This is a genomic window from Alkalibacter saccharofermentans DSM 14828 (assembly GCF_900128885.1).
In the GTDB taxonomy this organism is placed as follows: Bacteria; Bacillota; Clostridia; order Eubacteriales; family Alkalibacteraceae; genus Alkalibacter; species Alkalibacter saccharofermentans.
This window is the reverse complement of the sequence record NZ_FQTU01000016.1, coordinates 1-55,321: the sequence shown is the minus strand read 5'-3', so window position 1 is coordinate 55,321 and position 55,321 is coordinate 1. Positions and strand designations below refer to the sequence as shown.

Below are 55,321 nucleotides of genomic sequence, written 5' to 3'. Positions count from 1 at the left end.
TTTAATTGCTTCTCGGTCTCAACGCCCTCTGCTATAACAATTTTCCCAAATGTGTGTGAGTATTCTATAAAAAGTTTAACCAGTTCTCTAATTTGAATTCTATCTATTCTGTCAATAAAATATTTGTCGATTTTTAGTATATCAAAAGGTATTTCACCAAGACTCATCAGTGAATTATAACCAGTTCCAAAGTCATCTATGGAGATTTGATATCCCCTTTCCTTCAAGTAGTTCATTGTTTTTATCATTTTTTTGTCATTATATGCTATGGCTCTTTCGGTTATTTCAATCTCGATGTCAGATCTATCGACATTTTTGCTGGTTATTGTTTCCTGTCCCCAATTAATAAAATCTTTGTCTATTAATTCCTTTGCGGATGCGTTAATAGCACATTTTATGTCAATGCCTCTGTTTTTCCACATTTCCATCTGTGTCGTTGCATTTTCAAAAACAAACTTTGAAATCTCCTTAATAAACCCAATCTCTTCTGCGATAGGAATAAACATATCAGGTCCTATAAAATTATTTCCGTTTCTATTCCATCTTACTAATGCTTCTACACCAGAAATTTTATTGTTTACAATATCAATTTTGGGCTGGTACATCAAAAACAACTCATCTTTTCGGATAGATTCAAGCAATGCTCCAGTGATATCGTGCATCTCTCTTCTTTTATTTTCTAAGCTGACATCGTAATAATAAACGCCTGATTCTCTATGCTCACCTTGCTCGTGAGCGATCCGGGCTTTATTATATATTTCAGTTGGGGAAATATCTTCACCACGATACTCATAAATCCCCACTTTAAGCGATACCCTTATGTCATATCCGGCAAGTGAAATTGGGAACGTAGAATAATGTTTCAAGACTCGATTGATTTTTTCTTCGTAATCTTCAACACAATCATCAAATACTAATAAAATCAACTCATCTTTCCCATAAGAATACACTGCTTTTCTGCCACAGCTATGCTCTAGCTGTTTTGCTAAATTTTTGACTAGATCAAATACCAGTTCACTATCAACATATTTTTCGATGCCATCCAGATTTGTTAGCTTGATGGATATAATTTTGAAATGTTCCTCTGAGTCTATGCTGCTTTCAATGTCAAAAATAAGCTTCGTTGTATTCGGAAGATCATAAAAAGGGCTTGATAAGTTCCTGTCTTGTGCTTCCCTATTTAATTGATTTATCCAGTCAAGCATGTGCCCTGTAAAAAAACCAATCAGAGAGAAGGCAAGCATACGGGAAATCCAGTTTACAGGATCTTGCATAATGCCACTGGATACATCAAGTGGCATTAACGGACCAACCAATAAACCTGAGACCATGCCTACGGTCAAACCGCCAAAAGAGCCCCAGAAAAGTGAGGATAGTATTATAGGGACATACAGTAAGTGTACGTAGACCTTTTTTGTACCACCTGTAAAATATACAAAATACACCGCAGTCACAACAAGAAGAATAATTAATAAAATCTTTAAGTGAACTAGCCTTGTTTTTTCATTCGCTCTTTTGATCAATGATCTCATCATAATTTTTCCCCTCAAACTCCACAACCCGAATAAATGTAGGGTTTTTTCTTACATAAAAAATACAACTCCTCACCTGATTGTGATAAAGCCGACAAAATCTATCGACATCAATACATACGAAACTTGAAACCACTTATTGCATAAACTCCAAAGCTTGTATTTTGAAATGTCATATTTCTCCACAGTACCTCTTAGTACTTTTTTAATCATGAATTTCGCGATTACCTAATTCTTATGAATTAAACCGGAAAGAGTCATAAAAAATTCCTCCGTTCTACAATCGCAGCTACTAATAGCATCTAAAGCATTGTCACAACTTGATATTGTAATATTTGTCTGTTTACTTATCGTTGCCAAAACAACTTAAACCAGCCCAGAAACTCTCCCAGGTTGAATCAATAGCATTTGCATAATGTTTGTCCCCTTTTTCATAATATATGCTATTTGAGATAATTCCTTGTAGAACAAAATAATAGTGAAAAAGTGTCTGATCAACATTATGATCTGGTATGACTCCCTTGTTTATACAGTCTTCAAATACATTCCTTAATTTAAGAATAATAACTTCGTCATTCTTTGCTAAAATTTCTTTTATATACTGTCTATGATTACCATCTATCATTCCGAGTCGTCTCCTGAATTTTGCTTTCAGTTGATCAGAATAATAATCAATTACTGAATAAAAGACATCCTTTATTAATTGCTCTGAAGTTTCACTTTCATTTTCGAACAACCTATTAAAAAACATATAATATCGGTCAATTTCTTGAGCAATCAAGTCATGCAACAAGTCATTTTTGCTGGCATAGTAGTTATATAAAGAAGGTGCTTTCATTCCTACAGCCTTTGCTAATTCTTGCATGCTAAATAAAGTGCCCTTCTCAGAAAACAAACTAAAAGCTTCATCTAAAATTTGATTTTTCATGATAAATCTACACCCTCTATTCTCTGTTAACTTACGAACATTCGTAAGCTAGTTGCTTCATTCTATCAAATATACCCATCTATGACAAGAATAAGATTCAATTTAGTGATACAATAATACGATAATAGGATAAGATAATAGAGACAGTTCTCAATTTCATCCTTATTATTCCATCATACAACTCTAATCACAATGTGTTATTTACCCCACTTAACTTCTTCTTGCATACATACTCTAAGTATGTAATATAATCCAAAGTACATGTGTTCGTTTTTTTAAGCGAGCTTCCCTTAATAAAACCACCGAAATCCATGAAGCTAGCCTATGCAACAAGAATTATGATCTATCAAGTCGATTCCCAAACATCAAAATATCTATTCTAAAACTCTAGATTTTATCAAGCCTAAAGTTACTCAATCCTCCATACCGGTGGATTATTTGTGACGTTAACATTTTCATTAAATTCTCTTCTTTTAAATATTAAGATCAATAATTAATCACCATGCTGAGAAAAATGGGTGCCGCAACACACCCATAATGTCTTTATTACCTACTAGTTGTGAAGTGTCCCCTTTTATCCTTTCCCCTTTTATCTATAATTAGTCTTTCTCCTGGTTGTTTAGTTATACATGATGCATTTGAACTCTCCCTAATTCTAAACTTCAATTTGGCTCCAAAAACCTGCCAAAATTTTGTTGAACTCCTCTGATTTATCTAGATTAGCTATATGACCTGCTTTTTCGATTTCAACAACCCTCGATTTGTTGTTGGCAGCTAAAGCTTCAAGTGTTGATGTCAATTTGCTATTAATCTCTTTATCCTGTTCCCCTCGGATCAGTAAATATGGAATAGTCATTCTATTGATTACATCCAGGCACGAATAATTGCCTAGATTTTCACGAATATAAGGGATCGCTTCAGTTGACATCATAAACATCTCAAAAATTTCTTTTTGCACTGACTCATACTTAGATGTATTTTTACTCAGAAAGTTTAAATATCGTCTCGGATTCCATCGAAGCATAGCTTTATCTATACCCGCAATGATCCGGGTCATTGAAGTTGAATACTTCAGCTCGCCGACAGTCCCAAAAGTAGTAAGACTACTAAGCAGGTCCGGTCTTGCCTTAAGTAAATAAAATCCTATAACTCCTCCGGCTGAATTCCCTACAAAATGAATCTTTTGTATGTTCAAGTGTTCAAGCAGCTCAATAAGGTCATCTCTGTTCTTTTCCAAAGAATAGTTCTCTCCACACTTTACTTTCGGATGCCCAGATAGGCCATGCCCCCGCAACGACACAGACAAAGTTTTGTATTTGTCGGAAAAATGCTCATGCTGTGCAAAAAACTGCCGAAGATTAGTACCGGCTCCGTGAACAAACATAACCGCTTCTGCGTTGAGCTCTCCTGTTAACAAATACTCGATTTCTACTCCAGAACCCTTAAAAGTCTTAATTTGTTTATCCATTATTTTACCTCCCTTAACTGATATCTGAACCTTCCTGACCAATCCCAAACCACATCAGATCAATCAGTCGCTTCGCCTCTACTTCTGGTTCAACTTGCGTATCTGTGATAAGAATATCTGCTAGTCTCTGACCGATCAACGCTTTAAAGACAAAAGCTATGTCCTCAGGCTTTCGGGTAGCCTTAAATGCTTCTTCTTTGATTCCATTTACAATAACCTCGTGTACCAGGATCATCGAACGGCCTTGCCAGGCTCTAATTTTATCAAATGTTGGATTTGACAATGTTGGCAACTCCTGAAAAAGAATCTTGTATAGAGTAAAGTTTTTTTGCAGTCTTGCTATGGATTCTGCTGCTAATACTTCCAGTTGAGCACGAATTGAACCTTCCAGCGGCTTTTCACGTTCTTCTTCTACTATTTCATTTATCAGCGAATAAAGTATATCTTCTTTTGATTTGTAGTATTCATACAGACTTGTTCTTGCCATCTTGATATGAGAAGAAATTTGCTCCATGGTTGTATCTTGGAAACCTTGTCTTGAAAATAGATCCAATGCAGCTTCCAGTATTTCAGTCTTTCTCTGATCTGCACTTTTATAACTTCTCATGCAATAAATCATCCTTTCTTCTATAAAAAACGACAAACCGACCTTGTGTCGTTTTAATCATATTCGACACGACGTCGGTTTGTCAAGCATACTTTTAGTCTATTATTCAATCTACTTAGCCTCAGTAATTTTTTATAAAGCTACATACACTTTAATATATTGCAAGACGGACAAAAAACCTTTGCAATAAGGGTTATGATCTAACCAAGTCCATCTCTAAGTATCAAAACATCTATCCTGAGATTCTGGATTTTATCAAGCCTAAAGCAATCCAATCCTCCATACCGGTGGATTATTTGTGACGCTAACTTTTCAATCAAATTCTCTTCTACTAAGTACCGAGATTAATAATTAATCATAACGCTGAGAAAAATGAGTGCTGCAACACACCCGTAATCTCTTGACTGCCTATTAGTTGTGAAGTATCCTCTTTTATTATCGGTGCCAGGCACTCCCAATCAAGGAAGCGTAGTTTTTACATAGACACCAACCATGTTGTTTGATATCTGTAATATGACTTTGTGCTCAAATCCTGAATCAGTCCATGAAAATCGTTTTTGATAGTCATCTTCTTCAAAGGAAAAATTTGTTTTTTGACTATAATTTTCTGTGTAGAATGCCGCAAAATCATCGGTACCACCAGCACTTTGAAAGGTAATGTAATATTCTTTGAACCCTTCATCATAACGTTCCATATAATAATAATGAGGTTGATTGTTCATATTGTAAAGTTCAACCAATCCAGGATATTCATTGTAATATGGATTTTCTTCTTGAAATTCAGCTGGATTCTCACTGATTCGTACTGAAACCGGATATCCCCCTCGATTTTCATTGAATGTAAGAACAATATCCACAGCAATCGGAAGTCCATTAACGTTTCCTTCAATGGTTCGATTATATTCATTTGAAAATTGATCCGTTACTTCATCAATATAATCAACATAAGCATCATGGGTATCTTCTGGATCTGCACTTGATAGAAATTCAATTCTATAAAAATCTTTTCCTACTGAATAAGAAATAGAGTCGCGAACATTAAATTCAATGGATGTAAAAGCAATTTTTTCATAAAACAAAATGTCACTTGATGCAACATTTTCCATCAATATCGTTTTATATTCATTGGTAAATGCACCGTACTTATTCTCAGCATCACCGGGAAGTTGAACTTCTCCTTCACTGTTTTGATTATTGTTTTGATTGGGGTCACTATTATTTTCATCCAATCCCATGCCACACCCAACAATAAGAAAACTAACAATAATAACCAACATCAATGCTTTAAACCTCTTAAACATACATAATCTCTCCTTTCATAAAATTTGTATTTAAATACACATCAAATATAGGGCACTTCAAAATTATATCCTTATTATCTCATCCTCCAACTCTTATCACAACTTATTTTTTATACCAATAAACTTCTTTTGTATCAAATCTTCTTTTTGTTGCGCTGCCTTTGCGATTTTACCTATAAGGACATCTGCAAGACCCTTGGCAATATTACTGGAAGCCAAGCAGCTAACCTCTGCAACAAGGGTTATGAGCTAATCAAGTCCATTCCCAAGTATCAAAATATCTACCCTGAAATTCTAAACTTCATAAAACCTAAAGCATCCTAAGGACAATTAAAACCAAACTTCTACAATCCTCCATACCGGTGGACTGGTTTTGTTGCGATCATTTCATTTTTACTGCCTTTTTATAATCCATCATGCTTAATTATTAATCACGCTACCCAAGGTTAAGGATGCTTTTACGCACCCTTAATGTCAATTTTGACGTATAATTGGGAAGTGTCCCCTTTTACTTTACTCAGACAGCTCCTAAAGCCATGGAAACCCTAGAACTCGGGTTTGATGATGTGATGGCTGTCATGAATCTACCAAAGAAATATCGCAAGCGACTGCTCACCAGCAACAGTATTGAGCGGTTAAACCAGGAAATCCGTCGACGGGAACGTGTGATTCGAATCTTTTCCAATGAAGATTCGCTGATCCGTCTGATTGGTGCCATGCTCATGGAGCAGGATGAAAAATGGACGACCGGCAAAAAGTACCTCGATATGGAAGAGTACCACGAAAGCCGAGCCACTCAGAAGTCTGTTGTTGCTGCCTAATTACACAACCGAGGGAATTTACACACTTTTATGGACTTGACTTCCATTTTTGAAACCGTATATAAATAATGTAGCAAAGTAATATAACGGTATAATCACTAATAGAATAACCATAGAACTTCCTGTTGAATTGAATTCTGAATCTACTTTCAGGGGTTCCCTCTATCTATTTTATTACCAGCAGTATGACAGTTTCAACGTGTGGCGTATTCGGGAACATACCAACACACAACTCTCCCTTTGCCTCATCCCCCTCTAATTATCTTGTCATTTCCAAGCACAAGAAATTGTCTAACAGGTACATATGCGCATGATTTTGATCAAATGCTGTTATATTATCGATAGCCTTAACATGCATGCCGTCTCTTAGGGTGCTGTCTACCACATCATTTTCATCATTTCGTGTTAAAGCTACAGAAATAATGGTATATATCTATGTATATCGTATTATTTTGTGAAGATTTCAAGGCTTTGCTAATAATCTGTAGGGTTACTTTAACTTACAAGAAATGAGGTTATCATGAATCAGTTCGGAATAATGGTGGGCTTAGACAAGGATGGAGCCTTTGAAGGATGGTTCTGCAAGGTCGATGATAGGGAAAATGGATTGATGTTTTCCGTCATCTGGGGTTATACAACCCATGAAAAGACTAAACATGCATTCATCCAATTTCAAGACAACTTGCATAGCAAAACATCGTATATTTCATATCCCATTGACGAACTTAAATGGACTGCCGATCCCTTTATTCTTCAAATAGGAAAAAACAAGCTCTCCCAAACCATCATGGTCTTGGATTTTGAGAAAAACGGCATTCAGGTTCGTGGCGATTTTCGTTTTGGTGAATTTACCCCTATTAAAAAATCTTTCTTAAAGCCAAATATCATGGGCTGGTTGACTTATTTCCCCAATGAGTGCAATCACTCTATAATAAGCATGGATCACAAGGTAAATGGTCATCTTCGTATCGGCAGCCAGTCGTGGAATATCAGTGCTGCAGACGGCTATATTGAAAAAGACTGGGGTACCGGGTTCCCAAAAGAATACGTATGGGTTCAAGCCAATGACTGGGAAAACAGTTCTTTCGTGTTTAGTTACGCTACAGTGCCTATGCTGGGTAAGTATGCAAAAGGTTTTTTTCTCGTTTTTCATCACGATGGCATAGAATATCGTTTTACCAGCATCGAAGGCTGCAAAATAATAGATTACCACGTAACTAAAGACTCTTTTGAAGCAACCGTCAAAAAAGGAGGATACCGGTTGACATTAAAGGCAAAGCAGGCTAATCCTGTAGCTTTAGTTTCTCCTAATCAAGGAGAAATGAATGCGCATATAAAAGAGTCCATTGATGGCATACTGGGGATGTCTCTCGAATTGAATAAACGTTCCATAGCCCATTTGTACAGCGAAAGGGCCTCTATCGATGTCCATTTATAAATAATAACAATTTTAAATATTTGTTTCCATATTCCATTGTAAGAGGTATTAATATAGGATATAATTTTTAATTAGGCACATTCATGTCGTCAATGTTATTATTAAGGGAGGAGGTGGTGTAACGATGAAAAAGTTTTTATCATATGCAGTATATCCCATAATCCTTTTTATGCTGATTAGCGTAGCACAATTCGCTTTTAGTCCTACAGTCAGTGCGGAGGGTGCGGGAAAGCTCGTATATGTCATTCCTATAGAAAATGAGGTAGAAAGAGGACTTGAGGCTTTTTTAAGACGTACCACACGAGAGGCAAGTGAAGCATTTGCAGACCACATAATCTTTGAAATCAACACTCCGGGGGGTTCTGTAGAAGCAGCAGATAGCATCGGGCAGATAATGCAAGATATATCTATCCCCACTACTGCATACATTCGTTCACGCGCCCTGTCTGCAGGTTCCTACATTGCATTGTTTGCAGATACCATTTACATGAATCCCCAGGCAACTATGGGAGCCAGCGGTATTATCACGGCAGATGGCAGTGCGGCAGACGCAAAGGCTCAGTCCTATTGGCGTGAAGCCATGGGCAGCGCAGCCGAGGCTAGCGGTCGGGACCGCATTTATGCGGAGGCTATGGCAGATGCAAGCATTGACCTACCGGAATACAATGCACCTGAAGGGCAATTTTTGACTTTGGGCCCAACAAAGGCAATAGAAGTTGGTTATTCTGAGGGAACTGTAAATAATCGATCAGAATTGTTAAATGTCTTGGGACTATCCGGTGCAACAGTCATTGAAGCTGAAATAAGCTTTGCAGAAAATGTAGCCAGGTTTCTAACCAACTCACTGGTTGTTTCAATCCTTCTTACTCTTGCAGGCCTTGGACTTGTGATAGAGCTTTACTCACCAGGCTTTGGGGTAGCAGGTTCCGTCAGCATCATATCATTGGCCTTATTCTTCTACGGCCACGCTGTAGCCGGTTTGGCGGGAATGGAGGTATTTGTTCTTCTCATTATTGGAATCGGGCTCATAGTCGCAGAGTTCTTTGTCCCAGGAGGGATTTTAGGTGGAATAGGCGTTATGAGCATAATCGGCTCCTTGTTTTTCGCTACAGATGATATATTCGCCATGGGCTTGAGCGTATTGACTGCTTTGATGATCACTATTACTGTAGCCGTTATTTTATATAGAAAAATCGGCTTGCAGAAGGGATTCATGCGCCATATCGTATTATCAGACCGGGAGACCCTGGATCGTGGTTATGTGTCCGTCCAAGAGAGAAAAGAACTAATTGGTTTAAGAGGAAGTACGATCACACCCCTTAGGCCATCAGGTACAGGATTATTTGACGGCAATCGAATTGATATCGTATCCGAAGGAAACTTTATTATGGAAAATCAAGCCGTTGAAATTGTTAAGGTAAACGGCAGTCGTGTCGTTGTTAAGGAAATTAAAAATGAGGAGGAATAAATATGTTGAATATCGCTGATTTGATACCACTTATTTTAATTGGTATTATTGTATTTGCACTAGTTGTACTATTTACATTTATTCCCGTTGCTTTGTGGATTAGTGCATTGGCAGCAGGGGTAAAAGTTAGTATCTTCACGCTTATCGGTATGCGTTTGCGTCGAGTCGTACCAATCAAAGTAATAAGTCCATTAATAAAAGCCCACAAAGCGGGTGTAAATGCCAATACGAACCAATTGGAATCTCACTATTTGGCAGGTGGTAACGTAGACCGGGTGGTCAATGCGCTGATTGCAGCTCAACGTGCCAATATAGAATTAAGCTTTGAGCGTGCCGCAGCAATTGACTTGGCAGGTCGTGACGTATTGCAGGCTGTGCAAATGAGCGTTAACCCAAAGGTTATCGAAACACCTTTTATCGCAGGTATTGCAATGAACGGTATCGAAGTAAAGGCAAAAGCCAAAATTACCGTGCGTGCAAATATTGAGCGCCTTGTAGGTGGAGCAGGTGAAGAAACAGTAATAGCCCGTGTTGGTGAAGGAGTCGTAAGCACCATTGGTAGCGCTACTTCCCACAAACAAGTATTAGAAAACCCTGATTCTATTTCACGTAACGTTCTTAACCGTGGACTGGATGCGGGAACAGCATTTGAGATCCTATCAATAGATATTGCAGATGTTGATATCGGTAAAAATATAGGTGCGATCCTTCAAACAGACCAAGCTGAAGCTGACAAAAACATAGCACAAGCTAAAGCAGAAGAGCGTCGTGCAATGGCCGTTGCCCAGGAACAAGAGATGATCGCCCGTGTTCAGGAAATGCGCGCGAAAGTGGTCGAAGCAGAAGCCACAGTACCTCTTGCTCTTGCTGAAGCTTTGAGAACAGGAAAAATGGGCGTTATGGATTATATGAACTACCGCAATATAGGTGCGGATACACAGATGCGTGATTCTATCGGAAGAATGAGTGAAGATGATTCTGAGAAAGAATAGTCATTAAATCCTTTTAGGATGGAAGGAGTGGAATAATGGAAGAACTTCTCGGTCCACTGATAGCCTTTATATTTATCGTCGGTTCCAGTATTTTGCAAAACCGAAACCGCAATAAACATAAGACTGCCCAAAAAAAACCGACCCTAACCAATGTTTTAACTGATCAAATTGAGAGAATGAACCAAATGGGTCAACAAAACACCTACCGGGACACCCAAGATTTCGATGAGGAAGAACAGACCAGTAGAGATGATCAAATTGAAAGCTTAAAAGCTGAACTGCGTGGTGATTCAGATAGAGAAAACAAAGAATTAAAGAATCGCTCGTATGAGTTTTCAAGAACTTTTGATCAAAATAAAAAGACATCTACTCCTAGAGCCAAAGCATCGAAAAAATTTACACTAAAAAACAAATTAAATAATACAGGTTTGCGTCAAAGCATAGTGATGGCTGAAGTTTTAGGTCAACCACGTTCTAAAAAGCCACACTCACAAACCAGACATTAAGCCTTATGGGTTGTCCCTAAGGAAATTCTAAAAAGTCAGCATGACTCTACCGAGTCAGCTGACTTTTTTTGTGCATAAACGTTTTGACCGTCACAGAAACAGATTAGCTCGCCCTTATAATATTTAAATTGATTCGTGGAATGTTCTAGATATTACTTCCAGCTGCTGCTGTTTTGATAATTTATGGAAATTAACCGCATATCCTGATACCCGTATAGTCAAGTTAGGGTGCATCTCCGGATTTTCATAAGCCTCTTTCAGCGTTTCTCTGTTCAACACATTCACGTTGAGATGATGTGCCTTCTTTGCAAAATATCCATCTAAAATCGCCACAAGGTTTTCATATCTTTTTTCCTCAGTATTTCCAAGGGCTCTCGGTATTATGGAAAAGGTGTTGCTTATCCCGTCCTTGCAACTAGCATAGGGAATTTTAGCTACAGAATTAAGTGAAGCCAAGGCACCTCTTTTCTCCCTGTTGTGCATTGGATTTGCACCTGGGGCAAAGGGCTCCCCTGCTTTTCTTCCGTCAGGAGTAGAGCCTGTTTTTTTACCGTAAACTACATTTGATGTTATCGTTAAAACTGATAGAGTGTGCTCTGCATCTCTGTAGGCAGGTATTTTTTTAAGTTCTTCGATAAATAGCCTTACCTGTTCCCTGGCAATCTCATCGACTCTCTCATCATCATTTCCATAGGCAGGATATTCTCCGTTTATCTCATAGTCCTTTATCAACCCTGACTCGTCCCGCAGACAGCGTACCTTCCCGTATTTAATTGCAGACAGGGAATCTGCCAGCACGGACAGCCCTGCAATTCCAAAAGCCATATACCTCTTGACGTCGGTATCATGCAATGCCATTTGTGTTTTCTCGTAGGCATATTTATCGTGCATGTAGTGAATGATATTCATCGCCTTGACATACATTCCTGCAAGCCATTTGCGGTAGTAGTCAAGAAGCTCTACGACTTTGTCATATTCCAAGTATTCTTCCTGATAGGCAGGAAAAGATGGACCTATCTGCTTTCCTGTCATCTCATCTTTGCCTCCGTTTAAGCTCATTAAAAGCAGCTTGGGAAGATTTGCTCTAGCTCCGAAAAATTGCATGTCTTTTCCCAATCGCATAGCTGAAACGCAACAGGCAATTCCATAATCATCTCCAAATACAGGCTGCATGATGTCGTCATTTTCGTATTGTATTGAATTTGTCTCACATGAGACTTTTGCTGAGTATCTCTTGAAGCTTCCAGGCAATCTTTCAGACCATAAGATCGTCAGATTAGGTTCCGGTGAAAAGCCTAAGTTGTATAAAGTGTTGAGAAATCGATAGGAGTTTTTAGTAACCAAGGTTCTGCCGTCTTCACCCATCCCCCCGACAGCCTCAGTGATCCACATTGGGTCTCCTGCAAAAAGCTCATTGTATTCCGGTGTTCTCAAATGCCTTTCCATCCGAAGCTTCATGACAAAGTCATCGATAAGTTCCTGTGCTTGGGCTTCATTTAATGTGCCGTTTTTTAAATCTCTTTCTATGTATATGTCTAAAAATGTTCCTACTCGCCCTAAGCTCATTGCTGCTCCATTTTGTTCCTTTGTAGACCCAAGATAACCAAAATAAAGCCACTGAATCGCCTCTTTTGCATCCTTGGCAGGCTTAGAAATATCATAGCCGTACATTTGGGCCATTTCCTTCAAATATCCTAAAAAGGTTATCTGTTGATACAGCTCTTCCAAAATGCGGATCTGCTCATTATCGAGATTTTTATCTCCTATTTCTTTTTTGTTTTTCTTTTTCTCTTCAATCAGATAATCCACGCCATATAACGCAATCCGCCGGTAATCTCCTATAATTCTTCCTCTTCCGTAAGCGTCGGGAAGACCTGTGATTATTCCACTTCTCCGCGCTTCTTTTATTTCATCAGTGTAGGCACGAAATACACCGTCGTTATGAGTCGTCCTATAACGAAATTCGGTCTCTATTTTTTCCGAGAGCTTATACCCATATGCCTCGCATGCCTTTCTGGTCATCATCAATCCTCCAAATGGATTGACTCCTCTTTTTAACGGGCGGTCTGTTTGAAGGCCTACGATAATCTCATTTTCTTTATCGAGGTAACCCGGCGAATATGTGGTTAGGGAGCTTACATGGTTTGTATCAATATCAAGCACTCCTCCAAAGGCCTTTTCAAGCTTTTGATACTGAACCAGCTTATCCATGAGCTTTTTTGTGCGCTCTGTAGCACTTTCAAGAAAGCTTTCGTCTCCTTCATAAGGCGTATAGTTTAGCTGAATAAAATTACGGACATCTATCTCTTGCTGCCAATTTCCATTTTTAAAATCTTTCCAAGCTAATATGCTACTAGCCATAATATATCTCCTCCAATTTTATGTTAAGCATTCCAATGCTCTTTTTCATCTTCCACCAGCACTATACTGATGCCGGTAATGGCTGAATACAAAAAGAGCACCAATTCGATATCGAAATGCTGCCCAGACGGTCGGCTAATATATACTCTTATCCCACTGTGGTTTCTTCCACATTTACCCGTCAGGGATAAAAGAATGTCTCAGCTTGCTGAAACGTATATTTACTTAATTTTACGAAACTACTGGCCCTTTGTCAAGTGTTCCTCTGGATTTATTGTAAATTTAATGATATTTTTATTTTTCACAACTTTATATTTAATTGTATAATATAATTAAGTCAGCAATCAAATTCTAGCTATCCCAATTTATAAAGTCAGGAGGCGCATATCGTGGATTCTATAATAATTCAAAAAACCACCGACACCATTGGCAAGCATAAAAAAGAACACGAAGGATTTGAATACTACAAATCAGTGCTTGTTCCTGCTAGAGCAAGCGGTCAGTGCAAAGTGACATTATACGAAATCCCCCCAAAACAAGCGGCTTATCCATATCACTATCACACGAAGAACGAAGAATCTTTTTACATTCTAAAAGGCAAGGGTTTGCTTAGGACACCTAAAGGCGAAGAAATCGTAGGTCCAGGTGATTTCATTTTCTTTCCTGCCAGTAAAGATGGAGCCCATAAGCTTACGAATGTTTCAGATTCAGAATTCCTGGTTTACTTGGATTTTGATACGTATAATGATATAGACGTTGCCTTTTATCCCGACTCAAATAAAATAGGCATTTGGGGAAAAGGAATAGACCAGGTTTATAAAGTACAAGAACAGATCGAATATTACGATGGAGAATAAAAATCAAGGAGTGAAATCCATGTCAAAAAAATTATCTAACAAGCAACATGGTAAAATATTTGATGATATTCTGAAGCAGATGACCCAAACCAAAGGAGTCAGACACGTAATAATGGCTGCTGAAACCATGGACGGTTCTTTTGCTTGGGCAAAAGCAGAAGGTATCGCACACCCGGACGGCACCCCGATGGACGTTGAGACGCCTTTTTGGATTGCCAGCATCACAAAGCTGTACATAGCCTGCTGCATTCTTAAATTTCATGAGGATGGCCTATTGTCAATCGATGATTTAATAACCAAGCATCTGCCGCTAGATCTAATTAAGGGGATACATACCATGGGATGTACGGACAATACAGGCAAGTTGACTATTAGACATCTTCTGACTCATTCGTCTGGAATTCCGGATTATCTCGAAATCAAAGCCGATGGTGAGAAGACGATAATAGACCAAGTAGTGGAAGTCAGGGACATGAGCTGGTCTGTCAAAGAGATAATAAAAATAGTAAGGGAAGAAAATTCACCTCTATTTCCACCACAAAGCCTTGACAAAGACAAGTATAAAATCCGTTATTCCGACACAAATTTCCAGCTTCTTACAGCTATTATCGAAGCCACAGCCGGCAAGCCTGCTGAAGAAGCGTACCGGGATATTATATTTAAGCCCCTAAATCTAAACAGCACTTATCTACCGGGGTCAGTTCCACTAAAACCTACTAAAAAGGCATCCACGGTCTGGATAGGTGACGTGGCGTTTGAGGACAAGCCCAAAGCGCTGAGGTCCTTTGGCGACTTAAACAGCACTGTCAAAGACCAAGTTTCTTTCATGAGAGCCCTGTTGGAGGGAAAGCTGTTTGAAAACAAAGAGACCTTGGACTTTATGAAAAAAAATTGGCAAACCTTTGGATTTGGCCTAAGTCCGATATCACCCGGCTGGCCGATTCAATACTCCATGGGAATGATGCGCTTTAAAACCCCACGCTTTCTTTCCCCTTTTCAAGATGTGCCCGAGATTATAGGTCACACCGGAGCCGTGGGATCGTGGCTCTTTTACTGCCCTTTATACGACTTGATACTATCAGGATCAGTCAGCCAGGCAACTGCCGCTGCAGCCCCCTTTAAATATGTTCCTAAGCTCTTGGCAGCTTTAGGAAAGAGCCAATAACTTTGATTTTATTGAAATGCAGAAGGAGTAAAATGACCATGAGCATGATCATATCTGTAGGTATATACGCATTATTCGTTATGGCATCAACTTTTTTACCGTTTTTTAGCTTCGAAGGATACTCGATTTTTTCAAATACAACAAGTCATCTGGGAGCCCAGAGTTCTCCCCATGGTTGGATAATGAATATGGTATTTATGCTTTTGGGGATTCGTTCCATTTATATCTGTCTTAAGACCAGAATCCCTCATATTCAGTTTATCGGTACTATTTTCGCCACCAGCCTGATACTTACAGGTCTATTTAAACATGGGCCCATAGTTGAGGGGGTTCCCATCAACCTTCAGGAAGATATGCTTCATTCAGTCTTTGCAACTGCCACAGGGTTTAGCTTTTCTTTGCTTGCAATAGGCCATGGAATAATGAGCAGAAGCTCTCAAAGAATAGTTTCTCTTGCCGTATCATCGGTAGCTCTACTAATTCCTTTATTGATGATTTCCTATCCAAGTTATGCAGGAATCAGTCAGCGCTTTATGTTTATCTCTGCATTTTTTTGGCTGTTTTTTTGTTTTCAACCTGATGCCAGGTACAAATTAAAGGGACGGCCTTAGCCATCCCTTCTTTGTTGCAGCGATTATCTTTTTATTTGGATAGATCAAACCTATCTGCGTTCATAACCTTTTTCCAGGCTGAAACAAAATCAGAAACAAACTTGCCTTTAGACTCATCACTTCCGTATACCTCAGATATTGCTCTCAGCTCTGAGTTTGAGCCAAAGACTAGGTCAACTCTTGTTCCCGTCCACTTGCGCTTGCCAGTGTTTCTATCGAGTCCTTCATAAACTTCCGAACCTTCTGATACCGGCTTCCATTCTGTATTCATGTCAAGAAGGTTAACGAAGAAATCATTCGTCAAAGAACCAGGCTTATCGGTAAATACGCCGTGGGGAGAGCCCCCAAAGTTCGTATTAAGAACTCTCATGCCTCCTAAAAGAACAGCCATTTCCGGAACAGTCAAAGTCAATAGCTGGGCACGATCAATCAGCATTTCTTCAGCCGATACAGAATACTTCTTTTTCACGTAGTTTCTGAATCCATCTGCTTTTGGCTCGAGGACCTTAAAGGCTTCAACATCTGTCTGTTCCAAAGCTGCATCTGTGCGTCCAGGCTTGAAATCAACATTTACTTCATTGCCAGCTTCCTTGGCTGCCTGTTCCACGCCTGCGCATCCGCCAAGTACTATAAGATCAGCAAGAGACACTTTTTTATTTCCTGACTGTTTGCCGTTAAAATCTTCTTTTACTTTTTCCAGCTTCTCAAGAACGAGGCTTAACTGATCAGGTTGGTTTACTTCCCAATCCTTTTGGGGGGCAAGTCTTATTCGGGCACCATTGGCCCCTCCTCGCTTATCTGAACCACGGAAAGTGGAAGCTGAAGCCCAGGCTGTAGACACTAATTGTGATATCGTCAATCCTGTTTCAAGTATTTTTTCTTTCAACTCGGCTATATCATTATTATTTATCAGCTCATAATCCGCTTCCGGAACGGGATCTTGCCAAATCAAATCTTCTTCAGGCACTTCCGGACCCAAGTATCTGGATTTTGGACCCATGTCACGGTGTGTCAGTTTGAACCAAGCCCTTGCAAATGCATCTGCAAATTCTTCCGGATTATCCTTATACCTCCTTGCTATAGGTGCATAAATAGGATCCATCCTTAAGGAAAGGTCAGCTGTAGTCATCATGGGAGCGTGCTTCTTATTTGGATCGTGTGCGTCCTCCACGGTAGTCGCGGCAGCCGGATCTGTAGGTATCCATTGGTACGCGCCAGCTGGACTTTTTACTAAATCCCAATCATATCTGAACAAGGTTTCAAGATACCCCATGTCCCACCTTGTCGGCTTTGGCTTCCAAGCTCCTTCGATGCCACTGCCTATAGTATCTCCACCTTTTCCGCTCTTATAGGTGCTTTTCCAACCAAGACCCTGTTCTTCGATTGGAGCAGCCTCCGGTTCAGGTCCTACATGTGTAGCAGGTCCAGCCCCATGGCATTTTCCAAAAGTATGTCCGCCGGCAACTAGGGCGACAGTCTCTTCGTCGTTCATTGCCATTCTGGCAAAGGTTTCTCTAACATCTTTACCGGATGCTACTGCACTTGGTTCCCCGTTTGGCCCTTCAGGATTTACATAAATCAAGCCCATCTGAACGGCGGCAAGGGGGTTTTCTAAATCTCTCTCTCCTGAGTAACGCTTGTCATCCAGCCATTCGGATTCAGAACCCCAATAAACATCTTCCTGAGGCTCCCATACATCCTCACGCCCGCCTGCAAATCCAAATGTCTTAAAGCCCATTGACTCCAGCGCGCAGTTGCCTGCGAGAATCATCAAGTCCGCCCATGATAGTTTATTGCCGTACTTTTTCTTGATAGGCCACAAAAGCCTGCGGGCTTTGTCGAGATTGACATTGTCCGGCCAACTGTTAAGAGGAGCAAACCTTTGCGTTCCGTCTCCTGCTCCCCCACGTCCATCACCCATTCTATATGTTCCAGCACTGTGCCAAGCCATACGTATGAACAACGGTCCATAATGACCGTAGTCTGCAGGCCACCAATCCTGTGAATCAGTCATCAACTTGTAAAGGTCCTCTTTAACAGCTTTTAAATCCAGCTTTTTAAATTCTTCCCCATAATTAAATTCAGGGTCCATAGGATCGCTTAGATTGGAGTTTTGACGCAGCATCTTAAGATTTAACTGATTAGGCCACCAGTCTTTATTTGACGTGCCACCTCCTCCTGCAGTCGGATTTGAAGTTTTACCCGTTACAGGGCATTTGCTTTGTTCACTCACAGTATTTCCTCCCTTCAATTTTCACTTTCAATATTTAAAAGGCACTTCTTACAAACACCTTTGAAATAAACATCTTTGTCTTTAACTTTGAACCCAGATAAATCTTTTGTTTTTAAGACATCGAAATCCACCTTAAAATTAAATATCGATCCACATTTTTCACATTTGAAATGTCCATGGCTCTCGATGATTATGTCGTACCTGGTTTCGTTATCTTCAATATTTACCACCCTAACCAGTCCCGCCTGATGGAGTACATGGAGCGTGTTGTAAATTGTAGTCTTGGAAAGCGTGGGTACATCCTGTTGAAGATGCACGTAAATTTGATCTGCAGTAGGATGATTGAGGTTTTCACACAGGTACTGGAGTATTTTTAGTCTGTGAGCAGAAAGACGCAGGTTTTTATTCTTTAGTTCATCTACTAATATATCATAATATGTTTCCAAGCATTTCACAGCCTTTCAGGTTAATTCAATGCCTAAATTGTAATCATTACAATTTACCCTATATTCGGATATATACCCTTTGATATTGTTTACAATCACCAAAATCAGATAATAACAAATAGCATCCTAGAAAAGGATACTATTATGTGACATATGACATATGACATATGCTGATTATATATGCTCAATATCCGTGTGAATTGATATTTCATTACTTAAAGTTACTAAATCAGAGACATTCAGCTTATGAATATCGTCAACGCCGTTTGTTCTTGCAAATACTTTCAACTCGTCTGCTGTGGCTTTATAATAATTTACAAATGATGCTACTGATTTTTTTTCATTGAATAATTTTCTAAGCCCGTCATCCTGGGTGGTAATGCCCACCGGACATTTTCCTGTATGACATATCCTAGATTGAATGCACCCTATAGCTATCAAAGATGCCGTAGCCAAAGCTATTGCATCGGCTCCAAGAGCCAAACCTTTTGCAATGTCGGCACCGTCTCTAAAGCCTCCCGTTGCACATAGGGTTACCTCGCTTTTCATCTCGTCCAAATACTTTCTTGCCTTTCTTATAGCAAATACCGGTGGCACTCCTACATTGTCTTTTAGGAAAGTTGGCGATGCGCCGGTTGCTCCGCCTCTACAGTCGATGGTTATAAAGTCTGGTTGTGCACTTAAAGCAAGCCCGATATCCTTTTCTACATGACAAGCCGCGATTTTTATTCCTACAGGAACTCCTCCGGTAATGGATTTTATTTTAGATACGAGCTCTTTTAGGTCCTCTATACCCTCCATGCAAAACAACCTGCCAGGAGCATAGGATTCTTCACCTTGTTTGAGCTTTCTAATTGACGCTATCTCAGGAGTTACTTTACCAGCAGGCAGATAGCCGCCCAATCCCGGCTTTACTCCTTGCCCTATTTTTATTTCCACTGCATCTGCTTTTTTAATCGAGTCTTCATCATAAGTGAACTCTGCGGTTCCTACTTCGTATATGTAGTTTTTGGCAGCTTTACGGGAATCCTCAAGCATTCCTCCTTCACCTGAGCACATAGCTGTATCTACAATTGACGACCCTTTTGCAAGCGCAATCTTAGCTTCCTTTGACAAAGCACCAAATGACATGTGCGACACGTAAAAAGGCAGCGATATTTCTAAAGGTTTTTTTGCTGTTTTACCTATAACGGTCTTTAAACTCACCTTGGAATCGTCATCAAGGGGCATTTTATCTAGCTGACACCCCTTAAACACAACTTCTTCAAATCCGGGGAACGTCTTTAGCGTTCGCATGGAAGATATTTCACTCTTGCCGGTTTCAGCTAATTGTTTTATAGCTTTATATTTCTCGTTTTGTGCATTATATGTACAATCGACTGGATCTTCTTCCTTTATCTTTCCGTCATCTTCAAAATTTTCATACCAATGCTGTCCGTTGCAAAATGGCTTGTTCTTGGAATGTCCGCATCTGCAAAGGGTGTAGTGGTCTTTTGTTGCAGGCTCATCGGCATCTACCAGCTCTATCGAGCCTCTTATTTCATAAGGTCCATCCTTTGTCACCACTATTTCTTCATCATCATAATAAGAATCGTATTTTACTCCATCAATCGAATAGCTAAGTGCCCCTGACGGACATTTCCTTATAGTCTCGATTATTTTATCCACAAGCTCTCCATTTGGGTCTATCCAAGGCTCTATTCCCATTCTGAATACTTTGGGAAGCCCGTCTGTGCAGTAACCTGCATGGGAGCATATGCCCCTGTCATCGTGTATCGTTATCTCTTTTCCAATATAGTCATCGTCTCTTCTAGGAACTCTATCATTACTTTTTTTGTCATCCACTTTTATCTTACCGTGTGTTCCGTCACAAAAGGGTTTAGTCTTGGATTTTCCGCATCTGCATAGTCCTTTTGCATGCCCATCTGCATTTACTTTATTGCCATTTCCTTCGGTTATGTTTCCTAGCTCGTCGATAACATATGGTCCACTAGGCACGGTTTCGATTCTTGATTTTTTCATATTGTTATTTCACCTCAACATTTTCAATCTCTTGCAGTTATTTTTTATTTATGCCTTTTTATGTCTTTAAATCCCGATATCACATAGTTAATTTCTTCTGAAATTATATTTTGACTACATAAATTACGTTTCTTGTTATAGATTTACCCCATATAGGAAGTTGCTAATCTTTTACTTTTTTATAGCCATTATCGTATCGGAATTTGGTCTTCTCATTGACAAAAGATGCCCTCTGCCATAAACTTAAGTTAGGATAATTTAGGCGCATTATTATTTCAGAATCAGAATGTAATCGTTTAACAAATGTTGGATGGAGGCACATTTATGACAAACATACTTGATGTAATACCCCGGCACGTCGCTCATCATCACAAAATCCCTATAAGCTCGATTAAACTGAGCGAGGAAGTGCGGAACATGTGCGAACAGAACCGGTGCGGACATTATGGCAAAAACTGGGTTTGTCCTCCGGCCATAGATGACTTGGATAAGATTAAGAAAGATTTTTCATCTTACGATAAGTTTATTGTTTTATACGAAGTATACGAACTTAAAAACCAATATGACTGGAAAGGCATGGTCGATTCTGCTATAGACTTTCAGCACAAGCTGCTGGATGTGAAAAATCAAATAAGCAAGGAAACAAGGTTCAAAATTCTCGGGGTGGGGGCTTGCGCCTTATGCAAAAAATGCACCTATATCGATGGAGAGCCATGCCGTCGACCAGATGATAAAATAATATCCTTGGAAGCTCACGGAATCGACGTGATATCCTTGATGAAAGACAATGGCTTGAAGTATAATAATGGACCAAATACAGTCACTTACATCGGCGGCATCATGTATTGAAAAAGCACCGTTCAGGTTACTAGCTTGAACGGTGCTTCCTTTATTTTTAAAACATCTTTTTACTCAGCTCATCGATAATCTCAGTAGCGGTGTCGTATACCCCAGGAAAAGAGCTAAAATTAAGCCCCTGGGTCAAATTTGGAATGAAATAATGTTTCCCGCAGTTCTTGCATGCTCTCTCAATCTCACGCTCTAGTATCTCACGAGTCCAGCCGGGAAAATCAACGACTCCGCTGTCCACATCGCCCATGAAGCTTATCTTACCTCCATATTTTTTTATAAGCTCAGGAGTATCGTTGGTCGTCATGACCCCTTGCCATATATCAACGCCCATCTCTACCATGAATGGGACAAGATTGGCTGCATAAGAGTCGCTGTGATGAACAATCAGCTCTACGCCGTTTTCTTTATAGAACCCATATATTTTTTTGTACCTTGGAAGATAAAACTCTTTAAACATTTCAGGGGATATGAAAGATGACTTTTGGCTTCCCCAGTCATCATGATGAAATATGCAGTCAGGCTTGATTTTATCTATCATGACCTTCGCGTATTCAAGCTCGTATTCCATGATGTAATCTATCAGTTCGTGCATGGCTTCCGGCTCTTCATATAAAGCTATCAATGCTTCTTCCATGCTCATCAGGTGATGGGTCATTTCAAAGAGACCGGGCGCTATAAAACCAGTTACGAACTCTTCATTTCTGTCTACTGAATTTGCATGCTCTATTGCCCCAACCCATGCCTCGTCTGATGATTGAACTGTCGGTGCCTTAACGTATTTTCTCCATTCAGTTATATCTTTTAATACCAGATGTTCATCGTCGTGTACAGGAAATCCTCCTATCTGCCCTTCAGGCCAGCTGAATGTTATTCCCCATTCGTTTTTTATAGTTTGTCCCGGGCCTGCCATGGTCCCCAGGGGAGCCTCCATAATTAAGTTCATGAATTCATATTGATTAACGAATCTGTCAGGATTGCCTCCTCTGATTGTCTCAATCAAGTTTTGTCTTTTTGTTAACATAGTCAGTTACCTCCCCGAATTATTGATTTTTATCCTCTTGCAAGCTCTTTTGCTTTAACAGCCGCGCTCCCAGCATCAGGCGCATATCCGTCTGCACCTATCTGCTGTGCATATTCAGGGGTTACAGGCGCGCCACCCACCAAAACCTTTACATTCAGACCACTGTCCTTAACTTGCTTTACTGTTTCCTTAAGGGCTGGCATGGTCGTGGTTAAAAGTCCGGAACAAGCAACAAGCTTAACATTGTCATTTTCTCTAGCTGCTTTAACAAATTTTGTGGCAGTCACATCAACGCCCAAGTCTATCATTTTAAATCCTGCGCTTTCTACCATCATTGCAACAAGATTCTTTCCTATATCGTGCAGGTCTCCTTCTACTGTTCCTATTATGCAAGTTCCAAGGGATGTTGCTCCGTCGCTAGCCATATGTGGCTTCAGCACATCCACGCCTTTGGCCATTGCTTTTGCCGCAATAAGCATCTCGGGAACGAAAATTTCTCCTGTAGAAAACTTCTCTCCTACAACTTCCATTCCTTCTACCATAGCCTGCAGGATATCCTCTGCAGCGCTGCCTTCATCCAAAGCTTCCTGAACCAAACCCGGTACTAATTTTGTCTTTCCCTCTTCTACTTTTGCTTTAACTTCATCGATTTTTGCCATTTTGAATTCCTCCTTTGATCTTTGGTGTTTTATAATTATTGTTACTTTTTATTCCCAAATATACCTTCTCTGAAAGCTCCTATATACTCGATAAAGTACTCATCATTGCCCAAGAGGCCATCTGTTGCATATATCATCCCCATGAGATCTTTGTTCGTAGGATCCAGTATGGCGCTGTCCATACCCGCATTCATGGCAAGAACCGTAAATGCTTGATTGACCACTCTTCTGACCGGCAGGTTAAATGAGACATTGCTCACCGCTCCCGTTACATGGATATTTGGATACCTTCTCTTTATCTCGCCGATGAGTTTTACCAGCATTTTTATACCCTCCTCCGAAGCACAAACCATTTCCACAAGAGGATCTATATGCAGTCTGGAAGGGTCTATTCCATATTCCTTTGCCCTTGCCATGATTTTTTCAAAAACATTTAGCCTGGCTTCAGCGGTTGGATGAATCCCGCAGTCATCGCATAATAAAGCCGTACATTCCCACTTGGTGTCAGCTATCACGGTAAATACATCGTCTATTTTGCTGCCTTCCAAAGAAACAGAATTTACAAGCCCCGGCTTATTGCAAAAATTTATGGCTTCAGCGCAGATTTTGGCGTTTGGACTGTCTACAGCTATTGGAGTATTGGTAACTTCCTGTACCTGGTCTATTAGCCATTTCATCGTTTCCAGCTCAATGTCGTCATCTACGGATGCGCAGACATCAATATAGTTCGCTTTTGCATCTGACTGTATTCTTGCCAGATTTTTTATGAACTCTTCATCTCTTTCTGCTATTGCCTTTGCTACTGAAGGAATAGAACCATTTATTTTCTCACCGATAATTATCAAATTTGTCGACCTCCGTTTGTAATTTATTTGATTTTCATCGTTGTGTTATCGTTTACACTCCAACGAAAAAAAAATCGCCTCATTGATCTTCACAATTTAATCGTACTTGATTTTCAGATTTTTGTCAAACACTAACTGAAAATCCTTTCCATATTACAAAATACAAAACCCCTTAAAAACCTTTAAAGTCATGCAACTTGACAAATAAGACAAAATTAGTCATACTTATAGATAAATAATATGCAAAATGAACTTATACTTATGCAATTTAAAAACAAGGGGGATCAACAATGAAAGAAAGTGTTTTTTTACAGATTGCCGGCAACGAAGTAGACATTTGCGATTTTTCAAAAGAAGCTAAAAACGTATGGAAATCAGAAGGAAACAAAGTCAAGGACATCAAAAAGATCGAGCTCTACGTAAAACCGGAAGAAAACAAGTGCTACTATGTTATCAACAAGACCTTTAAAGGTTTCATAGATATAACAGGCTAGCGCGACCGCATCGACCTCTCTACTAGAGAGGTTTTTTTGTTTTTCTGCCCTTTCCAATATGTACATTAATTAAATTTTATGTTTTATTATTCGTAACTATACGAATTTTATTTAAAAACAAAGTTCTATATGTTGTTTTAAAAAGATTCTCATGTTAAAATTAGCTTAAATTTAAACAAAGGAAAGGTATCATAATATAATGGAAATCAACTATCTATCAAAAAAAATAGGTATAATAGGCGGAGGCCAGCTGGGCAAGATGATGATAAACGAAGCATCCAAGCTTGGGATCAGCACTGCAATTTTAGATCCCGGAATTGACTGCCCCGCATCCCCGCTAGCCAACGAGGCAATCGTAGCAGCCTTTAATGACAAGGCTGCCCTGGAAGAGCTTGCCAAGAAAACAGACGTCTTGACCTGTGAGTTTGAACATATTTCAACAGAAGCACTAAAATACTTGGAGGATCATGGTTATATCGTCTATCCCAAAGCTAAAAGCCTCGAGGCAATCCAAAATAAGTACCAGCAAAAAAAGCTTCTCCAGGATAACTCCATCCCTTTGGGTCCATTTAAAAAAGCAGATTCCACTGAATCCATAAAAGCCGCTGCCGCCGAATACGGGTACCCTCTTATGGTTAAAAGTGCTTCAGGAGCCTACGACGGAAAGGGAAACTACCTGGTAACTTCTGAAGAAGAAATCTCAGAAGCATACAGCTCTTTAAATGGTGATGAAAATCTTCTTTATGTGGAGCAGTTTATCCCTTTTACAAAAGAAATTTCAGTTTTATGCTGTCGAACAATGAATGGAGAAATAGTCGTCTATCCTGTTGCCGAAAACATACATAGAGACAGCATTTTATATGAAACTATCGCTCCAGCAAATATAACCGATAAACAGACGCAAGATGCTGAAAAACTGGCAAAAGAAATCTGTCATATGTTTGATGGAGTGGGCATGTTTTGCGTTGAGATGTTCGTTCATGAAAATGGTGATATATTAGTAAATGAAGTCGCTCCGAGACCTCACAACTCAGGTCATTATACTATTGAAGCCTGCATTACCTCGCAATTTGAAAATCATGTGAGGGCCGTTCTTGGTCTTCCTCTTGGTAAAACAGATTTGCACAGCCCCGTGGTCATGAGAAATTTATTGGGTGAAGATGGTCACGAAGGCATACCCTTAGTAAAGGGTGTATCCGAGGCATTGGCTTATCCGGGACTGACGCTACATATATACGGCAAGTCCACTACAAAGCCCCAGCGGAAAATGGGACATTTTACCGTATTGGCAAAGACAGTCGAAGAAGCTTTAAGCACTGCTGATCAAGCTCAATCAGTTTTAAAAATCATATCTGAAAAAACACCGAAAGGATGATATTATGAAACCACTGGTAGGAATTATAATGGGCAGCGATTCAGATTTGCCGGTTATGGAACAGGCTGCAGAAATCCTAGACCAATTCTCCATCTCTTATGAAATGACCATCGTATCAGCTCACAGAACTCCAGACAGGCTCTATAGCTATGCAAAGAGCGCAGTGGATAGAGGCCTAAAGGTTATAATCGCCGGTGCCGGAGGAGCAGCGCACCTTCCTGGAATGGTGGCTTCCCTGACATCATTACCTGTGATAGGAGTCCCTGTAAAGAGCCGTACCTTAGATGGAGTTGACTCACTATACTCAATCGTTCAAATGCCTCCGGGCGTGCCTGTTGCCACAGTAGCGATAAACGGTGCAAAAAACGCCGGCATACTGGCTGCACAGATACTTGCAACTAGCGATGATGCCATATATGCAAGTGTAGACAAATATAAGAAAGATTTAGAATCAATGGTGCTTGAGAAGGCTCAGAAGATGGAAAATAAATAGCCATTAATTACAAAACCGGGATGTCTCTGAGATGACGCCCCGGTTTTTTATAAGCTATCAGCTTTCTTCATTTGTCTCTTCGCCTTTTAACTTCTCATCAACTTCAATTTTATTTTCTTCCATAAGCTTTTCCTGCCTTCTTATCTCTTCCCTTTTCCGTCTTCCTGCATCAGTCTTAACTTTTATCTTTGCAGGGTCTGGAAGCAGTGCTCTAAGCTCAACGGGCAGCGGGAACAGTATCGTAGTGGATTTGGAATCTGCTGCTTCTGACAGAGACCTCAGCATCCTTAAGGTCATCGCGCCTTCCTGTCCGGATAAAATCTCAGTTGCTTCGGCCAGTCTTACCGCAGCCTGTTTTTCACCTTCAGCCTGAATGACTACGGCTCTTCTGTTACGTTCTGCCTCAGCTTGTTTCGCAATCGCCCTTTGCATTTCATTGGGGAGGGTTACATCCTTTATCTCCACTGCTGTAACCTTTATTCCCCACGGATCTGTAGCTTCATCAACTATCTGCTGTATGATCTTGTTGAGTTTTTCCCTCTGGGACAACAATTCATCAAGGTCCGCCTGTCCAACTACGCTTCTAAGCGTTGTCTGGGCATACTGGCTCGTCGCGTCATGGTATCTTTCCACATTTACAACTGCCTTGTCCGGTGCTACAGCTCTGTAGTACAATACCGCATTTACTGTGCAAGTAACGTTATCCCTGGTTATTACTTCCTGAGGGGGGACATCGATTACTATTGTCCTAAGAGAAATCCTGGTTATCTTATCTATAAATGGAATTATTAATATCAACCCAGGACCCCTAACCCCTACCAATCTTCCAAGCCTGAATAGCACTCCCCTTTCGTATTCAAGCACGATCTTTATAGACATGCTAAGTATAAACAGCAATACTATCATTACGCCAGCAACCGTCAATACGGTTTCATTCAAGAAAAACATCTAATCACCCTCCTCGATCTCAGTTTTATCATCAATTCTTTCAACGAGTATCTTCATGCCCTCGCGACCTGATATCACGACTTCTGATCCTTCGGGAATCTTTTCTCCGCTTTTGCTCACCGCCTGCCATATTTCACCTTTGACTTTTATCATTCCCACAGGATTAAGTTCTTTTACTACCAATGCAGACTGGGCATTGAACTCTTCATTCCCCATTACTACCTTGGATCTTTTAAGTTTAATTATGCCTCTCAGTATTACGACCATCACTCCCGCACTTGCTATCCCGATGCCTATGCCAAAGAATCTGAATCTGGATATCCACTCCACAGGCATCAACGGTTCTACAGGCAGGAACATTATTCCTAGGACCATGCTGATTATCCCTCCTATGGCTAGTACCCCGAATGTGGGAGTAAAAGCCTCCGCCACAAACAATACTATCCCCAAGATTATTAATAGTGCCGCAAAAACATTTACTTCAAATGTCCCTAGACCATATAACCCTAAAACAAGGCTTATGGCTCCTAAAACCTCAGGGAAAAAAGTCTCTGGTGCTCCAAATCCTATAATCAATCCGTAAATGCCCAGCAGTATAAGCAGGAAGGAAACCTGTGGATCGCTTATTAGGCTTGTTATCCTGTCAATCAGGCTCATCTCGATATTCTCAATTTCAGCTCCTGCCGTCTGTAGAACTATATTTTCTCCTCCGGCAACAGTCTCAAATCCATCGATATCCTCTAAAAGTCCCGGCAAAGTCCCACTTATAAAATCTACAATACCAACATCCAAGGCTTCTGCAGAATCCAATGTCAGATTTTCCGTTACGAATTTCTCTGCAATATCAGCAGGTCTCTCTCTGTCTCTGGCTATGCTCTTGATATGTCCAGCCAAGAAATTAATCGTTTTATCGTCCGCCGCCGTGCTGCCCCCTTCCCCGGGAGAAATGGTCACAGGCATTGCCGCTCCAATCGTTGTTCCCGGCGACATTGCTGCCACATTGGAGCTTACCAGTATGAATGTTCCCGCTGAAGCTGCAATTGCTCCTTGTGGATAGACGTAAACGACTACCGGCACAGGGGAGTTTAAAATGGATTGGACGATATTAAGCGTGGCATCCACCAGACCCCCTGGCGTATCCATTAAAATCAATAGCGCTTCGGCATTTCTATTATGGGCAGTTTCAATCCCTCTTGTGACCTGATTAGCCGTTCCAGCCGTTATCGTTCCTTCAATACTTATAGTCATTACCAAGTTATCGCTTTGAGCTTTATAGCTTCCAGCCAAAGCTCCTGAAAAAACCAAAGCGATTAAAGCAACCGTCAAGACCCTTAGGCTGATTCTGGAAAAATCCACGATATCCACCTCTAACCCTAAAATTAAGCATTATTTAATATATATATACCCTTTTGAGAAAGATTGCATCAAAAAACCGGAACGTGGAATAATTAAGTTTAGTCTTTGATTTTATCTGCCGCTTGTGCTAAACTTGACTAGTTCAATAAACATCATGAAAGGTATATAATTATGAAACTAAATCTATTAAACAGGCGGATATTATATTTATTAACCGTCATTTTGGCAATTGCCACCGTATTTGTTGCAAATAGATATCTAAGCGGCAATATCACAAGGTTCGATGAAGATACCGATATGCCTATAGTCCGAGCTTCTGTAGAGGGGATAATCGACAAAACGACTGAAAGCTACTTTGCCGATCAGTCCGGCGGAGGAATAATCGAGATTGTCTTTGAAGCAAAGATTTCCTCCGGTGAAGCCAAAGGGAAAATCGTAACTGCATTACAAACAATCGAATCCACTCCTCCATATAATAGCACCCGTGAAGTGGCCCCCGGAGACAATATACTCATTATAGACGCAGGCATCGGCGGCTCAGAGTGGTATTTTGCCGAACATGTAAGAACTGACAATCTACTGATCTTAGGAATAGTATTTGCAATCGCTTTGCTGGCTTTTGGCGGTAAAAAGGGCTTTAATACATTATTGTCATTGGGACTTACCTGCGGTGCAGTATTTGCCGTGTTCATCCCTTCGATTCTTTCAGGACAGAATATATATTTGTGGTCCATTTTGGTGTGCCTGTATTCCATTCTTACGACGCTTCTGATATTGAATGGATACAACAAAAAATCCCTCAGTGCCATATTGGGCTGCTTTGGAGGCGTATTGATTGCCGGGGCCATTACCATCTTCATGGATGGCGCTCTATCCCTAACAGGAGTAATAAACGACGAAGCTGTTTATTTGTCTTATCTTCCCACTGAGACACCGATCAATCTTAGAGCTATTATATTTGCAGGCATAATAATAGGAGCTATGGGAGCTATCATGGATGTGGCGATGTCTATCTCCTCATCACTTTGGGAAGTCAAAAAAAACGTTCGCAACATAAGGCCCAAGGCACTTTTCAGGTCGGGAATAAATATAGGCAAAGACATTATGGGTACTATGTCTAATACCTTGATACTTGCATATATAGGAAGCTCACTATCCATGGTTCTGCTTTTGACGGTTTACGACTCGTCCCTTCTATATCTTCTCAACAGGGAGATGATCATCGTTGAAGTGCTACAGGCTTTGGTGGGAAGCTTTGGAATACTCTTTTCAATACCCCTCACTTCATTTTTTAGTTCAATTATATACACTAAAAATATTCAAGGTTCGTCCAGTTGACGGGCCTTTTGTAATTTTTGCTCAACTTATCACAATGCTTTACATATTTAATGTATGGTATAATTTAATTATCATATTATAAATTAAAGTTTCAGGAGGAGACTATGCTAAATAAAACAACCAAGACCACTTTGCTGATTTTAATCACCATTTTGCTTTTTTCAGGATGTAGCAATAATGAAAACCCTGCAGAAATTTTAGAAAAATACCTGTCTGACTGGACAACGTTAGATTACGAAAAAATGTACGATTTAGTAGATGAGAATACCCAAAATGACATCTCATTAGATGCTTTTGCCGGGCAATATTCTAATTTCAATGAAACCCTTCAAATAGAATCTATCAATTACGATATCACCCTAAGCCCAGAGGATATTAAAGCTACGGGCGAAAATGAAGACCGGATAGAAGTTCCCGTAAATATCCAGTTCGATTTTGCCCATGGTGTTTTGGAATCGACCTTTGAGTTTCCTATGATTAAATCAGATGCAGGCTCTTGGAAAATCCAGTGGGATCACTCTCTCATCTGGCATGAAATGGTTGAAGGCGACGTCTTAATTAAAAGACATGCTTCCCCTCAAAGAGGGGAAATAATCGATCGTACCGGCAAAGCTCTTGCCCAAAATGGCTACGTACTGCAAATAGGCGTTGTTCCCGGAAGACTTGGGGACATGAAGGATGAAATAGTCCGAGACCTCTCCCAAGCTTTTGGAATATCCCAAGGCTATATCAACGACCGAATGTCCCTTTCGTGGGTGGGTGATGATACCTTTGTAGATCTTGTGAAGGTTCCCAAGGATAATGAAAACAAAATCAGAGAAATCAGAGCAAAAAACAGCGGCGCTACCTACAGAAACGTAAGCGACAGGGTCTACCCTTTTAAAGAATCCGCTGCCCATCTGACGGGCTACATAGGCTATCCCAGTGAGTCAGATTTAAAAGACTTGGAGCCTCTCGGATTTTCTGCAAACGACAAGATAGGAAAAACAGGCTTGGAAAAAATATTCGATGAAAAGCTGCGGGGCATACCCGGAGTAGAGTTTTCGATCGCAGACAGCAATGGCAATCAAAAGACCACGGTGTTTAAACGGGATTCGGTAGCCGGTGAGACGATAAATTTGACTATAGACGCTGAGATGCAGCGCAAGCTTTTTTCTCAAATGTCTGGAGAAAAAGGCGCAGCATCGGTAATGAACTACGAAACCGGAGAACTTGTTGCTATTGTCAGCTCCCCTTCTTACGATCCAAACAAGTTCATACTTGGAATGTCAAATGCTGAATATGGCTCATTGGTAGAAGATGATGCCAAACCTTTGTTTAATAGATTCTCAAACACATATTCTCCCGGTTCTACCTTCAAGCCTATAACGGCTGCCATAGGATTAGATGAATCTGCCATTGATGAAAATTTCAGCATCAACGTTACCGGCAAGACTTGGCAGAAGGATTCTTCTTGGGGAGGCTATTATGTAACACGAGTAACTCCTAAAAGCGGAAGCGTGAATATGGAAAAAGCCATGGTTTATTCCGACAACATATATTTTGCACAAGCCGCTTTGGAAATTGGAGCTGAAACATTTTTGGAAAAATCCAAGGATTTTGGCATCGGTATTGACCTAAATCTTGAATACGGCTTAAAAAAATCCCAGCTCGCAAATAATGAAAATATCGGTTCTGAGGTTCTTTTAGCAGATACAGGTTATGGCCAGGGCCAGGTGCTAGTCAATGTAGTCAATCTACCTGTGGCATATTCCGCGTTTGTCAACGATGGGAAGCTTGTTAATCCTATTTTGCTTATGGACAGCGGTCCTGCCGTAAAAAATCAGATCATAACGAAAGATGTAGCGGACAAAATCTTAAACCTCTTGGACAAAGTCGTGGAAAGCCCACAAGGAACCGGACATGACGCTTATATTTCCGGCAGACAGATCGCTGGGAAGACAGGAACAGCGGAAGTCGATAATCCGGAAAACCCTGCTCAAAAATATGAGCTGGGTTGGTTCGTCGCAATTGACAAAAACCAACAGACGCCTTATATTACCTCAATGATGATCGAAGATGTTCAAAACAGAGGCGGAAGCCGTTTGACGATTAATAATGTGAAAAGCTTTATCGAAGGCTATTAAAACACAAAAAAACCGACAATAGTCGGTTTTTTTTATGCTATGTTGTCCATTTTAAAGTTAACAAAACCATATATCATCGTTATTAAGGGCGTTATCCAGCACAATACTGCATAGGGTGCAAATACCAGTGGATTAACTGCCATTACAGATATGACGAACGCACCGCTGCTGTTCCAAGGAATCAAAGGTGCTGTCAAGGTTCCTCCGGCTTCCAAAGCTCTGGTAAGGTTGTTGAGCTTTAGCCCAAGCCTTTTATATGCACCTTCAAACATTTGTCCCGGTATTATTACAGCCAAATACTGATTGGCGCCAAATATGTTTATCAGAAGTGCTGTTACTATTGTTGTAGCGGTCAATCTTCCTCGTGTTCCGACTAAGCCGGTCATCTTGCTAACCAATGACTTAAGCATGTTGCATCTGTTCATTATTCCTCCAAATGCCAGAGCCATTATTCCCAAGGATACTACAGAATACATGCTGGTCATGCCGCCTGTAGACAACAATTCGTCCATTTCTTCCCAACCTGTCTGTATGACAAAGCCATCATACAATATATGAAGAAAATCTTCTAGACTATGCCCTTGTACATTCAAAAGAACAAAACCTCCAAGCATTACTCCTGCAATCAGGCTTGGTATAGCCGGTGTCTTCCTCAAAATCAATGCCACTACGACAACGGGAGGAAGCAAAAGCAGCAATGAAAACTCAAAGTTTTCAGAAAGGATATTCTGGTAGGAAGCAATGGTTTCCGCATCAACTGTTCCTTCGGATAAAAACCAGCCCATGACTCCAAATACTATCAAGGAAATTATAAAACTGGGTACTGTAGTGTAGAGCATATGCTTTATGTGATCGTACAGATCCACCCCCAATACTGACGGTGTCAAGTTTGTAGAGTCGGACATGGGAGATATCTTGTCTCCAAAGAAGGCTCCCGATACAACTGCTCCTGCGATAGCGGCAGGAGGTATCCCAAGCCCTTGTCCTATGCCTAAAGCTGCGACTCCTATTGTTCCTATGGTTGTCCAAGAACTTCCTGTAACTACAGACATGATGCTGCACAAAATTAGAATTATAGGCAAAAACCACTCAGGCACCAATATTTCAAATCCATAATACATCATGGCGGGAACTATACCGCTGGCTATCCATACTCCGATAATCATGCCTATTATTAAAAGTATGATTAAAGAAGAAATAGCTCTGTTTATGCTGTCCTTAAAACCTTCTTCTATGGTATTCCAAGTATAACCATGGCGATATGCCGCAAGGCCTGCGGTAATAGCCCCAAAAAACAATGCGATATGGGGCTCAGCTTCGGCAACGAATACTGAAAAACCCAAAACTGCTACGACTACAGCTATTGGGATAAGAGAAAGAAATACAGAAGGCATCGGAAGATTATCATCATGATACATCAAAACCACCTCGTTTTTTAGCAACGCATCTTCTTACGTGCCATAATACAGGGGTTGTAGTGATTTGTCAAACTTGATTCCAACAAATAACCCAGCTGAAATCAGCTGGGTTATAATAATCAATATCTCATCGGGATTAGATTTATGTATTCTTCCAGTGGAGAATCGTTGTAGAAACACTCTATAATTTTTTTGCCCAAAGGATCCAGTTCCGGCGTATTGAATTTTTCGAGTTCTTGTTTGAAGAAGTCAATTAGAATCTGAGCTCCCGCATCATAACCTTCTGTGCCAATCTCCGACTGGGTTTCTGGCTGTAAAAATGCCTTTCTTATATACTGTCCATCAACTTTTAGAGACTCCAGACCGTAACCGAACAAAGAGCATCTGGCTTCTTTTAAGTGTTCAGGCTTAAACTTGGCGCTTCCCCTTCGTGCTATATACTCCCTTGCAATCCATTGGGGCATAAAACTGACCTTGTAAGCTCCGATATGCTGGTTGGGTATAAGCACATATCTGGTGCTTGGTGAATTTCTAATCTGATTAAGAAGCAGATTTGCCTGTTCCACCATTTTCCCTGTTGCAAAAGGCCAATATGAACCTACTCCCTCGCTTGTCATTCCTTTTGTTGCGGTTATACTTGGATTGTTGTGGCCTCTAGGGGCGACCAAACGCCATAGCCACGCCAATGCCGGTGGCAATATATGAAACAGCCCCATAATTCCGTAAGTGGGGGTTTCCCTGGTGCAAGGAGGAGTTCTTACTCCAAAGCTTCTTACATCCACTTCTACCAAATCTTCAACAATTCCTGGGACAAGCCTTCTAGGGAGTATTGCCCTAGGGTTCGGACAAGGTTTTCCATCCGAATCTTTTATATGTTCCCACACAAGGCATGTGCTTTTTGGAACCCCGTCTATATTTAAAAATATAAGCGGCTCCGAGGGATGAACGAATATCTTCTCATGCTCCGGAGATGTCCCGTACTCTGTAATGTGATCTAGCCTTAGGAACCAACCCTGCTCTGCATCCTTTACTACAAGCTTCTTGCTTCCCTCCTGCATTTTTGGATGGCATAGAGCCATATCGTCTGTGACAGGCCTTAGCTCACATGTTTCGGAAAGTTCCATATAGAATTTTTCCCCTGTAACTGTATTTTGTCCGAGAACGATTCTTCCGTCCATTTCTTTATGTACAGATTCAATCATTTCGCTTTTACCTGCACCGGAAGCACCTTCATGCATGATGACGATTTCGTTATCGTAAGGCGTGATCACCTTGACAGTTGACGCATGTACGGTAACCCATCCTTCTTTCTCACCGATATTAAGCAGTACGCCGTATATACCCTTTTTTGCACTCGGGCCAGGATATAAGTTGTAAGAAAACACTTCATGCATGTCTTTAAGCCTATTGTGTATTACTACCTGTTTCCCGCCAAAGTGAGTATGTCTGAAAGGCGGCGCCAAATATACGACTGCCTTTGGTTCAAAGCCAACAGGTACTTCTCTTTCTCCTACAAAGCCCTGAAGATCTGCAAGGGCAGCCGCAAAGAAAGCTGCATTGCGGGGCGCCACCAATAAGGCTTCGTAACCATACTCTTTGCCTCCTGCCATAAAAGGCATTACGATAATGTCTTGTTCTTTCAACCAATTGAAGGTTTCATTCCTCAAAGGATTGAAGTCCTCATTATAAACGTCGTCATATCTTGGTTTGTCGGTATCATTTTCATCTGCTACCAACATAGCGTCCGGATCTCTTCTTCTCATGTAGTCCTCCGGATAATTTATAACTGCTCCGTTTTTACACCTGACCACATCTGCTTCTTTGACCATTCCCTTTCCTTTAACTGAGTATACTACATCGAATTTGTCATTTGAGGGATCACCAAATGCCAATTCAACCAATTCATCTCTTGTTCGGGGAACGTATACGCTCTTCGCTTCGTTAAGCACCCGATTTAATTCATCAGAAATTTTAAAATTCTCAATACCCATACAATAAGCCCTCCTAGTTAAGTTTCTACTTGTTCATTATATGTTTTTTTTGTGTCGTTGAAAACCGCTTTTTAATAAAAAGTATAAAAATTTAAAACGTCTTTCCGCATTGTAAAACCCGAGACTTTCCTTTATAATTATGACTATAACCATTTGCCTTGTAAACCAATATTTTATGTTATACTGTAAACATAGGAAGAATAAATTTTGTATTTGCCATTTAGGTATTGTTTTATTTGATATAATCTATTATTATATTCAAATATGCCAAGATTATATAATTGATTCGGAGGTTTAAATTTGAACGTTATGATTGTAGGCGCCGGCAAACTCGGTGTCAGGCTTGCCAAGACCATGAATTTGGAAAATATGGATGTAACACTGGTGGACGACAATCCCAAGGTAATCGAGAAAGTCAACGAACACCTGGATGTATTAACAGTTGTTGCAAGTGGCATCAACGTATCATCACTTATGGAACTAAACATCGACAAATTCGATTTGCTTGTCGCTACGACTGAGGGTGATGCAACAAATTCAGTAATTTGCACATTTGCGAAAAAGCTGGGATGCAAAAAAACCATAGCCAGGATTAGAGATCCTGAATATATGGAGCAAATGTCCTTCATAAAGGAAGAGCTGGGTATAGATTTGGTAATAAATCCAGACTTGGCTACGGCAAATACTATAGCTAAATACCTTATGCGCAGCGTCGCTTTCTACTCCGGAGAATTTGCCAGCGGAAAAGTCAAGATGATAGACTTTAAAACAGGGAACCTTGAAAATTTTACAGGGAAAAAGATATCTGAAATCGAAGGCATGGAAAATCTCTTGATAACAGCCATCTCAAGAGAAGGCAGCCTGATTATCCCTGATGGCTCAACAATTTTGCAATCAGGCGACGTCATATACGTTATTGGCTTATGCGAACATATTGACAGATTCAGCAAGAGGTTTCAGCTTAAAGGCGTTGAGAAGAAGGTTGAAAATGCAATGATACTTGGCGGTGGAAACGTAGGCTATTATCTGGCAAAGGCACTTGCAAAATCCAAAGTCAAGGTAACTATAATAGATCAGGACAGAAGAAAGGTTCAAAAACTTGCAGAGCAGCTCGATCACGTATTGGTGATAAACGGCGATGGCACTGATATCACTCTATTAGAAGAGGAAAACATTGAGCAAATGGATGCTTTCGTAGGCGTAACAGGTTTTGACGAACAGAATCTCCTTATGGCTCTGATGGCAAAGCAATATGGTGTATCAAAAGCAATCGCCAAGGTCAGTAGACAAAACTACACCAAGATTATAGATAAACTTGACATCGATGTAGCAATCAATCCGGTCAATATAACTGCCAGCAACATACTTAAATATGTGCGTGGCGGCAAGGTAGCCTCTGTATCGTTGCTGCTGGGAGGAAAGGGAGAAGTAACCGAAATAATCGTTTCTCCGGATATGCCTTACATAAACAAGCCTATACACAACCTCAATTTGCCTAAAGGCCTAATTATCGGTGCAATAATACGGGATGGAAAAGTCGAGATACCCAATGGTTCCTCTGTAATCAGAGAGAACGACAGGATAGTTGTATTTACACTGGCAGAGGATATCGAAAGCTTAAAAACTCTATTCAAACCTGGCAAAGGAGGACTTCTCGGTGAATTATGGAATCGTAGCAAAAGTATTGGGTTCAATTCTGATAATTGATTCTGTTTTGATGCTTCCTCCATTGATCATGGCTTATGTTCTTAAGGAGGACAGCTTTTTCCCATTCTTAACAGCAGTTATAGCCACTTTATTATTAGGTTTCGTTCTTTCAAGGATCAAAACCACACGAAAAGAAATCAAGGCTAAAGAAGGCTTGGCAATCGTAACCTACGGCTGGATATTGGTATCTTTATTGGGAGCGCTTCCTTTTTATTTGTCCGGGAGCGTTCCTTCCTTTATAGACGCGGTTTTCGAAACCATATCCGGTTTCACCACAACCGGAGCTTCTATAATAAACAACGTAGAAATTCTGCCCCGTAGCATTTTGTTTTGGCGTTCCTTCACCCACTGGATAGGCGGAATGGGCATACTTGTTTTTTCCGTGGCGCTTCTCCCTGCTTTAGGTATGGGCAGCTTCCATATCTTCAAGGCGGAAAGTCCGGGCCCGGTTACCGGCAAAGTCGCTCCAAGAATAAAGGATACTGCAAGAGCCCTGTACATCTCTTACATATCCTTGACCCTACTTCAGATAATTTTTCTTCTTTTTGGCGGCTTAAGCTTATTCGACGCATCTGTATATACATTTGGAACCGTTGGAACTGGCGGCTTTGGTGTTTATAACGATAGCGTAGGTGGGTTTTCAACCTATGTTCATATAGTGATCAGCATCTTCATGATTCTTGCCGGAGTCAGTTTTTCATTGCATTTCTTCCTTTATACCAAGCGCTTCCGGGAGATAGTGACTGACAATGAGCTGAAAATGTATTTGCGATTTATTGTAGCCTCAATAATATTGATAACAGTCAATTTAACAATGACCCAATACAACAGTCTTTTTTATGCTGCTAGAGATGCTCTCTTTCAGGTAAGCACCATCATAACCACAACGGGTTATTCTACAGTGGACTTCGACCTTTGGCCTACATTTAGCAAAACCATACTTCTAGTTCTTATGTTCATCGGAGGATGTGCAGGATCTACTGCCGGAGGAATGAAAGTCATACGAGTTTTAATGCTGTTTAAGCTAATAAAGCGTGAGATATCAAAAATCTTTCATCCAAGAGCTTTTGCCCCTGTGAAGCTTGGTAAAAAAACAGTTTCAAACGAAGTAGTTGCCAGAATCAACAGTTTTATGGCTCTCCATGTAATCATATTTATAATTGGTTCTCTACTGATATCACTGGAAGGAATCGATATGCTGAGTGCAGTTTCTTCGGTTGCTGCAACTCTAAATAATATCGGTCCTGGATTTGAACTCGTAGGACCTACAAAGAATTATTCTGAATTTTCCCAGGCGAGCAAGCTTCTTTTTTCTTTTTTAATGCTGCTGGGAAGACTTGAACTATTTACTATAATTGCGCTCCTGGTACCCCATAGATGGACCAAGGAAAGCTAAAAATGCCGCTTATTTAGCGGCATTTTATTTTAGCACAAGTCTGCTGGGAAAGGCTTCACTAATGCTTAAGTTCCACATCTTAATTCTAGTGCCAGCGTCTTATCATATAGAACTTTACAGTATGGGCAAAAGCTACACAAGCTTCTACAAAAGGGCATATGCAGATATAGACCCAAATCATTATTTGACTTAACCTCCGGGTCGTCTGGTAACTCCAAACTGAAAACAAAGGGTTCTAATGATCTAGTCATAATAATTCTCAATACGCTAGTGGACAACATATCCTCATCTCGCTCCTGCCTTATTTCATATTGTTTGCTTTTTGAATATCTTCTACAGAAACTCCGTACTTCAGTGATATTGAATAGAGGGTATCTCCTTTTATGACTGTGTATTCATAATTTCGGGGCTTTGGCAGCATGCTGTTAACAGTGACTATCTCATACCCTTTATTCTTAAGCCCTGTTATTATTTCAGGCAAAGCTTCTACAGTGTGGTAACCTCCCACATGCATTAGAATGATGCCTCTATCCGTGGCATTGTCTAAAACTCTCGAAACCAGGTAGTTCTTTGTTACTTTTGTTCCCCGGATTTCTTCCGCCCAATCGTGACTGTCCACAGTCCACATCACAGTATATGGGTATCCTTGCCGGCCCAATACCCTGAGTACATTATCGTCATATTCACCAAATGGAGGCCTGAATAGATAGGGATTGCTATTTGTAATTTCCTTGATTATTCCAGTAGATTGGGTCATTTCATCATTGATTTCAGATGTAGTCATTTCTCTCATATGTCCGTGGGTCAGAGAATGGTTTTCAATTATATGTCCTCTATCACGGATGGCCATAGCCAGTTTAGGGTTATCCTTTACCCATAGAGCCCTTAAAAAGAAAGTAGACTTAACATCATATCTGTCCAAAACGTCCAATAAAGACATCGTTTGATCGTAGAGCCAACCGGCATCAAAAGTGATAGCGATTTTCTTGCCCGCCGAGCCTTTGATGGTTCCTTCCCGTACCACAGTGGATATTTCAGGTTCTCTTTGAACGCTGCCTGGTATTATAAGCTTCTGTCCTACATAAATAGCCGTACTGGAGTCAGGATCAGGCTTGGGATCAGGCTTAGGTCCAGGTCCAGGTTCAGGTCCAGGTTCAGGTCCAGGTTCAGGTCCAGGTACAGGTTCAGGTCCAGGTACAGGTCCAGGTCCAGGTTCAGGTCCAGGTCCAGGTTCAGGTCCAGGTCCAGGTCCAGGTCCAGGTACAGGTACAGGATCAGTATCAGGTACAGGATCGGGTTCAGGTCTAGGATCAGGTCCAGGTACAGGATCTCCTCCACCCCATGGCCACGTACATCCGCTTGATATCACCAATACCATAGCTATAATTATCACCAACAATAAAAGCGACTTGTTTTTTTTATATATTCTCACGACCAAAACCACCTTATATATTTATATACTTATTTATACCCCTATATTTACATTAAAATTCTTCTAAGTGACTGAAGTCACTGTTTTATGTGATATAATCTGTAAAATAAACTTATATGCAAATAAAAAGTATAAATGGAGGTTGAACTATGAACGGCATATCAATTGCAATGGCCTTTGCAGGAGGACTCTTGTCTTTCTTATCTCCCTGCGTGCTTCCCCTGGTGCCCGCTTATATAGGATACTTGACCGGTTCAGCCGTTAGTGAAATAAACACGAGAGAGCAAAAAGCGCATCTGCTTGCCAAATCTTTAGGTTTCGTCTTGGGATTTAGTTTTGTATTTATGATTTTAGGCGCTTCAGTAACAACTTTGGGAAGTCTTCTGATAACAAACAAGCTTATTTTTCAAAAAATTAGCGGAATAGCTATAATCATTCTTGGAATTCATTTGACAGGATTTGTCAAATTGAAAAAGCTCTATTACGAAAAACGTCTTTTTCCATTGAGTGGCAAAGTAAATAAAGCAGGCTCTTTTTTTGTGGGTATGGCTTTCGCTGCAGGGTGGACCCCCTGTATAGGACCTATACTTTCGTCAATATTGATTTTTGCCGGAAATATGGAGACAATCTCTATGGGAATAACCATGCTGGGCTTCTATTCTTTAGGGCTCGCTGTGCCTTTTGTTCTTGTTGCAGCTTTAATAGAGAAGTTTTCGCATTACTTCAAAAAATATTCGAAATACTTGAGATATGTCTCGCTAATAAGTGGAATACTTCTCATAATAATGGGTATATTGATATTTAACGATAAAGTAGGAGTGTTGGGAACATATCTGGACTTTATTGATTTTTATTAGAAAGGATTGTTGAAATGAATAAGAAATTTTTAAACATATTGATATTGCTCCTGGCCGCAATAATAGTTTTGGTAATAGCATTCGCAGTTGTAAACAAGGATAATGGTCTTTCATCGACTTTGCCGAATAATCAGCAACAAGAAGGACAAAGCCAAGATCCGGTTGCAGCTCCTGACTTTACACTTACAGATTTAGAGGGAAATACGGTTTCCCTATCAGACTATTCAGGTCAAAATGTATTTTTGAACTTTTGGGCAAGCTGGTGTGGTCCCTGCAGAGATGAGATGCCTGACATGGAGCTTATACACAAAGACTTTGAAGGCGAAGTCGTTATATTGGCTGTCAATGTAGGAGAAAACGCTGCGACCGCTTCAGGGTTTAGGGAAGATTACGAATTGACATTCAAGATATTGTTGGATGAAAAAAATGAAGTTGCCTCCTTATACGGCGTAACAGGTATCCCTACCTCTTACTTCATCGATAAAGAAGGCAACATAATGTCTGGTTATGTTGGTACCATGGACTATGATACCATAGAAAGCTACATCATTAGACTTACCCAATGATTCTCAAATCAATAGTCTAGATACATATCTTCAGGGACATCTTCTTCGAAGTGGTTGTACTTTTTGATTAATTCAACCACTTCGTTTGTTGCGAGGTTACCGGTTTCCTTAATGGCCTTTGCGAGGGCAACGAGGAACTCCGGTATTTTTTTTGCAGGCACATCTCCCACTTCAGCCCCTAGCCTGGTTTTGTTTCCTTCTACCAATCCATCCAGAAAAACAGCATAAAAGGGCATAGCTCTGCCGTTTACTTTTTTCTTCTTTCCGCACAATCCAATTTCACCCTTTTGATGCTGGCCACATGAATTTCTACATCCTGAAATAAAAATCCGGGGAAGCTGCCTTTTTGTATCCAGTTGTTCATCATTGAATCTCTTTACGGTCTCTCCTAAAAGTTCTTTAGATTTAAGCATGCCAACCCTGCATGTGCCAGCTCCTGTACAGGAAACAGAGCTTGCCAAGGGATAATCTGGCATTATGTCTTCAATAACTTTTAATAACGTCTCTCCGTCACTTTGGGATAAATCCCTTATATAAAAGCCTTGGGTACTTGTGAGCCTTATGGATGTTTCATAAGGAAGAGACTTTAAAAAACCTGTTATCGACTTTAAATCATCTGTGGATATGTAACCGCCTGTAGGATGAACATAGACACTGTATTTTCCACTTTGGATTTGTGGCAAAAGCTTTTCTTTTTTATCTATTTTCATTACAGGTCGTTTTTTTTCTGTATCAATGCCATATTCCACTGTCAAATCCAGGTCGTTGTTTTTTATTACCTCCTGGAGAATATCTTTATATAGCTCTTTAAACTTATCTTCTCCCAGTCTGCCTAGAATATAACGAATCCTGGCTTTATTTCTGTTTTCGTAGTCACCTTCTCTTTGAAACAGGATCTTCATAGCTTCAACGTGGTAAAGAATCATTTTGTCATCAATGAATTCATCTAAGATGAGCGATCTTGATGGATTTGGTCCTAAACCACCACCGCCGTATACGGAAAAACCTATTTTGCCATCGAATTCTTTTGCTATGAAGCCTAAATCTGCTATACCTGCGTTTGCACTGTCTTTCCATGAATCGCTTACCGAAATCTTATACTTTCTCGGGAGCTTAAATGCCGAAGGGTCTTTAATTAGGTGTTCATTTATTCCAAGCGCATATTCAGTTACATCGAATACCCCTTCCGGATCCACGCCAGATAATGGAGATGCAGCTATATTTCTTACTGTATTGCCTCCGGCACCCTTTGTAATTATTCCAATGCCCAATAGTTCATCCAGTATGTTTGCGGTATCCTCGATTGAAGTCCCGTGAAACTGGATATCTTGCCTGGTGGTGAAATGAAGAAGATTCCAAGCGTATCTATCAGCGATTTCTATAAGGCTATCAAGCTGTTTTATGCTTGAAACGCCTGCTGCTATCTTAGCTCTGACCATATACTTACCGTCTTGTCTTTGCTCATATATACCAAAGCAGGACCTTATAGGTTTGAACTCTTTTTCAGTGATATCACCGGATAAAAATTCTTTTACCTTGCTTCTGTATCCAAGTTGTTCCTTCATTACCGATTCAGGATACACCATCATTTGCATCACGCTCCTTTACTACATTTTACATTGTTTGCATTATTTCATCCAGCAAAATGACAGCTCTATCGGTTTGCTTCTTCATAATAGCTGTTGTCTCCCCACTGATAAACGTCGAAATCATTTTGGATAAGCCCTTCGTTTATTAAAAAGTCCTTGTTTGAGCTTACTTTATCCAACCCCAAAGGCTCAATTTCCAAAGAAAAAAATTCAAAAGCTCCGTCATCTGAACCGTAAAGATACTCTGCTGTTTCAATGCTGATTCGTGATTTTTCAGCAAATATCTCGTATGCGCTCTGTGGATTTTCCACCGCGTACTCCTTAGCCCTAATAAAAGCTCTCAAAAAGGCAGTTGCTGCTTTTTCGTTGCCGTCTATAAAATCACTTCTCCCTATAAGAACAAAAGCACCTGTCCAGTCGTCATTTTCCCGTGAGGTATTTATTATTTTGCCAATGTTTTTTTCAAAAGCCAGGTTCGCTATGACTCCGTCTGTATAAGCTATGGCGTCTACATCTCCACTAACAAGGGCCGCTTCTGCGTCAGTGGTCATATTAATAAGCTCTACATCGGCTTCGCTTAAGCCGTACTCCTCAAGAGCCTGCAAAAGATATTTTTGAATGAAGGTACCCCTTGGATACGCAATTTTTTTGCCTTTAAGGTCTGCAACGCTTTCAATCCCCGAGTCATCTCCTACTACTATGCCCGCATGTCCTTGAGTATTCACTATGCTGATAAGTCTTGTATCAATTCCTCTTGATTGAATTACTATCCCCGGAAAATCAGCATAAAGAGCAAAGTCAATGTTTCCGCTGGCCAGTGCTTCATTGACAGCCGGACCTGCTCCTGTGAATCCCTGTGAGTTAAGCTTAAAACCTTCTTTTTCCAGTTCTTCTTCCAGGTAGCCTAGTTCCAGAGCCAGCCCCCCTACCCCGTCTATAAAATCATTGGCTCCTATGGGATATCCCAGCTTAACTTCCTTTAAATCATCCGCTGAAGAATCATTTCCGCCACCTGCAGTGCATCCGGCAAATACAACCCCTGCTATGATAGTCAAAATTATGGCTTTTAAATACTTGTTCATGATTTATTATCTCCTTTATATCATATATTCAGGATTTATATTTTCTTCTTCAAAGAAATATCCCAGTATCTGTTTTTTTATTCGGGCAAATTCCAAGCTTCCCCTATCTTTGGATTCGTATGAATCCCCGTTGATTACTGACCTGATTTTACCCGGTCCGGCGGACATAACAACGATTCTTTGCCCTAGATATATTGCTTCGTCTATGTCGTGGGTGACCATGATCATCGTGGTCTTTTCCGACTCCCAAATTTTAAGTATTTCCTTTTGCATCTGAATCCTAGTCAATGCATCCAATGCTCCAAAAGGCTCGTCCAGCAACAGGATTTCCGGATTATTTACAAGACCTCTTGCGATAGCTGCTCTTTGGGCCATACCTCCAGACAATTGATGGGGGTATGCCTTATGAAACCCATCGAGTTTCACCATCTTCAAATGATCTGTAACCAGCTTTTCTCTAACGGCTCTGCTTTCGTTTATAAGACCAAAGCCTACATTTTCATCTATAGTAAGCCAAGGCAACAGTCGGTGCTCCTGAAAAACCATGCCTCTATCCGTGCCGGGACCGGATATCTTTGTTTCACTATAAGTTATGCTGCCTGAAGAAGCGGACTCCAGTCCGGCTATTATTTTTAGCAAAGTGCTCTTTCCACATCCGCTATGGCCCAATATAGTGACAAACTCTCCTTTCTTGACATCCAGATTAATATCCTTTAAAGCTGTTACATCACCGCAATTGGTGGAAAATATTTTATTTAAATCTTTTATTGACAGTCCCCTCATCAAATTCCTCCTCCTATTTTTTCCAAGGCGTAATCCTTTCAAGAATCAAGGTCAAGGCCTTGTCCATAGATACCCCAAGAACGCCTATGGATATCATTCCGACAATCATGACATCCGGCTCCATCATGCTTCTAGCGTCGCTTATACGAAAGCCTATACCCGAGCTTGCAGCGATAAGCTCTGCCGCCACCACTGCAACCCATGAAATGCCCAATCCAAGCTTCAATCCTACGAATATCTGGGGAAGGGCAGAAGGGAAGTAAACCTTCTTAAAAGTCATCCATCCGCTAAGCTTATACAAGGCAGCAACCTCTACCAACCCTTTAGGTGTGGAACGCATTCCGCTGATAGTATTAATAAGTATTGGGAAAAATGCTGCGAGAAAAATCACAGCCACTTTAGACTCTTCACCTATGCCCAACCATAAAATTATCAGAGGTATCCATGCCAGGATGGGTATCTGTCTTATTGAATTTAAGGTCAGTGTGAAAAAATCGTTTATATGCTTTGAAGTCCCCATGAGTGTTCCGAGAGTCACTCCTGCAAATATTGCCAACAGGTACCCCCTTAATACTCTGGTTAGGCTGACAAGTATGTCTCCGACTAGCAGACCTGATTCCATCATATTTAAAAATGCCCTAGCCACATCCCCTATCGGCGGCAAAATCGCCGGAGGAAACATCCCACTTTGTACGCTCAAATGCCAAGCCAGAAGTATGATTAGCGGCAGTATGAGTCCCGTAGCATTAAGATTATTGACTTTTTTATTCATCCAGACATCTCCTTTAAATTTTTGAATCAGTATCGGATATTACACAAAACAAAGCCTCGTCGTCTTCTCCTTTTGCTTCAATTATCCCATCCACTTTGACTTTCCTTTCAAAACCGCTCTGAGCCGCTCCCGGAACCCTGAAAGTGGTTACGTCGATTGGTTCGATCTTTGTTTCCTTTGGCTCTTCAAGCTGAGGTATCCAGCTGTAGGGCACTCGGTAGGCTCTATATACCATGTTCATCTTATCTAGGCTTCCACCCTTGAAAAAATATGGGCTGATATATTCCCAAACCAGCTGGTGATCATTAGTAACTTCCATGAGCCTGCCATCAGATCCTTCAGTTATTAGGGTGTTGCCATTGGGAAGCCTTTGGGCGCTGCTTACAAATGGACTGTAGAATCTATAAGAATCAAGGGGGGTAATGAACCCGGCTTCCCCGGGAGTATATTGCCATATGACTTCCAGTGTCACCGGATTAATTTCAAGCACCCTGGAATAGTCTCTTTTGGCATTCATCCTCCCTGTAGGCGCCGTAGGGTTTGGGGCGCCGTATCCTCCCCACCCTCCATTGTCATATATGAGGATATTGCCTGCACCCGGCAGTCCGTTGGGAATCATATGGGCATGATGTGGGCCTATTATCCATCCAATTTTCTTAAGCTCTTCAGATGAGTCGTAGTCGGGTCCCAGTCTCCATACTATTTTGCCGGTTTCTTTACTTATTATAGCCACTATGTTTGATTCTCGAGAGTCCCAAATTATGTTATCCGGATGAAATCTTTCGTCTCCTTCTTCATACCACTTGTTCTTTCCAAGAGTCGACATGGTATTTATATGAAGCCAGTCTCCCATCCCTCCTCCGGAAGGTCTGTAGTTTGGATCTCGGTATAAAATATTTTTCGCCGCTTCTCCAAATCCCATTTCCTCAAAATGTTCGTTAGGTCTCCATTCCCAAACTATATTGCCATCCCAGTCTACCTCTATGATTTTATCGTCCAACAGGACCTTTTCGGAAATTTCAGTGTTTATCACATTTTCATGGGTGAGTATCAGGGTGTTTCCCTTATTTGTTTCAGGTGTCTGATCTGGGCTGAAATAACCGGTAGAAGAACCTTGTCTTTGGTAGTCGTGGTGTTGTCTTGCCATCCACCTCGGTGCTTCACCGGGATCTTCCACATATTCATTCTTATCAAAGCTCCAAACAACATTTCCTTCCCAATCCACCTGTACCAAGTCTACTTCATCTTGAATACCGTGTTTTGCACTTCTTTGTCCCCTGCTGCCTAAAACATATCCTCCAGGTAAAATTTTGTTTGGAAAACCGCTCAGGCCTTCCCATAGCTGTACTTCTTTGCCGTTCATGTCGATCAGAAGCGCGCCTTGTCCTGCAGCTTGATAAATCGTATAGCCCCCATAAGCTTTTTCAGTATTGTATATCGTAGTACCTGTTGGATGTATCGTCGGATGCCCCATTTGCAGTTCCCTCCATTTATTATATTATATATATGTTTACTATGCGTTGTTTTGATAATGTTAGCACGCATATATTAGTTTGTCAATATGTTTTATATGTTTTAATGCAAAAAAAGACCCTCAGGTCTTCTATTGATTCTTAAATGGATACTTTCTGATTATTTTATATTCAAGTTTTCCATCGATATTCACACTTTCAAAAATACAGATTTCCTTTACATGGATAATCTCAAAATCACTTTTTTTAATAAAATCCAGCTTAATGGGGCCGTCGTCGTTAAAATCGATGTTTTGAGCCAATGTCACATGAGGCTTGAAATCCCTATTTTCTCTTTCAAAACCCAGCTTTTCCATGGAATTTTCTACTCCTGAATACAGGTCATTAAGTTGAACTAAGTCTCCTCTCACCCCAAGCCACATTACTTTTATTCTCTCTGCCTTGTAAAAAAAACCAATGTCACCAAGCCTCAAACTGAAGCTATGGATTCTGGAGCACAGTCTTTCCAGTTCTCTTCCTATTGTTTCGATTCTGTCAATTGGGACTGGTCCAAGATATTTTAAAGTAATATGAATATTTAATGGGTCTTTCCACTTTCCTTTAATCACATGTTTTTTCAATTCATCTTGCGATGCTGATATTTGAGATTTCAATATTTTATCGATTTCAATTCCGACGAACAGTCTCACCTTCTTCACCAAATCACTCCCGGTTTATGCCTTGATCCAGATCAGCTATAAGGTCTTTTGCTTCCTCGATTCCGACAGAAAGTCTTAGCAGATATTCATCTACCCCTATTCTGTCTCTTATTTCCTTTGGTATTGCTTGATGGGTTTGCTCTATCGGGTAAGTAATCAAACTCTCCACCCCTCCCAAACTTTCAGCAAATGATATGATTTTTAAACGTCCCAGTATATCTCTGGCTTTTTTCACATCTTTAACTCTAAAGGATATCATCGCCCCTGAGCCTTCAGATTGCTTATTGTTGATTTCATGACCGGGATGATCCTCTAGACCTACATAGTATACCTCTTCTACGTGCTGATTAGACTTTAACCACTGTGCAATTTTCATTGCATTTGACTGCTGCCTCTCCATCCTTATACCCAATGTCTTGATTCCACGCAAAATCAACCAACTGTCGAATGGAGACAAAACCGCTCCGACAGTCTTGTGGATCATGTCAATCCTTTCTGCATCGTCAACATCATTGGTCACTAAAAAACCTGCAAGGGTATCGTTGTGTCCTCCAAGATATTTAGTTCCGCTGTGAACTACCATATCTGCTCCAAGATCGAGTGGCCGCTGAAAGTAGGGTGTCAAAAATGTATTGTCAACTATTAATTTCAAGCCTTTTTCCCTTGCCAGACATGCTGCCTGCCTTATATCTGTCACTTTCATCGTCGGATTGGTAGGACTTTCGATAAAAAGACATTTTGTGTTCTTTTGGATATTGTTTTCCAATTCAACAATTCTTGATGTATCACAATAAGTTACTTCTATTCCGTTTTTCTTGTTGATTTCCTCAAACAACCTGTATGTTCCGCCGTACAAATCATCTGATGCTATTATATGGTCTCCAGGAGAGAACAGCTCCATCATAGCAGCTATTGCAGCCATGCCTGTTGAAAAAGCAAATCCTTTGCTTCCACCTTCCAACAAGGCTATGGTGTCTTCGACTTCTTCTCTGGTAGGATTTTGAACTCTGGAGTAATCGTAACCTGTAGATTCTCCATAGGCAGGGTGTCTAAAGGTGGCGCTTTGATAAATAGGCATGCTGATTGCACCGGTTACCTCTGCCAACGATCTTCTGCCATGGACCATGTTTGTTTTTATATCCAAGTTATTTTTTTTCATAACATCACCTTCCCTTAATGCTTTTAGTTTAGCCTGTTTTACTATTCTTATCCAACACTTCATTCATGCTGCCTGTCCTGTAGCCCTTCATATCGAGACAAACATAAGAAAATCCAAACCCTTTGAATTTTTCATCTATTTCATTCAACAAGTTCTTGTCTAATATTTTCGCAAATTCTTTTTCTCCGATTTCTACCCTAGCCAAGTTTTCATGATGTCTGACTCTCAACTGTCTGAATCCAATGTCCATAAGGTATTGTTCCGCCAATTCCACCATCGTCAATTTTCCCGAGGTGATCTTGTTTCCGTAGGGAAATCTGGATGACAGACAAGCAAAAGCTGGTTTATCCCATGTTGGAAGGTCCATTTCTTTTGATAAAACTCTGATATCTTCTTTGGTTAAACCTGCGTATTTCAAAGGACTTACAACACCCAGTTCTGCAGCTGCCTTCATTCCTGGTCTGTAATCTCCGGTGTCATCGAGGTTGGACCCATCTGCCACATTTTTAAAGCCTATGTTTTTTGCTACTTCACCAACTTTAATGAACAGCTCGTTTTTACAATAATAACATCTGTCAATTGGATTTTCAGAAAATCCATCAATATCTAATTCCTCAGATTCAATCACAATGTGCTTTGCTCCGATTAGTTTGGCATATTTCACCGCTTCCTCAAACTCTCTTTTAGGATATGTTGAAGAAGTGGCTGTAACCCCAACCGCTTTTTCCCCCAACACGAGGTATGCAGCCTTAAGCAAAAATGTACTGTCCACCCCTCCCGAGTAAGCTACGGCTACGCTCTCTAGGCTTTTTAAGTATTCATCCAATATCTTCTTTTTGCTATATAACATGTTTCCTCTCCCATCATTACCTACTATTTGTATATGATTTATTTGGTTATTGTTACATTTTAACCCCTGTCAGAGCTCATGTCAATATCAATCGAAGACAAGGCTTATTCTACTATTGACAACAAAAAAGTCTTAAGGGACAGTCAATCAACTCAATTATGATTGCCGTCCCTTAAGACATTGATTCATTAGTCATACAATTTCCTTTCTGATGGCTAATGGATTTTCACAAAGCTTCTAAGATTTTAAGGTTTTTAGTTCATATCTTTGAATACCTGTTGCAATGTATCGGTTGCTCATCGTTTACATAAGACATGTATTCAATAAGACTTACTACCATCACAACTTAAAACACTTGATATTCTCTTCCAACGAACTTTGCTTTAAATAATCGGTTTGGATTTTCTAAATTGTTTTTTAAGCAATTTGTACTTTTCCTTTCCTATTAAAGCCACTTCCTTTTATCTCTTCTTGCTTTGTACTTATTATTATAACAGGTTTTTTTTATAAGTAAACCCCTTTTTATAATTTTTTTGATTGTTTTTTAAGTTTTTTAGTAATGTGCGACCTAATCAAGCACGAATGTGTTCATATACAACCAAGCTGTATCCGGTGCGTTGCTGTCAACCAGCCAACTTCCGCTCATTCCCATTTCCTTAGCTCTTTTCTCAAAATGGCACATGGCAATCCCCATATCAATGTACTTGAGTTCAATCTTTGCATCGACAAGATAGAAATGCACTCTTGATTCATCCCATATAACCCTTACCGGTTGCCTGTTCATTGCCGAAGGCGACCATCTGACGGCTTCAAGTATCTTTATTTTATCTTTATCATCAATTATATTTAAATCCTTGTCGAAATAGCATTCGTTAAAATCCATTCGGTTTCTTTTTATGCCGCTTATTAAAAAATCTCTTAACCTTTTCCCTTGCGCCTCATAACCCACAGTTAAAATTGCCGGTATGCTCTTTATACCGTTTTGGGAAGACTTCATTGCATCAATAACGTTTTTTTTGGAAAAAGATCCGCCGAGCCAACAGGTGCCAAGGTTCATATCTACCAATTTCAACGATATATTTTCTAAAACATAACCGTAGTCTATATAGGAAAGTCTTTCTTTTTGACACCATCCAAGAATTGCTCCATACTTGCCGCTGATAAACCCGTAAGTTCCAATTTTTCCTTTTCGCGAATCCAAGTCTTCCACAATGAATTCCAGCTCGATCTCGTTTCCATTTGGTCCTGTCATAGGATTTTCAATCATATGCAGTATTTTAGTTATCTCGTCAGCACTTAAAAAAGTCTCTTTATATATTCTGACTGATTTCCTTTTATCAATGGCATCCATAACGTATTCCTCCAATGTATGATTATCTTGTTGTCTCATATGGCCAATCTACGATTCCACCTAAATCGTAAAGGTTTCTATAACCAAGCCTTTTTAAGATTTCACCGGCTGCTTTTGTTCTATTGCCTGTTCTGCAATAAATGACTATCTTTGCATCTTTGTCAGTTAAAATTTCCTCAGCTCTTTCCTCAAGCTCGTCTACAGGAATTAGTATGCTTCCTGGAATGTGCCCTTCATCATATTCTGCCTGGGTTCGCACGTCGACGAGAGTAAAGTCTTCATTTTCTTCCATCATAGATTTGACTTCTTCAGGTGAAATAAGCATAACTTCATTTTCTGTGTCTATGGCATTTGCGCATCCACCCAAAAATACGAGGGGAAAAAATATCATCATAATAAAAACCGTTTTTTTCATAATTAAATTCCTTTGCTTATGTATTGATCAAATTATTAATCAAATTTAATCTTACCTATTATTATACCTTGATTGGCAAGAGTCTAAACATGGGTTTCTAATTCGCCATTATTCAATATGCTTTTGCCTAGGGAATAATTTGTTATCAGCACATCAATAAGATTCCCTTTGAGAGCAGATATTACAGTTTGGGTTTTATGCACTCCTGATACCATCACTATTTTAAGAGGTATTTTTTTGTAAGACTCGAAGTCTATGGCTATTGTTCTATTTTTAAAATCCGTGTCACACTCATTGCCCTCGCTGTCAAAAAATCTAAGTGCCATATCTCCGACTACACCTTTTTCTGTTAGGTGATCTAGTTCCTCTTCTTCAAGAAAATCGTAAGAGACCAAGAGGGATTTAAGATCCGGATAAAAAGATCCTATACCCGTTATAGATATGGTGACTTTTTTGAACCGATCAATTATTTTTTTAACGTTTTTCTCTTCTTTCAGTTGCTTGGTCAGGTTCTCATTGCTGCTAAAGCCTTCTGCGTACAAAACCTTGTTTTCCCCTCCAAAGGCCATGGCCATCCTGCGTGCCAAAGAAGCTACATCAAGCTCATCACTTAAGCTGTTAAGGCTTCCATGCAAAGTCACAAATTGAGCATTTACCTTTTGACACGGGTTAAGATAGTGGATCATGTAATACATGGTCCTGCCAAAGGCTATGCCTAAAACATCCTCGTCCTTGATTATTCTTTGTAGATATCTCGCTCCCTCTAGTGCTACTAGTTTCTTGTGATTGTCTGGAGCATCTTCTTTTTCTTCTATCTTGTTTTCTACCGGATCAGCGGCTATAATAACCTCTTTTAATCCGAACCTGTTCATAAGCTCCTGCTCCAGCTCGATGCACTCGAGATAAGGATCATTTATTACAAATTCTATTATCTTGTCTTCTCTTGCTTTGTTCAGCAGTCTCGATACTGTGGGAACCGAAATGTTAAGCTTATTAGCTATCTTGCTTTGTGGCATGTTTTTCATATAATAAAGGTAGGCTGCTTTGACTGTTAAAAACTGAGATTGATTATATACCTCGGATATCATTTGTATCCCTCCGTTTTAAATATAAGTTCTATGGATATTTTATCACAAAATAATAAGCCCGTGCATGGCTTCACGGGCATCAAAGAGAAGAGCCTGCATTACAGCAAGGAGTGTAATACAAACCTATAATCAGTCATGCAGGGCGAGTGCATGACTGATATTTATGTATTAATGATAATACTTGTTAGATGTTTTTTCAATATAGAAAGTTTTTTCATTAGGTTGAAGTTTTTAATTGCAATTTTGAGCAAATGATATGGATTTTTTTGAATATTTATGTTATATTATTTAGGTAATTCATATGGGGGTATAGCGCAGCTGGGAGCGCGCCTGACTGGCAGTCAGGAGGTCAGGGGTTCAAGTCCCCTTATCTCCACCAATAGGTACTACATGCTTCAAGGTTTAAGCCTTTGAAGCTTTTTTATTTTTTTGTTCATTGCCGGTAAAACCAAAGAATAATTATCCACCCGTAATTTCTTTAAGCCCAATAAGGGCCTATTACCAGCTGTGCCTTAAGGCACTTTTTAAAAAGCTCGGCAACCATTATTTGTAACCAGCTCCCCTTTGAAAGGGCCTTCCCCCAAAACATCGTGGAAAGAATAGGACCAGTTCGCTTAATTTGGTTTATAGACGTTGTGGGGACACTTCTCAACTATATCCTTGTTATCCCATCTTGCGACTCTGATTACAATATATTATTTACTCCGATAAACTTCTCCTTGCATCCGTGCTATAAATATGTAATAATATTTTTAAGAACATATGTTCGTTATAATAAGTAAATTCCCGAAAGGAGTGTTTTCTTTGCCACGCATAGCACGTATAAAAGACCCTGATACCGTCCACCATGTGATGTGCCGCTCCATAAGCGAGCTTACCCTGTTTAAAAACTACAAGGACAAGGTAAAATATTTAGAGCTTCTTGCACTGTACTGCGAGAAATTCCAGTGCAGCATACTCTCATACTGCCTTATGGATACCCATGTCCACATACAGCTAGACCCTAGGGGATCTGACATGTCCAAGTTCATGCACGGGGTCAATCTTTGCTATGCCCAGTATTACAACAAAAAGTACAGAAGGCACGGTCATGTTTTCCAAGGCAGGTTCTTAAGCAGGGCAGTATTTGATGATGTGTATAACCTGGTGGTATCAGCATACATCCACAACAACCCCAAGGACATTCCAGATTACAGGGATGCTGTTCACACCTATCCTTATTCATCTTACGGCATCTATCTTGGAAACTACGACTATGACTTTGGCCTGGCTGACCCAGACTTTATTTTATCTCAATTTGCCAACGACCCTAAAGAGGCTATGGTAAAATACGCCGAGTTTGTCTCTTCCTGCAACAAGGTCACACAAAAGGAAAAGTACTACGAACTTATAGACGATTATGTCAAAAACGACAAGTACGCTTACAAAAGCGAAAGAGTCGTAATCTACAGGGATTATTCTCCACATGAAATCCTTAATGCAGTGGAATCAGCTCTTAGAACTGAGATTCCCAACTTCATCAACGTCAAATATAACCGCAGCCTTTCAGATGCAAGAGCTGTATCTGCCTTTTTGATGCGCTGTCTCTGCGACTTCACCTACAAGGACATCTGCAAAACCCTTGGCAATATAACTGCAAGCCAAGCAGCTAAACTCTGCAACAAGGGTTATGAGCTGATCAAGTCCATTCCCAAGTATCAAAACATCTACCCAGAAATTCTGGACTTCATAAAACCTAAAGCATCCTAAGGACAATTAAAACCAAACTTCTCAATCCTCCATATCGGTGGATTATTTGTGACGTTAACATATTAATCAAATTCTCTTCTGCTAAACACAGAGATTAATAATTAACCATAGCGCTGAGAAAAATGGGTGCTGCAACACACCCATATTGTCTTTACTGCCTATTAGTTGTGAAGTGTCCCCCTTTGTTGCTTGAAGTGTCCCCCTTTGTTGCTTTCACCTTTTTCTGTTTTGAATCAAATTTAACAATACTACGATTACTGCGATAACTAAAAGAACATGTATAAATCCACCTATTGTGGTTGAAGAAACTACACCAATGAGCCATAACACTACGAGCACAGCAGCTATTGTCCATAACATGATAACCAACTCTCCTTTATTTTCATTCTAGAATCTAAATAAAATTAATTTTGGAAATATAAGTCCGATGTCACATAAGATTGGTTAATTTAACTTGTCAATGACTTTATACCCTAAATCATCTTTTAGAAAACATAATGATAACTTTTATTCTCAGAGCGTTGTAGGTACGCTTCTAGATTAATAAATTCATCATACTGATGTATTAGTTGTGAAGTGTCCCTTGTTTGTGCTGATGTATTAGTTGTGAAGTGTCCCTTGTTTGTGTGCTGATGTATTAGTTGTGAAGTGTCCCTTGTTTGTGTGCTGATGTATTAGTTGTG

General features: G+C 40.2%; 47 protein-coding genes, 1 tRNA gene, 1 pseudogene and 1 riboswitch. Of the genes and pseudogenes, 20 read left to right on the top strand and 29 right to left on the bottom strand.

Annotation, left to right across the window (positions count from 1 at the left end; genetic code table 11):
* The 5 genes from BUB93_RS09980 to BUB93_RS09960 form a co-directional block, all read right to left on the bottom strand.
* A partial coding sequence (locus BUB93_RS09980; RefSeq protein WP_073271609.1) for an EAL domain-containing protein occupies positions 1 to 1,535 on the bottom strand: 1,535 nt, incomplete at its 3' end.
* A 340-nt stretch (positions 1,536 to 1,875) separates the two neighbouring features.
* Complete coding sequence (locus BUB93_RS09975) at positions 1,876 to 2,460, bottom strand: TetR/AcrR family transcriptional regulator (RefSeq protein ID WP_073271605.1); 585 nt, start codon at positions 2,458 to 2,460, stop codon at positions 1,876 to 1,878.
* Positions 2,461 to 3,115: 655 nt separating this feature from the next.
* The gene (locus BUB93_RS09970) at positions 3,116 to 3,928 is read right to left on the bottom strand and encodes an alpha/beta fold hydrolase (protein ID WP_073271603.1); all 813 of its coding nucleotides are present in this window, start codon (positions 3,926 to 3,928) and stop codon (positions 3,116 to 3,118) included.
* Between the two features lie 13 nt (positions 3,929 to 3,941).
* Positions 3,942 to 4,535 carry a TetR/AcrR family transcriptional regulator gene (locus BUB93_RS09965; RefSeq protein WP_073271601.1) on the bottom strand — a complete coding sequence of 198 codons (594 nt, stop codon included), beginning with the start codon at positions 4,533 to 4,535 and terminating at the stop codon, positions 3,942 to 3,944.
* A gap of 458 nt (positions 4,536 to 4,993) precedes the next feature.
* The gene (locus tag BUB93_RS09960) at positions 4,994 to 5,836 is read right to left on the bottom strand and encodes a hypothetical protein (protein WP_073271598.1); all 843 of its coding nucleotides are present in this window, start codon (positions 5,834 to 5,836) and stop codon (positions 4,994 to 4,996) included.
* 512 nt (positions 5,837 to 6,348) lie between these two features.
* Between BUB93_RS09960 and BUB93_RS09955 the strand changes: the two are divergent.
* The 5 genes and pseudogenes from BUB93_RS09955 to BUB93_RS09935 all read left to right on the top strand — a co-directional run.
* Positions 6,349 to 6,657, top strand: a pseudogene (locus BUB93_RS09955) (transposase); the annotation flags it as partial.
* A 520-nt stretch (positions 6,658 to 7,177) separates the two neighbouring features.
* The gene (locus BUB93_RS09950; protein ID WP_073271595.1) at positions 7,178 to 8,095 is read left to right on the top strand and encodes a tocopherol cyclase family protein; all 918 of its coding nucleotides are present in this window, start codon (positions 7,178 to 7,180) and stop codon (positions 8,093 to 8,095) included.
* A gap of 124 nt (positions 8,096 to 8,219) precedes the next feature.
* Positions 8,220 to 9,563, top strand: a complete 1,344-nt coding sequence (locus BUB93_RS09945; RefSeq protein WP_073271592.1) for an NfeD family protein — start codon at positions 8,220 to 8,222, stop codon at positions 9,561 to 9,563.
* Positions 9,560 to 10,555, top strand: a complete 996-nt coding sequence (gene floA / locus BUB93_RS09940; RefSeq protein ID WP_278278386.1) for a flotillin-like protein FloA — start codon at positions 9,560 to 9,562, stop codon at positions 10,553 to 10,555. The genes BUB93_RS09945 and floA overlap by 4 nt, the downstream gene beginning before the upstream one ends.
* 35 nt (positions 10,556 to 10,590) lie before the next feature.
* The gene (locus BUB93_RS09935) at positions 10,591 to 11,061 is read left to right on the top strand and encodes a hypothetical protein (protein ID WP_073271586.1); all 471 of its coding nucleotides are present in this window, start codon (positions 10,591 to 10,593) and stop codon (positions 11,059 to 11,061) included.
* A 123-nt stretch (positions 11,062 to 11,184) separates the two neighbouring features.
* Here the strand turns inward: BUB93_RS09935 and pflB are convergent, their stop codons facing one another.
* Positions 11,185 to 13,422: a formate C-acetyltransferase gene (gene pflB, locus BUB93_RS09930; RefSeq protein ID WP_073271583.1), complete on the bottom strand. Its 2,238-nt coding sequence runs from the start codon at positions 13,420 to 13,422 to the stop codon at positions 11,185 to 11,187.
* 114 nt (positions 13,423 to 13,536) lie between these two features.
* A riboswitch (ZMP/ZTP riboswitch) is annotated at positions 13,537 to 13,621 on the bottom strand.
* Positions 13,622 to 13,811: 190 nt separating this feature from the next.
* Here pflB and BUB93_RS09925 point away from each other — a divergent pair.
* From BUB93_RS09925 to BUB93_RS09915, 3 genes are read left to right on the top strand one after another with little or no spacing between them, the layout of a single operon-like run.
* Positions 13,812 to 14,279, top strand: coding sequence for a cupin domain-containing protein (locus BUB93_RS09925; protein WP_073271580.1), 468 nt, complete (start codon positions 13,812 to 13,814; stop codon positions 14,277 to 14,279).
* A 19-nt stretch (positions 14,280 to 14,298) separates the two neighbouring features.
* Positions 14,299 to 15,444, top strand: coding sequence for a serine hydrolase domain-containing protein (locus tag BUB93_RS09920; RefSeq protein WP_073271576.1), 1,146 nt, complete (start codon positions 14,299 to 14,301; stop codon positions 15,442 to 15,444).
* Positions 15,445 to 15,482: 38 nt separating this feature from the next.
* Positions 15,483 to 16,055, top strand: a complete 573-nt coding sequence (locus BUB93_RS09915) for a DUF998 domain-containing protein (protein ID WP_073271573.1) — start codon at positions 15,483 to 15,485, stop codon at positions 16,053 to 16,055.
* A gap of 31 nt (positions 16,056 to 16,086) precedes the next feature.
* Here BUB93_RS09915 and katG read toward each other — a convergent pair whose 3' ends face one another.
* From katG to BUB93_RS09900, 3 genes are all read right to left on the bottom strand, one after another.
* A complete protein-coding gene (gene katG / locus BUB93_RS09910) occupies positions 16,087 to 18,288 on the bottom strand; it encodes a catalase/peroxidase HPI (RefSeq protein ID WP_073271570.1) in 2,202 nt (733 codons plus the stop codon).
* Positions 18,289 to 18,302: 14 nt separating this feature from the next.
* Positions 18,303 to 18,734 carry a Fur family transcriptional regulator gene (locus BUB93_RS09905; protein WP_073271567.1) on the bottom strand — a complete coding sequence of 144 codons (432 nt, stop codon included), beginning with the start codon at positions 18,732 to 18,734 and terminating at the stop codon, positions 18,303 to 18,305.
* A 174-nt stretch (positions 18,735 to 18,908) separates the two neighbouring features.
* A complete protein-coding gene (locus BUB93_RS09900) occupies positions 18,909 to 20,756 on the bottom strand; it encodes a glutamate synthase-related protein (protein ID WP_073271566.1) in 1,848 nt (615 codons plus the stop codon).
* 324 nt (positions 20,757 to 21,080) lie between these two features.
* Here BUB93_RS09900 and BUB93_RS09895 point away from each other — a divergent pair, with 324 nt between their 5' ends.
* Positions 21,081 to 21,605 (top strand): DUF2284 domain-containing protein, encoded by a 525-nt coding sequence (locus BUB93_RS09895; RefSeq protein ID WP_073271565.1) that lies wholly within the window; start codon positions 21,081 to 21,083, stop codon positions 21,603 to 21,605.
* A gap of 46 nt (positions 21,606 to 21,651) precedes the next feature.
* On the opposite strand, the gene BUB93_RS09890 is transcribed toward BUB93_RS09895, so the two are convergent.
* From BUB93_RS09890 to BUB93_RS09880, 3 genes are read right to left on the bottom strand one after another with little or no spacing between them, the layout of a single operon-like run.
* A complete protein-coding gene (locus tag BUB93_RS09890) occupies positions 21,652 to 22,629 on the bottom strand; it encodes a uroporphyrinogen decarboxylase family protein (protein ID WP_073271564.1) in 978 nt (325 codons plus the stop codon).
* A 29-nt stretch (positions 22,630 to 22,658) separates the two neighbouring features.
* On the bottom strand, positions 22,659 to 23,288 hold the full coding sequence (locus BUB93_RS09885) for a corrinoid protein (protein ID WP_073271563.1): 630 nt from the start codon (positions 23,286 to 23,288) through the stop codon (positions 22,659 to 22,661).
* Between the two features lie 41 nt (positions 23,289 to 23,329).
* A complete protein-coding gene (locus BUB93_RS09880) occupies positions 23,330 to 24,133 on the bottom strand; it encodes a methyltetrahydrofolate cobalamin methyltransferase (protein ID WP_073271562.1) in 804 nt (267 codons plus the stop codon).
* A gap of 290 nt (positions 24,134 to 24,423) precedes the next feature.
* Between BUB93_RS09880 and BUB93_RS09875 the strand changes: the two genes are divergently transcribed.
* The 3 genes from BUB93_RS09875 (at position 24,424) to purE (ending at position 26,495) form a co-directional block, all read left to right on the top strand.
* Positions 24,424 to 24,627, top strand: a complete 204-nt coding sequence (locus tag BUB93_RS09875; RefSeq protein WP_073271560.1) for a DUF6465 family protein — start codon at positions 24,424 to 24,426, stop codon at positions 24,625 to 24,627.
* 199 nt (positions 24,628 to 24,826) lie between these two features.
* Complete coding sequence (locus BUB93_RS09870) at positions 24,827 to 26,002, top strand: 5-(carboxyamino)imidazole ribonucleotide synthase (RefSeq protein WP_073271557.1); 1,176 nt, start codon at positions 24,827 to 24,829, stop codon at positions 26,000 to 26,002.
* A 4-nt stretch (positions 26,003 to 26,006) separates the two neighbouring features.
* A complete protein-coding gene (purE, locus tag BUB93_RS09865; protein ID WP_073271556.1) occupies positions 26,007 to 26,495 on the top strand; it encodes a 5-(carboxyamino)imidazole ribonucleotide mutase in 489 nt (162 codons plus the stop codon).
* Between the two features lie 57 nt (positions 26,496 to 26,552).
* Here purE and BUB93_RS09860 read toward each other — a convergent pair whose 3' ends face one another.
* Together BUB93_RS09860 and BUB93_RS09855 are read right to left on the bottom strand one after the other, a co-directional pair.
* Positions 26,553 to 27,443 (bottom strand): slipin family protein, encoded by an 891-nt coding sequence (locus BUB93_RS09860; RefSeq protein ID WP_073271554.1) that lies wholly within the window; start codon positions 27,441 to 27,443, stop codon positions 26,553 to 26,555.
* Positions 27,444 to 28,799 carry an NfeD family protein gene (locus BUB93_RS09855; RefSeq protein ID WP_084117226.1) on the bottom strand — a complete coding sequence of 452 codons (1,356 nt, stop codon included), beginning with the start codon at positions 28,797 to 28,799 and terminating at the stop codon, positions 27,444 to 27,446.
* 171 nt (positions 28,800 to 28,970) lie between these two features.
* On the opposite strand from BUB93_RS09855, the gene BUB93_RS09850 reads away from it, so the two are divergent.
* Both BUB93_RS09850 and BUB93_RS09845 read left to right on the top strand, forming a co-directional pair.
* Positions 28,971 to 30,137, top strand: a complete 1,167-nt coding sequence (locus tag BUB93_RS09850) for a YibE/F family protein (RefSeq protein WP_073271553.1) — start codon at positions 28,971 to 28,973, stop codon at positions 30,135 to 30,137.
* Positions 30,138 to 30,241: 104 nt separating this feature from the next.
* On the top strand, positions 30,242 to 32,263 hold the full coding sequence (locus BUB93_RS09845) for a penicillin-binding transpeptidase domain-containing protein (RefSeq protein WP_073271552.1): 2,022 nt from the start codon (positions 30,242 to 30,244) through the stop codon (positions 32,261 to 32,263).
* Between the two features lie 32 nt (positions 32,264 to 32,295).
* Here BUB93_RS09845 and nhaC read toward each other — a convergent pair whose 3' ends face one another.
* Complete coding sequence (gene nhaC, locus BUB93_RS09840) at positions 32,296 to 33,681, bottom strand: Na+/H+ antiporter NhaC (RefSeq protein WP_084117225.1); 1,386 nt, start codon at positions 33,679 to 33,681, stop codon at positions 32,296 to 32,298.
* A 119-nt stretch (positions 33,682 to 33,800) separates the two neighbouring features.
* Positions 33,801 to 35,672 (bottom strand): DUF4914 family protein, encoded by a 1,872-nt coding sequence (locus BUB93_RS09835; protein WP_073271549.1) that lies wholly within the window; start codon positions 35,670 to 35,672, stop codon positions 33,801 to 33,803.
* 309 nt (positions 35,673 to 35,981) lie between these two features.
* On the opposite strand from BUB93_RS09835, the gene trkA reads away from it, so the two are divergent.
* Positions 35,982 to 37,379 (top strand): Trk system potassium transporter TrkA, encoded by a 1,398-nt coding sequence (gene trkA, locus BUB93_RS09830; protein ID WP_073271618.1) that lies wholly within the window; start codon positions 35,982 to 35,984, stop codon positions 37,377 to 37,379.
* A complete protein-coding gene (locus tag BUB93_RS09825; RefSeq protein WP_073271546.1) occupies positions 37,330 to 38,775 on the top strand; it encodes a TrkH family potassium uptake protein in 1,446 nt (481 codons plus the stop codon). Before trkA ends, BUB93_RS09825 begins: the two co-directional genes overlap by 50 nt.
* Positions 38,776 to 39,076: 301 nt before the next feature.
* On the opposite strand, the gene BUB93_RS09820 is transcribed toward BUB93_RS09825, so the two are convergent.
* The gene (locus tag BUB93_RS09820) at positions 39,077 to 40,207 is read right to left on the bottom strand and encodes a polysaccharide deacetylase family protein (protein ID WP_242945497.1); all 1,131 of its coding nucleotides are present in this window, start codon (positions 40,205 to 40,207) and stop codon (positions 39,077 to 39,079) included.
* Positions 40,208 to 40,356: 149 nt separating this feature from the next.
* On the opposite strand from BUB93_RS09820, the gene BUB93_RS09810 reads away from it, so the two are divergent.
* Both BUB93_RS09810 and BUB93_RS09805 read left to right on the top strand, forming a co-directional pair.
* Positions 40,357 to 41,064, top strand: coding sequence for a cytochrome c biogenesis CcdA family protein (locus BUB93_RS09810; protein WP_073271540.1), 708 nt, complete (start codon positions 40,357 to 40,359; stop codon positions 41,062 to 41,064).
* A 14-nt stretch (positions 41,065 to 41,078) separates the two neighbouring features.
* Complete coding sequence (locus tag BUB93_RS09805) at positions 41,079 to 41,630, top strand: TlpA family protein disulfide reductase (RefSeq protein WP_073271537.1); 552 nt, start codon at positions 41,079 to 41,081, stop codon at positions 41,628 to 41,630.
* Between the two features lie 8 nt (positions 41,631 to 41,638).
* Here the strand turns inward: BUB93_RS09805 and BUB93_RS09800 are convergent, their stop codons facing one another.
* From BUB93_RS09800 to BUB93_RS09750, 11 genes are all read right to left on the bottom strand, one after another.
* Complete coding sequence (locus BUB93_RS09800; RefSeq protein ID WP_073271535.1) at positions 41,639 to 43,219, bottom strand: nitrite/sulfite reductase; 1,581 nt, start codon at positions 43,217 to 43,219, stop codon at positions 41,639 to 41,641.
* 65 nt (positions 43,220 to 43,284) lie between these two features.
* Positions 43,285 to 44,301, bottom strand: a complete 1,017-nt coding sequence (locus BUB93_RS09795) for an ABC transporter substrate-binding protein (RefSeq protein ID WP_073271533.1) — start codon at positions 44,299 to 44,301, stop codon at positions 43,285 to 43,287.
* Positions 44,302 to 44,316: 15 nt separating this feature from the next.
* Positions 44,317 to 45,084 (bottom strand): ABC transporter ATP-binding protein, encoded by a 768-nt coding sequence (locus BUB93_RS09790; RefSeq protein WP_073271531.1) that lies wholly within the window; start codon positions 45,082 to 45,084, stop codon positions 44,317 to 44,319.
* 13 nt (positions 45,085 to 45,097) lie between these two features.
* Positions 45,098 to 45,856, bottom strand: coding sequence for an ABC transporter permease (locus BUB93_RS09785; protein ID WP_073271530.1), 759 nt, complete (start codon positions 45,854 to 45,856; stop codon positions 45,098 to 45,100).
* Positions 45,857 to 45,869: 13 nt separating this feature from the next.
* Positions 45,870 to 47,330, bottom strand: a complete 1,461-nt coding sequence (locus BUB93_RS09780; protein ID WP_073271527.1) for an aryl-sulfate sulfotransferase — start codon at positions 47,328 to 47,330, stop codon at positions 45,870 to 45,872.
* 129 nt (positions 47,331 to 47,459) lie between these two features.
* Positions 47,460 to 48,026 (bottom strand): RNA 2',3'-cyclic phosphodiesterase, encoded by a 567-nt coding sequence (gene thpR / locus BUB93_RS09775; protein WP_073271526.1) that lies wholly within the window; start codon positions 48,024 to 48,026, stop codon positions 47,460 to 47,462.
* A 4-nt stretch (positions 48,027 to 48,030) separates the two neighbouring features.
* Entirely contained in the window at positions 48,031 to 49,185 is a 1,155-nt protein-coding gene (locus BUB93_RS09770) for a trans-sulfuration enzyme family protein (protein ID WP_073271615.1), read from the bottom strand.
* Between the two features lie 28 nt (positions 49,186 to 49,213).
* A complete protein-coding gene (gene larE / locus BUB93_RS09765; protein WP_073271525.1) occupies positions 49,214 to 50,035 on the bottom strand; it encodes an ATP-dependent sacrificial sulfur transferase LarE in 822 nt (273 codons plus the stop codon).
* A 568-nt stretch (positions 50,036 to 50,603) separates the two neighbouring features.
* Positions 50,604 to 51,386, bottom strand: coding sequence for a nitroreductase family protein (locus BUB93_RS09760; protein WP_073271524.1), 783 nt, complete (start codon positions 51,384 to 51,386; stop codon positions 50,604 to 50,606).
* Positions 51,387 to 51,408: 22 nt separating this feature from the next.
* Positions 51,409 to 51,801 (bottom strand): rhodanese-like domain-containing protein, encoded by a 393-nt coding sequence (locus BUB93_RS09755; protein WP_242945496.1) that lies wholly within the window; start codon positions 51,799 to 51,801, stop codon positions 51,409 to 51,411.
* A gap of 83 nt (positions 51,802 to 51,884) precedes the next feature.
* A complete protein-coding gene (locus BUB93_RS09750; RefSeq protein ID WP_073271522.1) occupies positions 51,885 to 52,889 on the bottom strand; it encodes a sugar-binding transcriptional regulator in 1,005 nt (334 codons plus the stop codon).
* Between the two features lie 303 nt (positions 52,890 to 53,192).
* Here BUB93_RS09750 and BUB93_RS09745 point away from each other — a divergent pair.
* Both BUB93_RS09745 and BUB93_RS09740 read left to right on the top strand, forming a co-directional pair.
* A tRNA-Ala gene (locus BUB93_RS09745) sits at positions 53,193 to 53,268 on the top strand.
* A 425-nt stretch (positions 53,269 to 53,693) separates the two neighbouring features.
* Entirely contained in the window at positions 53,694 to 54,638 is a 945-nt protein-coding gene (locus BUB93_RS09740; RefSeq protein ID WP_073271519.1) for a transposase, read from the top strand.
* Between the two features lie 213 nt (positions 54,639 to 54,851).
* Here the strand turns inward: BUB93_RS09740 and BUB93_RS11335 are convergent, their stop codons facing one another.
* On the bottom strand, positions 54,852 to 54,998 hold the full coding sequence (locus BUB93_RS11335) for a lmo0937 family membrane protein (RefSeq protein WP_143159092.1): 147 nt from the start codon (positions 54,996 to 54,998) through the stop codon (positions 54,852 to 54,854).
* Positions 54,999 to 55,321 lie beyond the last annotated feature (323 nt).

Excerpts from the sequence above, each read along its gene's own strand:
- BUB93_RS09945 (WP_073271592.1), top strand. The coding sequence starts at position 8,220 with ATGAAAAAGTTTTTATCATATGCAGTATATCCCATAATCCTTTTTATG.
- BUB93_RS09965 (WP_073271601.1), bottom strand. The coding sequence starts at position 4,535 with ATGAGAAGTTATAAAAGTGCAGATCAGAGAAAGACTGAAATACTGGAA.
- purE (WP_073271556.1), top strand. The coding sequence starts at position 26,007 with ATGAAACCACTGGTAGGAATTATAATGGGCAGCGATTCAGATTTGCCG.
- BUB93_RS09750 (WP_073271522.1), bottom strand. The coding sequence starts at position 52,889 with ATGATATCCGAGGTATATAATCAATCTCAGTTTTTAACAGTCAAAGCA.
- BUB93_RS09780 (WP_073271527.1), bottom strand. The coding sequence starts at position 47,330 with ATGGGGCATCCGACGATACATCCAACAGGTACTACGATATACAATACT.
- BUB93_RS09885 (WP_073271563.1), bottom strand. The coding sequence starts at position 23,288 with ATGGCAAAAATCGATGAAGTTAAAGCAAAAGTAGAAGAGGGAAAGACA.
- BUB93_RS09800 (WP_073271535.1), bottom strand. The coding sequence starts at position 43,219 with ATGATGGTGTATCCTGAATCGGTAATGAAGGAACAACTTGGATACAGA.
- BUB93_RS09870 (WP_073271557.1), top strand. The coding sequence starts at position 24,827 with ATGGAAATCAACTATCTATCAAAAAAAATAGGTATAATAGGCGGAGGC.
- BUB93_RS09790 (WP_073271531.1), bottom strand. The coding sequence starts at position 45,084 with ATGAGGGGACTGTCAATAAAAGATTTAAATAAAATATTTTCCACCAAT.
- BUB93_RS09795 (WP_073271533.1), bottom strand. The coding sequence starts at position 44,301 with ATGAACAAGTATTTAAAAGCCATAATTTTGACTATCATAGCAGGGGTT.
- BUB93_RS09770 (WP_073271615.1), bottom strand. The coding sequence starts at position 49,185 with ATGAAAAAAAATAACTTGGATATAAAAACAAACATGGTCCATGGCAGA.
- BUB93_RS11335 (WP_143159092.1), bottom strand. The coding sequence starts at position 54,998 with ATGTTATGGACAATAGCTGCTGTGCTCGTAGTGTTATGGCTCATTGGT.
- BUB93_RS09900 (WP_073271566.1), bottom strand. The coding sequence starts at position 20,756 with ATGAAAAAATCAAGAATCGAAACCGTGCCTAGTGGACCATATGTTATC.
- BUB93_RS09935 (WP_073271586.1), top strand. The coding sequence starts at position 10,591 with ATGGAAGAACTTCTCGGTCCACTGATAGCCTTTATATTTATCGTCGGT.
- BUB93_RS09920 (WP_073271576.1), top strand. The coding sequence starts at position 14,299 with ATGTCAAAAAAATTATCTAACAAGCAACATGGTAAAATATTTGATGAT.
- BUB93_RS09860 (WP_073271554.1), bottom strand. The coding sequence starts at position 27,443 with ATGTTTTTCTTGAATGAAACCGTATTGACGGTTGCTGGCGTAATGATA.
- nhaC (WP_084117225.1), bottom strand. The coding sequence starts at position 33,681 with ATGTATCATGATGATAATCTTCCGATGCCTTCTGTATTTCTTTCTCTT.
- BUB93_RS09810 (WP_073271540.1), top strand. The coding sequence starts at position 40,357 with ATGAACGGCATATCAATTGCAATGGCCTTTGCAGGAGGACTCTTGTCT.
- BUB93_RS09895 (WP_073271565.1), top strand. The coding sequence starts at position 21,081 with ATGACAAACATACTTGATGTAATACCCCGGCACGTCGCTCATCATCAC.
- BUB93_RS09805 (WP_073271537.1), top strand. The coding sequence starts at position 41,079 with ATGAATAAGAAATTTTTAAACATATTGATATTGCTCCTGGCCGCAATA.
- pflB (WP_073271583.1), bottom strand. The coding sequence starts at position 13,422 with ATGGCTAGTAGCATATTAGCTTGGAAAGATTTTAAAAATGGAAATTGG.
- BUB93_RS09755 (WP_242945496.1), bottom strand. The coding sequence starts at position 51,801 with ATGAAAAAAACGGTTTTTATTATGATGATATTTTTTCCCCTCGTATTT.
- BUB93_RS09960 (WP_073271598.1), bottom strand. The coding sequence starts at position 5,836 with ATGTTTAAGAGGTTTAAAGCATTGATGTTGGTTATTATTGTTAGTTTT.
- BUB93_RS09875 (WP_073271560.1), top strand. The coding sequence starts at position 24,424 with ATGAAAGAAAGTGTTTTTTTACAGATTGCCGGCAACGAAGTAGACATT.
- BUB93_RS09915 (WP_073271573.1), top strand. The coding sequence starts at position 15,483 with ATGAGCATGATCATATCTGTAGGTATATACGCATTATTCGTTATGGCA.
- larE (WP_073271525.1), bottom strand. The coding sequence starts at position 50,035 with ATGTTATATAGCAAAAAGAAGATATTGGATGAATACTTAAAAAGCCTA.
- BUB93_RS09785 (WP_073271530.1), bottom strand. The coding sequence starts at position 45,856 with ATGAATAAAAAAGTCAATAATCTTAATGCTACGGGACTCATACTGCCG.
- BUB93_RS09950 (WP_073271595.1), top strand. The coding sequence starts at position 7,178 with ATGAATCAGTTCGGAATAATGGTGGGCTTAGACAAGGATGGAGCCTTT.
- BUB93_RS09970 (WP_073271603.1), bottom strand. The coding sequence starts at position 3,928 with ATGGATAAACAAATTAAGACTTTTAAGGGTTCTGGAGTAGAAATCGAG.
- trkA (WP_073271618.1), top strand. The coding sequence starts at position 35,982 with ATGATTGTAGGCGCCGGCAAACTCGGTGTCAGGCTTGCCAAGACCATG.
- BUB93_RS09760 (WP_073271524.1), bottom strand. The coding sequence starts at position 51,386 with ATGGATGCCATTGATAAAAGGAAATCAGTCAGAATATATAAAGAGACT.
- BUB93_RS09975 (WP_073271605.1), bottom strand. The coding sequence starts at position 2,460 with ATGAAAAATCAAATTTTAGATGAAGCTTTTAGTTTGTTTTCTGAGAAG.
- BUB93_RS09835 (WP_073271549.1), bottom strand. The coding sequence starts at position 35,672 with ATGGGTATTGAGAATTTTAAAATTTCTGATGAATTAAATCGGGTGCTT.
- BUB93_RS09845 (WP_073271552.1), top strand. The coding sequence starts at position 30,242 with ATGCTAAATAAAACAACCAAGACCACTTTGCTGATTTTAATCACCATT.
- BUB93_RS09850 (WP_073271553.1), top strand. The coding sequence starts at position 28,971 with ATGAAACTAAATCTATTAAACAGGCGGATATTATATTTATTAACCGTC.
- BUB93_RS09890 (WP_073271564.1), bottom strand. The coding sequence starts at position 22,629 with ATGTTAACAAAAAGACAAAACTTGATTGAGACAATCAGAGGAGGCAAT.